The sequence below is a fragment of the Streptomyces sp. SYSU D01066-1 genome, assembly GCF_054956795.1.
The window spans coordinates 1-56,132 of the sequence record NZ_JBUDHV010000036.1 but is presented as its reverse complement, the minus strand read 5'-3'; the positions used below and the strand labels follow the sequence as shown (position 1 = coordinate 56,132).

Here is a 56,132-nt window from a genome sequence, read left to right as displayed (position 1 = left end):
GTAGACGTGGTCGGGCAGGTCGGCACGGAGCCGGCGGGCCGCGCCGAGGTGCTCGGGGAGGCCGACGACACCGACGCTGAAGCGCACCCCGCGGGCGGCCAGCTCCCGGCACTTGGCCAGGAAGCGGTCGTACGGCGTCTGCCCGGGGTGGTAGGTGCACCACAGGGCGAGGGTGCCGGGGTCGGCGTCGGCGAGCCATTCGGTGCGGCAGCTGAGGTTGGTCTGGATCGCCACCCGGCGGATGTGCGGCAGGTGCGACAGCCCGGTCAGGGCGCGCCGGTACCAGGAGCGCGTCAGGCCCTCGCCCCAGGGCGTGAACAGCACCGACAGCCGGTCGTCGGTGCTGTCCGCCGCCCACCCGGCGAACCGCTCCAGGGCCGCCCGGTCCGCGCGGAGCTGCTCGCGGCTGTCGCGCCGCTTGGCGAAGGGGCAGTACGGGCAGTCGTAGTCGCAGGAGGCGAGGGGCCCGCGGTAGAGCACGGTCAGGTCCACGGCGCGTCGGTCACTTCCGTTCGTAGGCGGCCATGGCGGCCCGTACCGCCGGGGAGAACAGCTCGGGTCCGATCGCGTCGGAGTGGGCCAGCCCCTCCGGGGTCAGCCGCAGGACCGTGCCCGGGGTGCCGTCGCCGGCCAGCCAGCCGCGGTCGGCGAACCGGTCGAGTTCGGCGGCGAAGTCGTCCCGCGGCGTACGGCCGAAGCGGGCGCGGTAGTCGGCGGTGTCGAGGCCGTCGGCCTGGAGCAGCGACTGGAGCAGGTGACGGCGGCGGGCTTCGTCCGCGCCGATACGGCGGCCGTACTCGGCGTGCGCGAAGTCCGCGGCCGGGCGGGAGACGTAGTCGTCGATGATCGCGCGGATCTCGTGCATGCCGACGGCGTAGTCGAAGGAGTAGTGCAGCCCGGCGGTGTAGGAGCGGGCTCCGCAGCCCAGGCCGATCATGCCGTCGGTCTGGCAGGCGTAGTCGTCGGCGCCCCGCGGTGCGGCGTCCGCGCGGCGGAACATGCGCATGGAGCGCTGCTCGTAGCCGTGCGCGAGGAGGTGGTCGCGACCGGCCCGGTACAGGTGCAGGCGCTGCGCGTCCCAGGCGGGGTCGGTCTCGCCCGCGCGGCGGCCGAGACCGGTCAGGGGCCGGACGTAGAGGGGGTAGAGGTACAGCTCCTCGGGCCGCCAGGCCAGGGCCGCGTCCAGCGAGCGCAGCCAGGTCGTCTCGGTCTGGCCGTCGATGCCGTAGATGAGGTCGATGTTGAGGACCGGTATGCGGGCGTCGCGGACGCGGCCGAGGGCCGCCTCGACGTCCGCGCGGCGCTGGGGCCGTACGGCGGCCCGGGCCTCGGTCTCGTCGAAGCTCTGCACGCCCAGGCTCAGCCGGGTGGTGCCGCGTCCGGCGAGGACTTCGAGCCGGTCGGCGGTGGCGGTGGCGGGTGACGCCTCGACCGACAGGGGTGCGGCGGCGAGGTCGGCGCCCATGCGGTGTTCGGCGATGTCGCAGAGGCGCTGGAGTTCGGCGGCGGTGAGGAAGGTGGGGGTGCCGCCGCCGAAGGCGGCGGTGGCGAACCGGACCGGGGCGCCGGTGCCGCCGAGCGCCTCCCTTACGGCGGTGGCCTGCCGTTCCAGGGCGTCCAGGTAGGCGGTCGTCAGGCCGTCCGGGGCGCCTGTGCGGGTGAAGAGGTTGCAGAAGCCGCAGCGGACCTCGCAGAACGGGATGTGCAGGTAGAGGGAGAGGGCGTCCTTGGGTTCGGCCGCCCACAGGGAGCGCAGCGCCGGGCGGCCGGTCAGGCGCCGGTAGGCGGTCTTGTGGGGGTAGGCGTAGACGTAGTGCTGGTAGGGGCTCGGGTGCCGGCCGGCGGGCCGGAGGGCGGGGGCGGAGGCGGGGGCAGGAGCGGGAGCGGGGACGGGGGTGGGGGCAGGAGCGGGGACGGGGGTAGGGGTGGGGGTGGGAACGGTGGCGGAGGCGTGGGCGGGGGTCATCGGGCGGCTCCGGCGGGGGCGGACTCGGGGGATTCGGGGGGTCCGGGGGTCCCGTGTGTCTGGGAGTCCAGGACGAAGTGGGCGTAGGGCACGGTCCACACCGACTCGTGGCCGAGGCGGTGGCCGGTGTAGCCGTCGTCGCCGTACGCCGTGCCGTGGTCGGAGCAGACGATGGCGAAACACGGGCGCCTGCTGCTCGCGACGGCGAACAGGCGGCCAATGTGCCGGTCCACGTACTCCAGGGCGGCGGCGTGGGTCTCGCGGCTGTCACCGGCGTCGCGGGTGGCGCCGGGCAGGTGGAACCAGTTGGGCTGGTGCAGGGCGGAGACGTTGACGAAGAGGAACAGCCTCTTGTCGTGCGGGAGTTCTCGCACCACCTGCTCGGCGCGCGTGATCTGGTGCTCGAAGGAGGTGGGTGAGGTGACCCCGAACTCCGGCTCCCAGTGGGACTCCTGGAACATGCCCGGCAGCACCGAGCCCAGGGGGCCCCGCTTGTTGAAGAAGCCCACTCCCCCGACGCACACCGTGTGGTACCCGGCTCCGGCGAGACCGGAGACGAGGTCGGGGGTGTCGTACACCCAGGTGCGGTCCGCGGTGGTCTCGCTGCCGGCGAAGCTCGCCGCGAACAGGCGTGGATGGGGGCCGGGAGCCGCCGGGGTGGGCAGGAACCCGGCGAAGATCGCCTGGTGGGAGGCGTAGGTGAAGCTGCCGGGGGCATGCCGCTTCTCCCAGCGTCCGCCGGGCAGATGCCGGGCGAGGTGCGGGATGCGGCCCGCCGCAGCGAGTTCGGCGGCGACGTCGTGGCGCAGGGTGTCGAGGGTGACGAGGAGCAGGTCGTGGCTGCCGACGATCTCGTTCATGTCGGGTCCGGCCGCACCGGGTCCGGTGGGCGGCTTTGGGCAGGCTCGGCGCCGGTCAGGGCCTGGCATACTGCTCCTCCGTTCCGTACTGGTGCGGGTGGCGCGGGCCGGCCGTGCGCAGGACGGCGGCGACCTGGGCGGCGTAGGTGTCGAGGCCCTCGGCGCCGCTTCCGGGCAGGCCCGTCAGACCGGGCAGCAGGTCACCGAAGGCGTTGACCTCGCCGACCACGAACCGCCGCCATCCGGTGACCGGCAGCAGGTCGACGCCGACGCAGAGGGTGCGGGGGAAACAGGCCGCGGCCCGTTCGCACACCGCGAGCGCCTCGGCCCAGGACGCGCCCGCCGCCGCCATCGCGTCCCGGGCCGCGTCGAGGTCGCCGCGGGCGCCGCCGAGATGGAGGTTGGTCATGGGTGAGGTGCTGGTGCGGACCACCGCGTGGGTGGCCCGTCCGGCGACCACGACCACCCGCAGATCGGCCGCCCGGCCGCCCTGCGACGCCTTGGGCACCCACCGTTCCAGATGCAGTGCGTCGGGAGCCAGGGTGTCGACGATGGCGGCGATGTCGGACTCCCGCTCGTAACGCCGTACGTCGAGCGAGTTGAACAGGGCGCCGTCCGGGGCGAGTTCGACCGAGGTGGTGGCCCGGACGCGGCCTCTCGGCGAGGCCTCCACGGCGAGGACACCGGACGCCGACGAGCCGTGCGCGAGCTTCACGAACAGCCGCGGCATCCGGTGCTCGCGCATCAGCCTCCGTACGTCGTCCCAGCCGTGGACCACCGGAGTCGGGGTGGTCGGCGGGGTCGATGGGGTCGGCGGGGTCGGTGGCGCGGAGGTCGGGGAGAAGGGCACCGGGACACCGGCCGCGTCGAGGACCGCGTGGCAGCGGCGTTTGTCGAACAGGACGGCCAGTTCGTCCTGATCGTCGAGGCGCTGCCCGCCCTCCAGGCCGCGCACGGCGGTCAGGAAGCGCCGGTACCAGCGGGCGGATCCCTCGACCCGGGTGGGATCGCCGACGCCGCGCAGTTCACGGTCGACGCCCGGGTGCTCGCCGGGCGAGTCGATCCGGACGACCTCGTCGGGGGTGAAGACGGCCCCGCCCGTGCGCAGCACCTCTGTCCAGGGCACGACGCGCGGTGCGGGCAGGCCGGCCCCGGTCGCCGCCGCGGCGAACAGCGTCACCCGCCGGTTCTCGGGGTTGCCCACGACCGCGAGACGTGGGCCGATGTCACTCCGAGACCGCGACATAGCGCTCCCGTCCGTTTCCGTGCCCGGCGGGTTCGAGCATGAGGCGCACGCCGTGCGGTTCCAGTGACTCACGCAGCCGCCGGGCCACGGGCTCGCTCAGGAAGTGGTGGTCGAGGTTCAACGCGCCCAGGTGGGTGAGGGGCCGGCCGGCGAGCAGCGCGGCGGCGCCCTCGTCGCCCGGCGTGTCCGCGCTCGGGTCGAGCGCCTCCAGCCGGGCGACGACGGGCGCGGAGGCGGCAGCCGGCAGACCTGCCTCCCGGCCCTCGCCGGGGAAGTCGACGACGGGCAGGCGGTACAGCTCGCTCAGCGTGTCACTGAAGGCCATGCGGACGGATCCTGACGTGAGAACGGACGCGGTACGGCGATGTGCCAGCAGTTCTACCAACCGGCACTGACATCGGCCGGGTGCGGGCTCGGCCGCGGCCCGTGGGACAGGACGGCCGGAGGACGGTCCGGCAGGACGTCGGTCGGTGGTGGGGCCACGGCCGCCAAAACCCGCCTGCCCCTGTCGATGTCAGTGGTGGCCCGTACGGTTTTTCCATGGCCGGTGCGCCGTGCGCCGGCTGGAGAGGGGACACCCATGTACCGGCAGGGAGACGTGCTGATCGTGCCCGTCGCGGACGAGGCGGTGCCGCCGCATGTGCGCCGGGCGCCGAAGGAGCCGCGGGACGCGAAGGGCCGTCTCGTCCTGGCCCTCGGCGAGGTCACCGGCCACGCCCACGCGGTGATCGGTCCGGGAGAACTGGTGCGGGAGCCCGGCCCGTCGGGCCCGTTCCTGCTGCGGCTGCCCGGGGGCGGCCGGGTGGTCCACGAGGAGCATGCCGCGATCGTCCTGCCCAAGGGGTGGTACCGGGTGATCCGGCAGCGGGAGTACGTGCCCGGGTCGGTGCGGATCGTCGCGGACTGACGGTGGGGCCTGCGGAGGAGGGGACCGTGACGGCCGAGCTGACCGAGGCTGCCGAGGGGACCGTGACGAAGGAGGGGACCGTGACGAACGAGCTGACCGTGACGGCCGAGGGACAGGGCATGGGGACCGGGCAGGGCATGGCGCAGTCGGCTGGGGCGCCGGGGACGACGTGGGGAGCCATGGGGCAGGAAGCCAGGGGGCAGGAGACCGGCGGTGGCGGGGAGCCGGTCGTCCGGGTCGACGCCGACGAGGTGGAACGCTGGCGCCTGCGGGCCATGGCGACGGTGCCCGCCGACCGCCCGGCGGCCGAGGAGGGCGTACGGCTGGCCTACCTGCGGGCCGGACTGGCCGGACCCGAGCGGGTGCTGTGGGCGCGCTCGCCGCGCGAGGCGGTGCGGCTGGTGCGGGACCTGACGGACACCGGTCCGAGCGTCCGCGAGGCGGTGCGCACGGCGCCGTGGGCGCAGGAACGCGACCGGGTCCACGCCGAGTTGGGCGCCGTCGGCTGGTCGGAGCAGTGGTCCGCGACGGGTGGACGGCTGTGGGACCCGGTGCGGTCGCTCGTCGACCGGATACACCGCGGTGTGCTGGAGGACCTCGCCGGTGAGGACACCGAAGCCGCGGCGGAGATCCGTCTGATCCTGCTGGACGCCGTCCTGGGCCAGCACGACGCGCCCTGGCTCGCCGCGTTCCGCACGGACCGGGCCCCCCTCGACGGTCTGGCCCTCGTCGCCCGCAGCGCCGGCTGGTGGTGGCCGTTCGCGAAGGCGGCGGTGGTCTGCGAGCGCCCCGTCGCACTGCACCGCGACGAGGCCGGGCGGCTCGACCGCGGGGACGGGCCCGCGCTGGCCTTCCCCGACGGCTTCGCCCTGTACGCCTGGCGGGGCATGCCCGTACCTGCCGGTTTCCTGGCCGAACTGCCCACGTTGACACCGGAACGCATCCGCGCCGAGGAGAACGCGGAACTGCGCCGGGTCATGCTGGAGCACTACGGCTACGACCGTTACCTGGCCGACTCCGGCGCGCGCCCGCTGGACCGGGACGAGACCGGCGTCCTGTGGCGGATCGACCTGGCCGACGACGAGCCGGTGGTGATGGTGGAGGTCCTCAACTCCACCCCGGAACCGGACGGCACCCGGCGCACGTACTGGCTCCGGGTCCCACCGGCGACCCGGACGGCCAAGGAGGGGGTGGCGTGGACGTTCGGGCTGCGTCCGGAGGTGTACGCGCCCGTGCGGGAGACATGAGCGGGACAGGCCGGGCCGGGACGCGGTGGGGTTCCGGGGCCGGGGCGGCGGGCTCGCCGGCGGGGAACACCGACGGTGGGCGAGGGCGGTGGGCGGGCGGCCGGTGGCCCAGCGACCGGCGGCCCCCGGCCGGCCGGTACCGCGCCGCGGGCCGGCTCGGCCTCCTGCCGGGCCGCCCGGTTCGCGCAGTCCGGTTCGTGCCGTCCGGTTCGCACCGTCCGCGCGGCGCGTGCTCCTGCGCCGCGCGTTCACCGGGCTCCACGAGGCCGCGCGACGGCGCATGCCGTACGCCCGCGCGCCACCTCCCCTGTTTCCCGCTGTCGGCCGATGTCCCGTCGCCGGCCGCCCGACGGCGCCGTCCAGGACTCGGACCGCGAGGCGACAATATGGTGTCTATACCTACCCTGGTCCGACAGGCGGCGCAGTCCGCAGCCGAGAGGAGTTCACGCATGGCCGGGCAGACAGCGGCGCGCACGGTGGACGGCACTCAGGGGGCGGTCGTCCTGCTCCAGGGCGTCGGCGTCCGCCGTTTCACGACCGGCCAGGTGATCCTGGACGGCATCGACTGGTCCGTGCGGGCCGGAGAGCACTGGGCCCTGCTCGGGGCCAACGGCGCCGGCAAGACGACCCTGCTGCGGCTGCTGGGCGCGCTGATGCACCCCACGACCGGCGATGTCGAGGTCCTGGGTGCCCGGCTCGGCCGGGTGGACGTGCGTGAACTGCGCGCCCGTATCGGCCACGTCTCCTCCGCGCAGCGCGTGCCGGAGAACCTGGGCGCGCACGCCGTCGTCCTGACCGGCCACACCGGCACCGTGCAGCCGCTGTGGCGGATGTACGACGACGAGGTACGGCGACGGGCCCACGAACTGCTGGCCGAGATGGACATCAAGGAGCTGGCGGACCGTCCGTACGGGGTGTGCTCGGGCGGGCAGCGGGCCCGGATCCTGATCGCCCGCGCGTTGATGGCCGACCCCGCCCTGCTGCTCCTGGACGAGCCGTTCAACGCCCTGGACCTGCCCTCCCGGGAGGATCTCATCGAGGCCCTGCACCAGCTGGCGGAGGGGCGTCCGCGGCTGGCCACCGTGACGGTGACGCACCACCTCGAGGAGCTGTCCCCGGTCGTCGGCCACGCCCTGCTGCTGCGGGAGGGCCGGATCCTGGCCCGTGGGCCCGTGGCGGAGGTGCTGACCGACGACCGGCTCACCGCCTGCTTCGGCCGGCCCATCACGGTGGCCCGGCGCGAGGGCCGCTGGGCGGCCTGGTCCGGCCGGGCCGGCCGGACCACGAGCGCGCGTTTGGAGACGACGGTCCCCCAGTCCCAGCCCCCCGCGGCCCTTGCGGACCCGACCGCGACGGCAACCGCCGACACCGGGACGGCACCCCTGACCCCGCGCTGACCGCCGGTCGCCCGCGCCGCCGCCCGCCCGCCACGCCACCGCCGGCTCCTCCTGCTCCCCCAGCCACAGGTCGGGCCCGAAGACCTCGTGGTGGAGCGCCTCGGCCGGCACCCCGCGGCGCAGCAGGTCACCGCGGACGGCCCGCGTGAAGGGCACCGGTCCGCACAGGTAGGCGGTGAGCCCTGGTGGGAGGATTCTTGTTTGAAAGTCGCCACCGGTTCCGGGCGGCGACGCGGCCCCGGAGACGAGAGATGGTGACCAGCCGATGACGACACCGGAGGACGGCGAGGGCGGGCCCCTCCCCCGGTCGCTGTGCGACACCGCCGCGCTCGCGGCCCTGGACGACGCACCGGCCGGAGCGCTGTGGAAGCTCGCGGAAAGCGGACGGCAGCTCGACGCCAACGTGGTCCGTCTCCCGCCGGCGGCCCGCGTCGACCCGCACACCGAGCCGGATCTCGACGTACTGCTCCTGGTACTGGGCGGCGACGGCGCCCTGGTGTGCGCCGACGGCCCGCGCCCGTTGCGCGCGGGTGCTCTGACCTGGCTGCCGCACGGTGCGACGCGCGGCGTCGAGGCGGGTGCGCAGGGGCTGACGTACCTGACCGTGCACCGTCGCCGGCCGGGCATGCGGATCCGTTCCGCACACGACGCGGAAGGACTACGGCACGGGCCCGTGCCCCGGGACACCGGAGCGCCTCCCCCCGTGGCGTAGCCTCGGGACATGCACCGGTCCGAGGCGGGAGGTCATGTGGGAGGGCCCGGGACGGAGTCGGCGAACTGCTGCGCACCCTCGCCGGAAGGTCCGCGCGCCGCACCGCCCGCGCCGCGCGCCGCACCGCCCGCGCCGCACCGCGCACCGTCCACGACGAACGCCGCCGGGTCCGCGCCGCACGCCGTGGGCGTGTCCCCCGGGCCGGTGGCCCGGGCGGGCACCGCGGCGGGGGGCACGGTCCCAAAGGGCATGGTCCGCCTGGACGGCGGCTCGTTCCTCATGGGCACCGACGACAGGGAAGGGTTCCCGGCGGACGGGGAGGGCCCCGTCCGCGAGGTGACCGTGTCGCCGTTCTGGATCGACGCGCACGCGGTGACCAACGAGCGCTTCGCCCGCTTCGCCGACGCCACCGGCCATGTCACCGAGGCCGAACGGTTCGGCTGGTCCTACGTGTTCGCCGGGTTCCTCCCCGCGGCCCTGCGGCGTGGCGCGGCCCGGCCGCCGCAGACCCCGTGGTGGTGCGGTGTCGAGGGCGCCCACTGGCGTGCCCCCGAAGGTCCGGGCAGTTCGGTCGACGACCGGGCCGGTCACCCGGTGGTGCACGTCTCCTGGAACGACGCGGTCGCCTTCGCCCGGTGGTCCGGCCTCCGGCTGCCCACCGAGGCGGAGTGGGAGTACGCCGCCCGGGGCGGACTGGAACAGGCCCGCTACCCGTGGGGCGACGAACTGACGCCCGAGGGGGAACACCGCTGCAACATCTGGCAGGGCCGTTTCCCCACCAAGAACACGGCGGAGGACGGCTACCTGGGCACCGCGCCCGTGGACGCCTACGCGCCCAACGGCTTCGGGCTCTACAACATGGCCGGCAATGTCTGGGAGTGGTGCGCGGACCACTGGGGCACCGATCACACCAGCCGGCCGCGCACGGATCCCAAGGGCCCGGCGCGGGGCACCTCGCGGATCATGCGCGGCGGTTCGTACCTGTGCCACCACTCGTACTGCAACCGCTACCGCGTCGCGGCGCGTACCGCCAACACCCCGGACAGCAGCACGGGCAACCTCGGCTTCCGGTGCGTCCGGGACGCCTGAACCGGCCCCGGACCGGACCGGACCCGGAACCGCCTGGACCGGCCCCGGACCGGCCCTGGAACCGGCCTCCGGCCGTTACGGCGCCTTGCGGTTCGTTGCGGTTTGTTGCGGCCCCTTGCGGCCGCGTGAAGTATCCCCACGGATTTTTTCCGGGGTGTTGACGTTAAAACGGGGCGTCCCCATCCTGGCGGCATGGCATCCGACCACCAGGGCCCCCTCGCACGGCTGCGGCGCGGGCACGAGGAGCTCGTCCTCAGGCTGTTGCGCACGCACGGTCCGCTCAGCCGCGCCGAGTTGGGCAGGCTCAGCGGCCTGTCCCGCACGACGCTGTACGACATCGTCGTCGCTCTGATGGACGGGGGTGCCGTGGTGGCCACGGCGCCCGCGCCCGCCGAGCGCCGCCGGGGCCGCCCGGTCGAGACGCTGAGCCTGCACCCCGAGGCCGGTCAGGTGATCGGGGTCGACTTCGCCCGGCGCGCGGTGCACGTGGCCGCGGTCAACGTGGCGCACGAGGTGATCGGTTCGGCGAGCGAGGCGCACTCCGCCGGTCTCGGCTGGGAGGCGCGGGCCGACCTCGCCGAGCGGCTGGTGGCCCGGCTGGCCGGCGGGGCGCTGCGGCTCGGCGCTCTCAGCGGCGTGGGTGTCGGTGTGGTCGGCCCGGTGGACGACCTGCCGGCGGACCCCGAGGAGTCGAAGCGGTCGTCCGCCCCCACCCGCGCCGACCTCCCCGTGCTCCTGCGCAAGCGCTTCGGCGTTCCCGTGCTCGTCGACAACAACACCCGTCTGGCCGCGCTGGCCGAGGCGACCTGGGGAGCGGCGGCCGGGGTGCGGGACGTGCTGTACCTGCGGCTGTCGTACGGGGTCGGCGGCGGGCTGGTGACCGGCGGGACCCTGCACCGCGGGGCGCGCGGGCTGTCCGGCGAGTTCGGGCACATCACGGCCGAGCCGGACGGGCGCCGGTGTTCGTGCGGCAAGCGCGGGTGCCTGGAGACGGTCGCGTCCATCGGCGCGGTCCTGGAGGCCCACGGCTCCGCGCCGGACCTGTCCGCCTTCCTCTCCGCGCTGCCCGGTGACCCGGCGGCCGTCCGCGTGCTGGAGTCGGCCGGCACCCGGGTCGGCACCGTGCTCGCCGCGGTGTGCAACGCGGTCGGCCCCGACGTGACGGTGCTCGGCGGTGAACTCGCCGAGGCCGGTCCCGTCCTCTTCCGGTCCGTCGAACGCGCCCTGCTCGCGCACCTCATGCCGATCGCGCGGCCCAGGGCCGACCTGCGGGCCGCGGCCCTCGGCGAGGCGGGCGGCGCGCTCGGTGCCATCGCCCTCGTCCTGCACGAATCGCCCCTGCTCACCCACTATCCCGCGCCCGGCTCCCTGGAGTGACCGTGAACCCTCCGTATCCGCAGAGGCCGCCATGGCTGTGATCACCGCACCCGACAAGACACCCTCCGCGTCCGCGCCCCGCCGGGGCCGGCGCACCCCGCCCCCGCTGCTGCTCAACCTGGTCGCGCTGCTGGCCGGCCTCGCCGTGTGGGCGGTCGTCGCCGCGGCCGGGCTGGTGGACGTACCCGGCCCGCTCCCGGTCGGCTCGCGGGCCGTGGAACTCGTCCAGGACGGCACCCTGCCGACGGACGCGCTGGCCAGTCTGCGCCGCGTGTTCCTGGGCTTCGCCCTCGGCACCCTGCTCGCCGTGCCGGTCGGGTTCGTGATGGGCTGGTACCCGCTGGCGCGCGGCCTGCTCGAACCGTACGTGCAGTTCTTCCGGACCGTGCCGCCGCTGGCCATCATCCCGCTGGCCATCGTGCTGATGGGCATCGGTGAGACCCCGAAGGTCTTCGTCATCTTCCTGGCGGCCTTCCTGTCCAGCGTGGTGGCCGCCTTCCAGGGCGTGATCGGCGTGGACCGCACGCTCATCGACGCCGCGCGGGTGCTCGGCGCCCCGGACCGGGTGGTGTTCCTCAAGGTGGTGATCCCGGCCGCGACGCCCTTCCTGCTGGTCGGTATGCGGATCGGTCTCGGTGCCGCCTGGGGAACCGTGGTGGCCGCCGAACTCATCGCCGCCGACAAGGGGCTGGGCCACCAGATGACACACGCCCAGACCTACTACGACATCCCCACCATCTTCGTGGGGCTGATCACCATCGGGGTGATCGGACTCCTCATGGACCGGCTGCTGCTGCTCGCCGAACGACGCCTGACCGGATGGCAGGAACGACGATGAACACCCCCGTGGACACACCGGTGGCGCGGACCGCCGCGAAGATCTCCTTCCGGGACGTGGTGAGCAGGTTCCCGATGAGGGGCGGCGACTTCACCGCCCTGGACGGGGTGTCGCTGGACATCGGCGACCAGGAGTTCGTCACCGTCGTCGGCCCCTCGGGCTGCGGCAAGTCGACGCTGCTCAACCTGGCCGCGGGTCTGGTGCGGCCGTCGGCGGGCGAGGTGCTGGTGGACGGCGCGCACGTCACCGGGCCCGGTCCCGAACGCGGCGTCATCTTCCAGCAGTACGCGCTCTTCCCCTGGCTCACCGTGCGCGGCAACGTCGAGTTCGGCCTGAAGCTTTCCCCGCTGCCCGCGGCCGAACGCCGACGGCGGGCCGAGCGGGCGATCGGCCTGGTCGGGCTCTCCGACTTCGCGAACGCGCTGCCCAAGACCCTGTCGGGCGGTATGAAGCAGCGCTGCGCGATCGCCCGGGCCTACGCCGTCGACCCCGAAGTACTGCTGATGGACGAGCCGTTCGGCGCGCTGGACGCGCTGACCAGGGTGCAGCTCCAGGACCAGCTGCTGGAGACCTGGACCCGGGACAGGCGCACGGTCATGTTCGTCACGCACGACGTCGACGAGGCCGTCTACCTGGCCCGCCGGGTGATCGTCATGGCCGCCCGGCCGGGCCGTGTGCACCGGGTCGTCGACGTCGACCTGCCGTACCCGCGGACCGAGGAGCTGCGGCTGTCGCCGGAGTTCGCCCGCGTCCGCAACGACGTCTGGCACGCGGTCTACCACCAGGCCCCGGCCGCCTGACCTTCCCCGTTCACCCTCGCGCCCCGCACCCGCCCCCTAAGGAATCTATGTCATGAGCATGTCTCGACGCGGCTTCATATCGGCACTCTCCGCGACAGGACTCTCCCTCTCCGTCACCTCGTGCGACTCCTCCGGCAGCGACGGCACCGGCGTCCGGTTCGGCTACATCGCCGACTACAACGGGGCGAGCCTGCTGGCCGTCGCCGACGACCGGGCCCTGTGGAAGAAGCACGGCGTCTCCGCCTCGTACAAGGTCTTCGTCAACGGCCCGGTCCAGATCCAGGCGCTCGGCACCGGCGACCTCGACTACGGCTACATCGGTCCCGGCGCCATGTGGCTGCCCGCGTCCGGCAGGTCGAGGATCGTCGCGATCAACACCCTGACCTACGCCGACCGGGTCATCGCCCAGCCCGGCATCACCTCCGTCGCCGGGCTGAAGGGCAAGAAGGTCGGGGTGCCCGAGGGGACGTCCGGCGAGATGGTGCTCAACCTGGCGCTGCGGCAGGCCGGTATGTCGATGGACGACATCGACAAGGTGGTGATGGACGCGACGACGGTCGTCACCGCCTTCGCGTCCGGGCAGATCGACGGGGCCGGGATCTGGTACCCGCTCGTCCCGACCATCAGGGAGAAGGTGCCGGACCTGGTGGAGGTGGCCAGCACCGAGGAGATCGGCGGCAGCTTCCCGACCGCGTTCGTCGCGGGCGACAAGGCCGAGGACGCCACCGCCGAGAAGGTCGTCAAGGTGCTCCAGGAGGCCAACGACTGGCGGGCCGCGCACAAGGAGGAGTCGATCGCGCTCGCCGCGAAGCTGCTCAAGGTCTCCGAGGACAAGGTGAAGGAGGACGCCGCCAACGTGCGGACCATGACCACCGCCGACCTGGTCGCCAAGACCGAGGACGGCACCGTCGGCAAGTGGCTGGACGGCATGAGCGACTTCTTCGTCAGCACCGGTCAGCTGAAGAAGGCCCCGGCCGCGGACTCCTTCTACACCGCCGGCCTCTACACGAGGGCGGCCGCGTGAACCTCCTGTTCCTGATGACCGACCAGCACCGGGTCGACACCCTGGGCTGTTACGGCAATCCGCACGTCGCCACCCCGAACCTGGACCGGCTGGCGGCCACCGGCACCCGCTTCGACCGCTTCTACACCCCGACCGCCATCTGCACCCCGGCCCGCGCCAGCCTCCTCACCGGCCAGGCCCCCTTCCGCCACCGCCTCCTGGCCAACCACGAACGCAACGTGGGCTACCTGGAGGACCTGCGCGAGGACGCCTTCACCTTCCCGGCCGCACTCGCCGAACGCGACTACCAGCTGGGCCTGGTCGGCAAGTGGCACGCCGGCACGCACCGCAACGCCGCCTCCTACGGCTTCGACGGCCCCGACCTGCCGGGCTGGCACAACCCCGTCGACCACCCCGACTACCTGGCCTACCTGGAGGAACGCGGGCTGCCGCCGTACCGCATCACCGATTCGGTCCGCGGCACGACCCCCAACGGCAACCCGGGCAACCTGCTGGCCGCCCGCCTCCGGCAGCCCGTGGAGGCGACCTTCGAGCACTACCTCGCCACCCGCGCCATCGAGCAACTCGACAAGTACGCCGCCGACGGCCGCCCCTTCTACCTGGCCACCCACTTCTTCGGCCCCCACCTGCCCTACCTCCTCCCCGACGCGTACTACGACATGTACGACCCGGAACTGGTGGAGCTGCCCCCTTCCATCGCCGAGACCTTCGAGGGCAAACCTCCCGTGCAGCGCAACTACAGCGCGCACTGGACCTTCGACACCATGCCGATCGAGGTCACCCGCGAACTCATCGCCGTCTACTGGGGTTACGTCACCCTCATCGACGAGCAGATCGGCCGCGTCCTCGCCCGCCTCGACGAACTCGGCCTCACCGACGACACCTCCGTCTTCTTCACCGCCGACCACGGCGAGTTCACCGGCGCCCACCGGCTGCACGACAAGGGCCCGGCCATGTACGAGGACATCTACCGCATCCCCGGGATCATCCGCGTACCCGGTCAGCAGCCGCAGGTCAGAAACGAGTTCGTGTCGCTCACCGACTGCACCGCCACCCTCCTGGAGCTGGCCGGCGCCGACCCCTCCCCCGCCACCGACAGCCGCAGCCTGCTGCCGCTGGTGCGCGGCGAACGCCCGAACTGGCCCGGCGAGTTGCTGGCCGAGTTCCACGGCCACCACTTCCCCTACCCGCAGCGGATGCTGCGCGAGGACCGCTACAAGCTGGTCGTCAACCCCGAGTCGGTCAACGAGCTGTACGACCTGCACACCGATCCGCACGAGCTGTCCAACCGCTACGAGCACCCCGAGCTGGCCGGTGTCCGGCGCCGCATGACGCGCCGCCTGTACGACCTGCTGCGGGACCGCGGCGACAACTTCCACCACTGGATGACGCCGATGTACGACATCGGTGCCTCGGACTACGACCCGACGCTCAGTTCCTTCGAGCAGGAAGGCCCCGGCAGATCATGACCCGGAGAACCGGCCGTACGGCCACGCTCCTCACGGCCCTGCTCCTCGCCGCCCTGCCGTCGACCGGTCACGCCACCCCGACCGCGCCCCGGCCGGCGTACACCAACCCGGTGACCTCCGGCGTCGTCGACACCTTCCCCGACCCGGCGGTGATCCGCGGCAAGGACGGCCACTGGTACGCCTACGGCACCCAGAACCCCGTATTCCAGAGCCGGGGCGAGACCGGTGAGCGGACGCTGCCGATCCTGAAGTCCGCCGACCTGACGCACTGGGAGTACGCCGGGGAGGTGTTCACCCCCGCCGACCAGCCGTCCTGGCACGGCGGTTCGCGGCTGTGGGCGCCCGACATCCGCTACACGGACGGGCACTACAGCCTCTACTACTCCGTGCCCGACAAGGACACCGTCGGGGTGGCCACCGCCCCGGCCCCGACCGGCCCGTGGACCGACCGGGGCGCGGTGCTGGACAGTGACAGCGGCTGCGCCACCGGGGACATCGACCAGGCCCAGTTCACCGACGAGGGCGGTCAGCCCTACCTGTACTGGGGCAGTTACGACACCATCTGCGTCGCGAGGATGAACGCCGACCGGACCCGGACCGTGGGCACGGTCACCGAGGTCGCCCAGGGCCGCCGCATGGAAGGCGGCTTCGTGGTCCGGCGGGACGGCTTCTACTACCTCTTCTACTCCGACGCCGGCTGCTGCGACGGCGCCTACAGCGGCTACCAGGTGAAGGTCGGCCGCGCCACCAGCCCGACCGGGCCGTTCACCGACGACCGGGGTGTCGATCTGATGGCGGCCACCAGCAAGGGCGGGATCGTCGTCGGCGCGAACGGGGAGCAGTGGATCGGCCCCGGCCACAACTCCCTGCAGACCGACCTGTCCGGCCAGGACTGGCTGGTCTACCACGCCGTCCCCGCCACCGATCCCGACCTGGACCGGGTCCCCGGCATCGACCGCACCCTCAGCCGGCGCCCGATGCTGATCGACCGGCTGGACTGGATCGACGGCTGGCCGGTGGTGCGGGCCGGCGCCGGACCCTCGACCGGCGCCGAGCAGGCCCCGGTCAGCACGTGGGACGCCGGTGGCGACTTCAACGACGGGTCGCTGTCCGGGTGGCGGGCCCGGGGCGCCGGTACGGGCGGCTGGGCGACCGCGAGCGAGCCGGACGCCGGCGGACACGTGACCCACTCCGGCGCCTCCCCCGCCCACCTGGTGTCGTCAAACACGGCGCCCGCGCGGGTGCGGGCCGAGGCCGATCTGCGGGTGACCTCGGCGGACGGCGGCGCGGGCCTCCTCCTCGCCTACCGGGACGCCGGTGACCACGTGGTCGCCCGGCTGGACCGGGACCGGGGCGCGCTGGTCACCGATGTGCGGGTGGGCGGAGTCAGCCGCGGCGAGCAGGTCACGGCGCTGCCCGCGGACTTCGCGTGGGACACCTGGCACAACGTCACCGCAGAACTGCGCGGCCGGCACCTCACCGTGGAGGTGAGCGCGGACCGGCTGCGCGACGCGGTGGCCACCCAGCGGCGTACCGTGCCCGCGTCCGCAGCGCACGCCGGGAAGGTCGGTGTCGCGGCGCGCGGGGACGGGGCCGAGGCGGACAACGTGGGGGCCGTGGAGCTGTACACACCGGTCACCCGGCGGGTCGCCGAGCCGCGGCCGGGGCGGCCGCTGCCGGCGTACAGCGACGAGTTCGACGGCCCGGCGCTCTCCTCCGCGTGGAGCTGGGTGCGCGGCCCGGCGGCCGGGGCGGGCACGGGCGACGGGGCGCTGTCCTGGCCGACGCAAGCCGCCGAGCTGCACCTCTTCGCCAACACCGCGTCGGTGCTCACCCGGAACGCGCCCCCGGGCGACTTCGTCGTGGAGACCCGGCTGCGGCTGGCCTCGGGGCCGGGCAACCAGCAGGCGGGCCTGGTGCTGTACGGCGACGACGACCACTACTTCAAGCTGGTCCACGCGGTACTGCCGGTCAGCCACACCGACGGCAGGGTGACCCATGTCACCGAGTTCGCCAAGGAGGGCGAGCGGCCCACCACGACACCGCCGACCCCGGTGGCGTACGGTCCGATGTTCGGCGGTGCCGCGGCCGGGACGCTGTGGATGCGGCTGGTGTACCACGCCGACACCGCCGGGGACGAAGCCGAGGTCCGGGCCGCGACCAGCACCGACGGTGCGCACTGGACGTGGACGGGGGTCTGGACGCTGCCCGCCGGACAGGCGCTGCGCATCGGCCTGGTCTCCCTGAACACGGCCGGCGCCACCGCGCACTTCGATTACGTCCGCACCTACGGAGACTGAACACCGGGCGAAAAGATCACGTCGGGACGGGGTTTGGTTTCACAGGAAATGGAAAGGCGCGCGGAATGTCTATCGCCTTCGCCCCTCCCGTGCCCCTGGTAAGACGCGTATCCGCCGGTTCGCGTCGCTCGTGCGATGCGGTGGGGGCGGTGTGACGGAGGCCATGTCGGCCGCGCAGGCCGCCGAAGCCGCGCCGCGCCCCGCCGCGACCACGCCGGCCAGGCCCGCCGGGCAGCGGGACGCGTTCTTCGACAACGCCAAGTACCTGGCGATCGTGCTGGTGGCGGTGGGGCACGCGTGGGAGCCGCTGCGCGACGGCAGCCGTGCCGTCACCGCCCTCTACACGGTCGTCTACGCCTTCCACATGCCGGCGTTCATCGTCATCTCCGGGTACTTCTCCCGGAACTTCGACGCGAGCCCGGGACGGATCAAGCGGCTGTTCACCGGGGTCGTCGTGCCGTACGTCGTCTTCGAGACGGCGTACACCTTCTTCACCCGGTGGAGCGACGGCGAACCGGACCGGGCGGTCAGTCTGCTGGACCCGCTGTACCTGACCTGGTTCCTGGCTGCGCTGTTCGTCTGGCGGCTGACCACGCCGTTCTGGCGGCACGTGCGGTGGCCGCTGCCGATCGCGCTGGCCGTCGCGATGCTGGCGACCCTCTCGCCGGACATCGGTGACGACCTCGATCTGCAGCGGACGCTGCAGTTCCTGCCGTACTTCGTGCTGGGCCTGTGTCTGAAGCCGGAGCACTTCCGGACGGTGCGCCGCCGCGCGGCGCGGGTCGCGGCGGTGCCGGTCCTCGCCTGCGCCGTCGCGCTGGCGTACTGGCTGGTGCCCCGGTTCGACTACGGGTGGTTCTTCCACCGGGCCAGTGCCGAGCAGATGGACGTGCCGGCCTGGTACGGGCCGCTGATGACGCTGGCCGTCTTCGGCTGCTCGCTGACCCTGGTCGCCTGCTTCCTGGCCTGGGTGCCGGGCCGCCGGACCTGGTTCACGGCGCTGGGCGCGGGCACGCTGTACGGCTACCTGCTGCACGGTTTCGTCGTCCAGGCCGCCAACCACTGGCACTGGAGCCACGCCGCCTGGACGGGCCGGCCGGCCGGGGAGGTGGTCGTCACGGTGGTGGCCGCGGTGGTCGTCACCCTGCTGTGCACCTCGCCGGTGCGGCGGGTCCTGCGGTGGGTGATGGAGCCGAGGATGGACTGGGCGTTCCGCGAACGGCGCACGGCCTGACCCCGTCCCCGGCGGTCTCCGGCACGACAGCGGCCCGGCCCCGCCGTCCCCCGTGGGCGGCGGGGCCGGGCCGGGTGCGCGGCCGGCGGCGGACCGTCAGCGCTTGATCTCCTTGATCTTCAGCATGCGCGTGATCACCTTGTCCAGCTCCTCGTCCTCGAAGACCTTCTTCCAGTCCTCGCGCACGATGGACTCACGGCCGTAGTCCATGGCGATCAGACAGGCGTCGGAGAACGGGTTGGAACCCTTGAGGGTGTTGGCGAGGGCGACCTGGGTGTGGCCCAGCAGCATGGCGCGGGCGGCCTTCTCCGGGACGCCGACGGTGTGCACCGTCTCGTGCAGGGCCTCGGTCAGCAGGGCGCCGACCATACAGGCGATGGTCTCCACCAGGGTCGGCTCCAGCACCGCGAGCTGCTTGACGGTGACCCAGTGGACGTCGACCACGGGCGCGTACATCACGCGGATGACGGAGTCGGCCAGCTTCTGCTTGGCCTCGTCGCCGCCCTCGTAGGCGGCGACGACCTCCTGCGGGGCGGCGATGCCGCCGAAGGTGTCCTGCCACTCCTCCTTGGTGGTGCGCTCCAGGAACACCGACGGGTGGCAGGGGTGGGCGCAGGCGTAGTGGATGCCGTCGCGCTCGAAGAGCAGGCCGGCGTAGGCGGCGGCCGGGTCGAGGGTGAGGACGACGGTGCCGGGCTTCATCAGCGGGACCAGTTCCTCGGAGACCTTGCCGAGGACGACGTCCGGCACGGCGAGGATGACGACGTCGGCCTGGGCGGCGGCGTCGGCGGACTCGGTCAGCTCGCGGCCCAGGCCGCGGATCAGCTCCTGGCCCTGGGGGGACGCCTCGCTGAAGAGCACCCGGAAGTCGCTCTCGACCAGGTTGTTGGAGACACGCTGGCCCATCTTGCCGGCGGCCCCGATGACGGCGACGGTCGTGACGTCGGCCCGGGTCTGGATCTCGGTGGCCATTACTCGCTCCTCAGGAGAGTGCTGATGCTGTGCTGCGTCCACTGGTGTTCGAGCCGGGCGGTGGCGTCGAAGCCCTCGTCCTGCCACGGGAGCCAGTGCTCCACGATCTGGTTGACGCGGCGCTCGCCCCGGGCCTCCCGGACGGCGGCGATCATGCCGTCGTGGTCGAGGAGGCCCTCGCCGAGCGGGCAGCCGGCGTAGGTGAAGCCGACCCAGCCGTCGCGGCGGGTGAAGGCGAAGTCCTTGACGTGGATGTTGACCGTGTAGGGCGCGGTGGCGGCCACCACGTCGACGGGGCGTTCCAGCCGGGCGACGCTGTTGCCCGGGTCGAGGACGACGCCGAGGTGCTCGTCGTCGACTCCGCGTACGACGGTCAGCAGGTCGTCGGTGGACACCTGCTCGTAGGTCTCCAGCCCCAGGGTGACACCGGCGTCCGCGTAGGCGGGCACGGTCTGCTTCAGCAGGGCGACGGCCTCGTCCGGCTCCGGCCGGTGGTCGGCGGTGTTGAGCATGGAGCGGACCAGGGTGACGCCCAGCTCGCCGGCCAGGTCGAGGTATCTGCGCAGGTGCTCGGGGCGGACGCCGCGGGTGCCGAGTTCCAGTTCCAGGCCCAGGTCGCGGGCGGTGGCGCGGACGTCGGCGAGCTGGGCGGCGTCGTAGGACTCGATCGGCGGGTAGTCGCAGATCTGGAAGACCCGGCCGCCCAGGCGCGCGGTGTCGGTGAGCAGTTCGGTGAGGGTCAGCGGTCGCGGCGCGCGGGCGGAGATCCGCCAGAAGTAGGCGTAGGTGCTGATGCCGTGGGCCATCAGGCCACCCCCGCCGGGGTGCGGATCTCGTCGAGGATCGCCTCGACGCCCGCCGGGTCGTGCGCGAAGCGGCCGAGGAAGAGGCCCTCGGCGGTGCCGGACAGGCGGGTGAGCAGGCCGGGGCCGGCGCTGCCGCCGTAGACGACCGTCGAACCGGCGTGTGCGGGGCGGCCGTCGAGCCACTCCCGCAGCGCGGTGCAGACGGCGGCGATGTGCCCGGGGGCGGCGGGCTCGGGCGCGCCGATGGCCCACTGGGGCTCGTAGGCGAGGACCACGGCGCCGTCGAGGCCGCGCAGCAGGCGTTCGGCCTCGGCGACCGTGCGCCGCGCGGCCTCGGCCGGGGAGACCCGGTCGCGTTCGCCGACGCACAGCACCGGGGTGAGGCCGTTGCGCAGGGCGGCGGCCGTCTTGGCGGCGACGACGGTGTCGTCCTCGCCGTACAGGCGGCGCCGCTCGGCGTGGCCGACCTCGGCGTAGCGGCAGCCGATCTCCTTCAGGAAGGGGCCGCCGACCTCGCCGGTGTACGGGCCCGAGTCCTCGGTGGCCAGGTCCTGGGCGCCGACGTCGATGCCGTACGGCGTGAGGACGGCGGCGGCCGGGACGATGGCCGGGAAGGCGGGGAGGACGAACAGGCGGGCGGCGCCGGAGGTGACCGCCGGGTGCCGGTGGGCCAGACCGGCGACCTTGCGGGCCCAGTTGAGGGTCTGGTGGTGGCCGAAGTACATCTTCAGGCTCACCCCCAGCAGGACGGGGGGCTGTGCGGGGCCGGACATCAGGCGGCGGCCTCCGCGCCGTCGGTGCCCTCCTCGTAGTCGCACATGAGCCGCACCTTGGCGGCGGACGCGGAGGTCTCGTCGAAGCGGTAGGTGAGCCACTCCCTGGCCAGGCGGCGGGCCAGTTCCAGGCCGACGACGCGCTGGCCGAAGGTGAGGACCTGGGCGTTGTTGGAGAGGACCGCGCGCTCCACGGAGAAGGAGTCGTGGGCGGTGACGGCGCGGACGCCCTTGACCTTGTTGGCGGCGATGGCGACGCCCAGGCCGGTGCCGCACACCAGCAGCGCGCGGTCCGCCTCGCCGCGGGCGACCAGCTCGGCGGCGGCGATGGCGACCTTGGGGTAGGCGGTGTGCCCGTCGGCGTCGACCCCGACGTCGGTGACCGACGCGACCAGGTCGCTGTTCTCCAGGTCCTGCTTGAGGGCTTCCTTGTACTGGTAACCGGCGTCGTCGCAGCCGACGACGATACGGAGCTTGTCAGTCATGACCGTCTTCCTCAGTGGTGGTCGATCAGCACGCCGTGGACGGCGCGGGTGATGAGGGCGAGGGAGTGGGCCCCGGCGTCCGGGGTGCCGAGGGACTTCTCGGCGTGCGGGCGGGCCCGGCCCTTGCGGGGCAGCAGGTCCGCGGTGGCGGCGGCGGCCTCGGCGGCGGCGCCGGCGGCCCGCTCCCAGGACGCGGTGAGGGTGCCGCCGGCGGCCACGGCCTCGGTGAGGGTGCCGGCGAAGGGCACGAGCACGTCGACCATGGTCTTGTCGCCGACCTCGGCACCGCCGAGCCGCTGTACGGCGGCGCAGGCTTCCGCGACGCCTTCGGCGACCCGGGCCGCCGTGGGGGCCTCCTGGTCGCCCAGGGCGGTGGCGAGGGAGCGCAGGATGGTGCCCCACAGGGCGCCGGAGGTGCCGCCCGCCTTGTCGGCCCAGGCGTCGGCGGCGCGGGTGAGGACGGTGGCGGCGCCGGCGCCCCGCTCATGGGCGGTGCGGGCGGCCTCGCGGGCGGCGGTGGAGCCGCGCCGCATGCCGATGCCGTGGTCGCCGTCGCCGGCCACGGCGTCGATCCGGCCGAGTTCGTCCACGTGGGTGCCGACGGTGGCGGCGATCGCCTCCAGGGCGGCCAGGACGGTGGCGGCGGCGTGCCGGGAGGCGGCGGAGGCGGCGGGGACGGCTTCGTCCTCGGTCCCGGCGGCCGTGGCGGCCGGGACGGCGGACACCTCCGGCTCGCCGAGGGCGCCCTTGCGGTAGGCGGGGGTGTCGGCGGGAGCCCGCCACAGGTCTTCGAGGAGGTCGTCCAGCCAGGTGAGGGTGAGGGAGACGCCGGCCATGTCGAAGCTGGTGACGAGTTCGCCGACCTCGGGGTCGACCGTCTCGACGCCGGCCTCCTCCAGGAGGGCGGCGACCTTGCGGTAGACCACGAACAGCTCCTCGTACTTGACGGAGCCGAGGCCGTTGAGGATCACGGCGGCACGCTGGCCGGAGGGGTCCGCGACGTCCTCGGGGAGTTCCTCGAGGAGGGTGGAGACCAGGAGGTGGGCCGCCTCGTCGGCGGTGGGCAGGTCCTGCTCGCCGATGCCGGGTTCGCCGTGGATGCCGAGGCCGACGGCCATCCGGGCCCCGGGGACGGTGAACAGGGGGTGGTCGGCGCCGGGGAGGGTGCAGCCGGAGAAGGCGATGCCGAAGGAGCGGGTGCGGGCGCCGGCGTGCGCGGCGACGTCGAGCACCTCCCGCAGCGGCAGTCCCCGCTCGGCCGCGGCCGCCGCCGCCTTGAAGACGGGCAGGTCGCCGGCGATGCCGCGGCGCTTGTCCGCCTCCTCGGGGCGTGCGCTGGCCACGTCGTCGGTGACGGCGTACGTGCGGGTCTCGACGCCTTCGGCGGTGAGCCGCTCGGCGGCCTGGCCGAAGTGCAGGACGTCACCGGCGTAGTTGCCGTACATCAGCAGCACCCCGGCGCCGCCGTGCGCGGCGCGGGCGACCGAGCGTATCTGCGCGGCGGAGGGCGAGGCGAAGACATTGCCGACCGCCGCGCCGTGCGCCAGGCCCCGGCCGACCAGGCCGGAGAAGGCCGGGTAGTGGCCCGAGCCGCCGCCGATGACCACGGCGACCTGGCCCTCGGGGGTGCCCCCGGCACGGACGACGCCGCCGGTGACGGGCCGCACCCAGCGCCGGTGGGCGGCGGCGAAGCCCTCCAGGGCCTCGTCGGCGAAGGCCGCGGGGTCGTTGAACAGGCGGGTCATCGAAGGGCCTCCATGGTCTGGTGCGCGTGGTCGGGGGCCGCGTCGCCGGTGCGGTGGCGGGCGGAGAGCCAGATCATCAAGGCGGCGGACAGCAGCATGAAGAAGCCGACCAGGTAGAGCGGTACGTAGTAGGCGCCGGTCCAGTCCTTGAGCCAGCCGGTGATGTAGCCGGAGGCGAACCCGGCGATGTTGCCGGCCGTGTTGATCAGGGCGATGCCGGCCGCGGCGGCGGCTCCGGTGAGGAACCGGGAGGGCACCGACCAGAAGACGGGCAGGGCGGCGAAGACGGCGCACGCGGTCACGGTGATCACGGCGACCGTGGCGGTGGGCGAGCCCATGTAGAGGGCGACGGGGATGGAGAGGCCGCCGACGACCGCGGGGCCGGCCACGTGCCAGGTGCGGGTGCCGTGCTTGGTGGCGTGCCGGGTCCAGAAGAACAGCACGACGGCGGCCGGCAGGTAGGGGATCGCGGTGATCCAGGCCTTGTCCATCACGCTGAACGTGGTGTCGTACTGCTCCTGGAAGCCGTTGATGATCGTGGGCAGGAAGAAGGCGAGGGCGTACAGGCCGTAGACGAAGCCGAAGTAGACGGCGGCCAGGATCCAGACGCGGCCGCTGGTGAAGGCGCGCTTGAGGTCGCCCTTGGCGTGGCCGCCCTCGTGGCCGGTCTTCCGGGCGTTCTCCGCGGCGAGTTCCCCGGTCAGCCAGTCCTTCTCGGCCGGCGTCAGCCACTTGGCGTCGGCGGGCCTGTCGATCAGGTAGAACCAGGCGATGACGCCCAGCAGGACGGCGGGGACGGACACGAAGAGGAACATCACGCGCCAGCCTTCGAGGCCGAACAGGCCGTGGTGGCCGATGAGCCAGCCCGCCAGCGGGGCGCCGAGGACCGTGGTCAGCGGCTGCGCGAGGTAGAACAGGCCCAGGATCCTGGTGCGGTGGCGGGAGGGCACCCACTGGCTGAGGAAGAGGATCGCGCCGGGGAAGAACCCGGCCTCGGCGACGCCGAGCAGGAAGCGCAGCGTGTAGAGCTGACCGCTGCTGCTCACCCAGGTGAACAGCAGGGAGACGATGCCCCAGGTCACCATGATCCGTGCCAGCCAGCGGCGGGCCCCGTAGCGGTGCAGGGCCATGTTGCTGGGGACTTCCAGGACGATGTAGCCGAGGAAGAAGATCCCGGAGGCGAAACCGAACTGGGCGGCGGTCAGGGCCAGGTCCTGGCCCATGCCGTTGGGTTCCGCGAACGAGACGGCCGTGCGGTCCAGATAGTTCACGAAGAACATCAGGGCCACGAACGGCACCAGGCGTAGTGAGACCTTCTTGATGGCAGTTCTCTCGACTGCCGCGGCTGGCGCGTCGGCACCCATGGCGACTCCTCGGCTCGCCCGGACAGCTCCGTCCGGGATGGCTCACGCCGGTGGCGCCGTCGAGGCGGCCGACCGGATCGCTCACACGCTATGCCGCCGATCCAAATTGGTCACCAATTTACCAGTGTGGCGACCGTCATAGATTTCCGAACGGCCCAACTCTTGACAAACCTCACCCATCCAGCCGATGAACCGGCTGGTCAGTGCGGGTGCGGGCCCATCTGGTTGACTGGTGACCGTGACCAGTCAGCCTGATCAGCAGTCTCCGGATGCCGCTCCCGACCTGGCGCGGCTGCTGCGCCCCGTGGTGCGCGAGTCCTCTGTCAGCGAGGTCGCCAAGCGGCTCCTCGACCACCTGTCGGCCGGACACATCAAGCCCGGTACCCGGCTGCCCGCCGAGCGGCAGCTGGCCGAGGCGCTCGGGGTCGCGCGCTCCAGCGTGCGCGGGGCGCTGTCCGCGCTGGACGTCCTCGGCATCATCGAGATCCGGCCCGGTTCCGGCTCGTACGTGCGCGAGGGCACCTCCGAGTTCCTGCCCCGGGCGATCAACTGGGGGCTGATGCTGGGCCAGCGGCGCACCCAGGACCTGGTCGAGGTGCGCACCTACATGGAGGGGGTCTCCGCCCGGCTGGCCGCCGAGCGGGCCACCGACGAGGACATCGCCCTGCTGGAGGAGCACCTCGGGCACATGCGGGCGGCGGGCGGCGACGTCACGGCGTTCATCGACGCGGACATCGCCTTCCACCTGGAATGCGCCCGCATCGCCCGCAACAGCGTCCTCAGCGACATCCTGCACAGCATCCGGGCCCTGCTCCAGGTCTGGATGGAGCGGGTCAGCGACATCGAGGGCACGGTCAGCGGCACGCTGTGCGAACACGACGCGGTGCTGGAGGCGATCCGGGCCCGCGACCCGGAGGCCGCCGACCGGGCCATGGCCGAGCACATGCGCATGGCCAGCGCCCGGCTGCGCGCCTCGGTCGACGGCGAGGGCTGAGTCTGCCCCTCCCGTTTCCGGGCAGGCGCACCCCACAGGGTCCCGGCATGCTGGGTGCCGGGAGGACCGGTACGGCGGAAGGCGGGCACGGTGGACTGGCGCGAGTTCGGGGAGCGGATGGCGCTGCTGGCACGGGACCTGCTGGCGCAGGAGTCGGTGGACGGCACCCTGGAACGGATCACCCACGCCGCCACCGAACTGGTCGAGGGCTGCGACGCCGCCGGCATCCTCGTCGTGCAGGGGGGCCGGGTGCGGTCGGTCGCGCCCACCGACCAGGTGGTCGTCGACAGCGACCGGCTCCAGGAGCGTCTCGTGGAGGGGCCCTGCTTCGACATGGCCCGCTCGGCCGCCGACGAGCGGGGCTTTCGGATCACCGACTTCAACGACGAGCCGGTGCGCTGGCCGACCTATGTCCGCGCCGCTCGTGAGCTGGGCCTGGGCAGCATGATGGGCATCCTGCTGTACACCGACGACGAGGACCTGGGGGCGCTGGACTTCTACTCCCGCCGGCCCGGCACCTTCACCGAGGCCAGCGAGACGGCGGGCTGGCTGCTGGCCTCGCACGCGGCGGTGGCCTTCGCCAGCGCCCGCAGTCACGACCAGATGCGGCAGGCGATCGACACCCGGCACGCCATCGGCGAGGCGATGGGCATCCTGATGGTCAGTCACCGGCTCACCGAGGAGCAGGCGTTCGGTGTGCTGCGCCGCTACTCCCAGGACCACAACGTGAAGCTGCGGGACGTCGCCCGGCGCGTGTGCGAGCTGGGCCGTCTGGACTGAGACCGGCCCCGAAACGCCCCCGGGCCGGCGGGTTCCCTACGCGGACGCCTCCCCCGTCGTCGGCCGCGCGCCGCGACCGCGCACCGCGACCGCGCCGCGGCCGGTCGCCCCGGGGTCCGCTCCGGGCCGCCCCGCCGGCACGGCTCCCGCACCGGCGGGGCGGCCCGGGCAGCCGTGCCGGGTGCGCGCCGGCCGACCGGCGCCGGCGCGCACGCCCGGCCGGCACGCTGTCCGTGCGGGACACCGCACAGGGGCGGGGACGCACCGGCGCACCCGCGTGACGCGCGGGGCGCCCGGCGCCGGGCTAGGTTTGTGCAATCGGCCCAGCCCGGACGGCCGCGCCCACGAGCCGTCCCGAGGACCGCCTGGAGGAGCGCCTTTCCGTGAACCGGTTCCTGAGCCCTTTCCACTCCCTGTGGGACAGGCTGGCCGCCACCGCCCTCCTCCGGCGGGCCCGCGATCTGGAGCTGATGCACCGGGCCATGGGTTTCGCCACGATCGCGCTGGTCACCCTGGCTCCGCTGCTGATCGTGGTGGCCGCCGCCGATCCGCTGGGACGCGGCGGGTTCGCGGCGTGGCTGGCCGACGGCATGGGGCTGTCGGGGCGGTCGGCACGGGTGCTGACCGAGATCGTCAGTCCGCCGCGCGAGATCGTCGGCACCACCAGCGTCTGGGGCGGCCTGCTGCTCGCGGTGTTCGGGGTGTCCTTCGCGGCGAGCGTGCAGAACGGCTACGAACGGATCTGGGGCCTGCCGTCCGGTCCCTGGCACCGGGTCTGGCGCCAGCTGGCGTGGGTGGCGATGCTGACCGTGTACCTCTACCAGGAGGTGCAGACCCGGACCGGGCTGCACGGCACCGCGCGGATCATGCTGTCCACGGTGACGGGCACGCTGTTCTTCTGGTGGGGCCAGCACTTCCTGCTGGGCAGTTCGGTCCGCTGGCGGGACCTGCTCCCGGGGGCGCTCGCCACGATGGTGGGGCTGATCGGCCTGCGGGGCTTCTCCTATCTGGTCTTCACCCCGCTCATCCTGGACAACGCGATCAGCTACGGCACGGTCGGCACCGTGCTCGTGGTGGAGTCCTGGCTCATCGGGGTGGGGTTCGTGGTCTTCGGCGGCGCGCTCTTCGGCCGCTGGTTCCACGAGCACCACTGGCTGCCGCGCCGCGCGGGCAGTGCCACCGACGGCGAGTAGCGCGAGGGGGAGGGCGCCGGCTCGCGCCCTCAGGAGCGCCGCCGCACCCCGCCCGCCACCGCCGCCACGGCCAGGCCCGCGCCGGCCGCGAGGGCGCCCCGGTGGCGGGAGAGCCACAGCTGGAGGCTGCGGGAGCGGGCCTCGTCGTCGAAGGCGCCGTGCGCGCCGAAGTCGGTGCCCGCGCCGTCGTCCGGGGGGTCGAACAGGTTGACCGGGCGGCGGGCCGGGTCGACCGGTTCGCCGGTCTGCTGGGCGTCGTAGCCGGTGCGGGCCAGACAGCGGTCGAGGAGCGCCGGGGCGATCCGCTGCCCGATCAGGGTGGCGACGGTGGAGCCGCCGATCCAGTGCTCCCGGCGCCCGGGGCGGTCCACGGCGTGCAGGACGCCTTCGGCGGCCACCTCGGGCTGGTACACCGGGGCGACCGGGCGGGGGTGCCGGGGCAGCCTGGTCAGGACCCAGCTGAACTGGGGGGTGTTCAGGCCGGGCAGCTGGACCGTGGTCACCCGCACCCCGCTGCGGTCGTGCAGCAGCTCGCACCGCAGGGAGTCGGTGAACCCCTGGATGGCGTGCTTGGCCCCGCAGTACACCGACTGCAGGGGCACGCTGCGCTGCGTCAGCGCCGAGCCGACCTGCACGATCGTGCCCCGGTCGCGGGGCCGCATCCGGCGCAGGGCGGCCTGGGTGCCGTACACGAAGCCGAAGTACGTCACCTCGGTGGCCCGTTTCAGCTCCTCGGGCCGTACCTCCTCGGCGGGCGCGAACACGGTGGTGAAGGCGGCGTTCACCCACACGTCGACCGGTCCCAGCTCGTCCTCGACCCGGCCGGCCGCGGCGTCCACGGCCGCCGCGTCGGCGACGTCCACGACGAGCGGCAGTGCCCGGCCGCCCGCCGCCCTGACCTCCTCTGCCGCCCGCTCCAGGCCGTCGCGGCCGCGGGCCAGCAGGGCGACGGAGGCACCGCGTGCCCCGAAGGCCCGGGCCGTTGCCCGGCCGACCCCCGCGCTGGCCCCGGTCACGACGACCACGGGGGCGGCGCGGCGGGCCGTTCGGCCGGCGGTGTGGGGCATGGGAACCTCCCGGTCACGGGCGGAAGACGGCGAGTGCACGGGTTGCCGTGACCGGTCGCCCGTAAACCGGGTGTTCAGCGGCCCGGCGGCGGTGCCGTGCTGGCCCGTTCCACCAGCCGGGTCGGCACCAGGGTCGTGCCCCGCTCCGGGGCGCCCTCGCGCATCTGGCGCAGCGCCGCCTCGACGCACAGCCGGCCCACCTCGGCGAAGTCCTGGTGCACGGTGGTCAGCGGCGGCAGGAAGGCACCGGCCTCGGGGATGTCGTCGAAGCCGATGACGCTCACGTCCTCGGGCACCCGCCGCCCGCTCTCGTGCAGGGCGCGCAGCAGGCCCAGTGCCATCTGGTCGTTGGCGACGAAGACGGCGGTGCACTCCTCGTCCGCCGCCAGCTCCAGTCCCGCCCGGTATCCGGACTGGGCCGACCAGTCGCCGCGCACCAGGGGCGGCGGGGTGCGGCCCGCCCCGGTGAGGGTCGCGCGCCAGGCGTCGGCGCGGCGCTGGGCGGCGTAGGAGTCCTCGGGGCCGGCCAGGTGCCACACCGTCTCGTGGCCGAGGCCGAGCAGGTGCCGTACGGCGGCGCGGGTGCCGCCGGCCTGGTCGGTGTCGACGACCGTGTAGTGGTCGCCCGCGTCGGAGTCCACGACGACCACCTGCACCTGCGGAGGCAGGGTGACGGTGGCCGCGTCCAGCAGGTGCACCTCCATGATGACGATCACCGCGTCGACGGCGAGTTCCTCGAGCCGGGAGAAGGCTCCGCGCACCTCGTCCTGGGTGGGCACGGCGACCGGCAGCAGGGTCACCGCGTACCCCTCGTGCGCGGCGGACTGGGCGATGGCCTCCAGGGTGCGCACGTTGCCGGTGGTGGACAGTGTGAAGGTGATCACTCCGATGGTGCGGAACTCACCGCTCTTCAGCGCCCTGGCCGCGCTGTTGGGCCGGTAGCCCAGCTCCTTCATGGCCGCCCGCACCGCCTGCCGGGTCTCCTCGGTCACCCCCGCGTACCCGTTGGAGACCCGGGAGACGGTCTGCGAGGAAACCCCCGCCAGCCTGGCCACATCCGCCATGGAGGCGTTCTGCGCCCGGCCGCCGCGCCTGCGCCGGGGCGCCGCTTCGGGTGTTTTGGCGATTCCCGCCGGTGCGGGCGTGCTCGCCGTGGCCCGCTCAGCCGTGTCCACTCGCCGTCCGCCGCCTTTCCTTGTTCGTGCGAGGCTCCAACCGGCCTTTGCCTCAAGGACACTTGACCGTCTTGACCGGAGCACGGTAGACATGCCGCCTACCGGATGTTCACGTAAACCTAACAACCCCAGCCCGTCTCCGCGCTGTCGATGTTTACGTAAACATCGCGAGTTCAGCATATGAACCCCAGCAAGGAACGAGATGACGACGCTGCACCCCCCAGCGGCCTCCGGACCGCGTCCCGCACCGCCCGAGGCGCGCCGGGACCGCCGGTCCTGGACGGGCTGGGGCTTCCTCGGCCCGTTCGTGGCCGTGTTCGCCCTGGTCTTCCTCGCGCCGATCGCGTATTCGGTCTATCTGAGCCTGTTCCGCGAGCAGTTGATCGGCGGCACCACCTTCGTCGGCCTGGACAACTACCAGCAGGCCCTGGACGACGACCGGTTCTGGTCCGCCCTCGGCCGGGTCACTCTCTTCCTGTGCGTGCAGGTGCCGATCATGCTGTGCCTCGCGCTGCTGGTGGCCCTGGCCCTGGACAGCGGACGCCTCTACGGCCGGGACTTCTTCCGCATCTCGATCTTCCTGCCGTACGCCGTGCCGGCCGTGGTCGCCACCCTGATGTGGTCGTTCATGTACGGCACCCGCTACGGCCTGGTCGGTGACATCAACGACGCGCTCGGTGTCTCGCTGCCCGACCCGCTCTCGGCCGACCTGATGCTGGCCTCCATCGGCAACATCGTCACCTGGGAGTTCATCGGCTACAACATGCTGATCTTCTACTCGGCGCTGCGGGTGATCCCCGACTCGCTGTACGAGGCGGCGCAGATCGACGGCGCGGGGCAGTTCCGGGTCATCACCGCCATCAAGCTCCCGGCGATCCGCGGCGCCCTGGTGATCGCGACGATCTTCTCCATCATCGGCAGCTTCCAGCTGTTCAACGAGCCGAGCATCATGCGACCGCTGGCACGGAACGCCATCACCACCGACTACACGCCGAACTTCTACACGTACTCGCTGTCCTTCAACGGACAGCAGCAGAACTACTCCGCGGCGGTCGCCATCATCATGGGGCTGATCACCATGGTCATCGCCTACGCCGTCCAGCTGCGCAGCACGCGCAAGGGAGTGTGAACAGCGATGACCAGTCCTGTCACCACCACGGGCCGCCACCACGCGCCCTCCCCCGGCCGTTCGCACGCCGCGCCGCCGCGGCTGCGCTCCCACCGCCGCCGGCCGTCGGCCGGCAAGCCGCAGCGCAGTGTCCTGCTGACCGTCCTCACCGGCGCGGTGCTGCTCTACAGCCTGGTACCGCTGGTCTGGCTGTTCATCAGCGCCACCAAGACCCAGGAGGGGCTGGGCAGTTCGTTCGGCCTGTGGTTCGACGGCGACTTCGCCCTGTGGGACAACATCACCGACACGTTCACCTACGACGACGGTGTGTTCACCCGCTGGCTGCTCAACACCCTGATGTACGTCGTCCTGGGCGCGGGCGGCGCCACCTTCCTCGCCGTGCTCGGCGGCTACGCGCTCGCCAAGTTCCAATTCCCGGGCAAGAAGGCCGTGTTCGCCGTCGTCATCGGCGCGGTGGCGGTGCCGACCACGGCCCTGGCGGTGCCCACCTTCCTGCTGTTCAGCAAGATGGGTCTGACCGACACCCCCTGGGCGGTCATCATCCCGTCACTTATTTCGCCGTTCGGTCTGTACCTGATGTGGGTGTTCGCCACCGATGCCATACCGACCGAACTGATGGAAGCCGCCCGTATCGACGGTGCGAGCGAGGCTCGAACCTTCTTCCGGGTTGCACTGCCGCTGCTGGCTCCCGGTATTGTGACGGTCCTGCTGTTCACCATGGTCGCGACATGGAACAACTACTTCCTGCCGCTGATCATGATCAAGGATCCGGACTGGTACCCCCTGACCCTGGGACTGAACGCCTGGAACGCTCAAGCCCAAACGGCCGGCGGCGAAGTGGTGTTCAACCTGGTCATCACCGGTTCCCTGATCACCATCGTGCCCCTGGTCGCCGCGTTCCTGCTGCTCCAGAGGTACTGGCAGTCCGGGCTGTCCGCCGGGAGTGTCAAGGAGTGACGGCAGTTCCCCCCAGCACGACCTCCCCCCACGCATGTTCCTCGTTCTGCACACCCCCGACAGGGCCGGCCCCGGCCACAAGGAAGTGGAAGCTCGACCATGCACAAGCACTCGCGCCGCCTGCTGCGCAGTATCGGACTCGTCTGCGCCCTCGCGCTGGGAGCCACCGCCTGCGGTGACTCCGACGGAGAATCGAGCGGGAAGTCCGTCTCCGAGTCCGACATCAAGGCGGCTCTGGAGAAGGGCGGCGAGATCACCGTATGGGCATGGGAGCCCACGCTGAAGAAGGTCGCCGCCGACTTCGAGAAGGCGCACCCGAAGGTCAAGGTCAACCTGGTCAACGCCGGTACCAACGCCGACCAGTACACCGCCCTGTCGAACGCCATATCGGCGAAGAAGGGCGTCCCGGACGTCGCGCAGATCGAGTACTACGCCATCGGCCAGTACGCGCTGTCCAAGGGGCTGACCGACCTCAGCGAGTTCGGCGCGGGCAAGCTCGCGGCGCACTACTCCCCCGGTCCGTGGTCCGCCGTCCAGTCGGGCACCGACGGGGTGTACGCGCTGCCGATGGACTCCGGTCCGATGGCGCTGTTCTACAACAAGAAGGTCTTCGACAAGTACGGCATCGAGGTGCCCGCCACCTGGGACGAGTACGTCGCGGCCGCCAAGAAGCTGCACCAGGCCGACCCCGAGGTGTACATCACCGCCGACGCCGGTGACGCGGGCACCACCACCAGCCTGCTGTGGCAGGCCGGTTCGCGTCCGTACTCGGTGGCCAACGGCACCAACGTGAAGATCGACTTCTCCGACCAGGGCGCCACCACCTACAGCGACACCTGGCAGAAGCTCCTCGACGACGACCTGGTCGCCCCCATCGCCGCCTGGAGCGACGACTGGTTCAAGGGCCTGGCCGACGGCACCATCGCCACCCTGGCCACCGGTGCCTGGATGCCCGCCAACCTGGAGTCGGGCGCCGAGGCCGCCTCCGGTGACTGGCGGGTCGCCCCGCTGCCGCAGTGGAAGGAGGGCGGCCAGTCGAGCGCGGAGAACGGCGGCAGCTCGCTGGCCCTGCCGGAGCTCGGCAAGAACGAGGAACTGGCCTACGCGTTCGTCGAGTACGCCAACTCCGGCAAGGGCGTACAGACCCGGCTCGCCGAGGGCGCCTTCCCGGCGACCACCGAGGACCTGCAGTCCTCGTCGTTCCAGGAGACCAAGTTCGACTACTTCGGCGGCCAGCAGGCCAACAAGATCTTCGCCGAGTCGGCGGCCAACGTCGCGGACGACTGGTCGTACCTGCCCTTCCAGGTGTACGCGAACTCGATCTTCAACGACACCGTGGGCAAGGCCTACGTCTCCGACACCAAGCTGAGCGACGCCTTGAAGTCCTGGCAGGACGCCTCGGTGAAGTACGGCAAGGAGCAGGGCTTCACCGTCGAGTGACCCAGCGGTGGCTCGACCCCCGGGGCGGCGCGGCGAGTCCGCGCCGCCCCTTGGCACATCTGCACTTCTGGAAGGACCGCCATGATCTCCACTCTCCTGTCGCGCCCCGGCGGCCCGGACGACGGCGACCGGATGCCCCGTCTCCTCTTCGGTGCCGACTACAACCCCGAGCAGTGGCCCCGCGAGGTGTGGGACGAGGACGTCCGGCTGATGCGCGAGGCCGGCGTCAACGTCGTCTCCGTGGGGATCTTCTCCTGGGCCCGGCTGCAACCCGGCCCGGACCAGTGGGACTTCGGCTGGCTCGACGAGGTCATGGACCTGCTGCACGCGAACGGCGTCGGTGCCGACCTGGCCACCGCCACCGCCTCCCCGCCGCCGTGGCTGACCACCGCCCACCCGGAGATCCTGCCGGTCACCGACCGGGGCGAGACGGTGTGGCCCGGGGCCCGGCAGCACTGGCGGCCCACCTCACCGGTGTTCCGCGAGCACGCGCTGCGCCTGGTGCGCGCGATGGCGACGCGTTACGCCGCCCACCCGGCGCTGGTCGCCTGGCACGTCTCCAACGAGCTGGGCTGCCACAACGTGTACGACTACTCCGACGACGCGGCCCGTGCCTTCCGCACCTGGCTGCGCGCCCGGTACGCCTCGCTCGACGCCCTCAACCACGCCTGGGGCACGGCCTTCTGGTCCCAGCACTACACCGACTGGGACCAGATCCTGCCGCCCCGGCTGGCCGGTTCCCACCCCAACCCGACGCAGCAGCTGGACTTCAAGCGGTTCTCGTCCGACGCGCTCAAGGACCACCTGCGGGCCGAGCGCGACATCCTGCGGGAGATCACCCCGGACACCCCGGTCACCACCAACTTCATGGTGATGGGCGGCACCAAGGGCATGAACTACGCCGACTGGGCGCCGGAGACCGACTTCGTCTCCAACGACCACTACGTGCGCCCCGGCCCCCAGGACCGCGACGAACTGTCCTTCTCCGCCAACCTCACCAGCGGCATCGCCGGCGGGCGGCCGTGGTTCCTGATGGAGCACTCCACCAGCGCCGTGAACTGGCAGCCGGTGAACGTGGCCAAGCGGCCCGGCGAGCTGGCCCGGGACGCGCTGCTGCACGTGGCGCACGGCGCCGACGCGGTCTGCTACTTCCAGTGGCGGCAGTCGGCGGCGGGCGCCGAGAAGTACCACTCGGCGATGGTCCCGCACGCCGGCGCCGACAGTGACCTGTTCCGCGCGGTGGTGTCCCTGGGGCAGACCCTCAAGGCCCTCGCGCCGGTCGCCGGCAGCGAGCGGGAGGCGGCCGAGGTCGCCATCCTCTTCGACTGGGAGTCGTGGTGGGCCAGCGAGCAGGACTCGCACCCCACCTCGCTGCTCGACTACCGCCAGGAGGCCCTGGACTGGTACTCGGCGCTGCTGGCCCTCGGCGTCCGCGCCGACCTGGTCACCACCCGTGCCGACCTGAGCCGCCACAAGGTGCTGATCGCGCCGGTGCTGCACCTGGTCCCCGCCGGTCTGACCAAGGAGCTGACCCGGTACGCCGAGCGGGGCGGACACCTGGTCACCACGTACTTCTCCGGTGTCGTGGACGAGAACGACCACGTCTGGCTGGGCGGCTACCCCGGCGCCCTGCGCGAGCTGCTCGGCATCCGCGTCGAGGAGTTCGGGCCGCTGCTCGACGGCGACACGGTGGAGCTCGACGACGCGATGACGGACGGTGCGGCGACGGACGGCGCGGCGACGGGCGGTGTGACGACGGGCGGTCTGTGGACCGACCGGATCACCGTCACCGCCGAGGAGACCGAGGTGCTCGTCCGCTACCGCACCGGTGACCACGCCGGACGCCCGGCCGTGACCCGGCGGCCGGCCGGCGACGGTTCGGCCGCCTACGTCTCCACCCGGCTCGGCGTCGCGGGGCTCACCGCGCTGCTGCCCCGGCTGCTGGAGGCGGCCGGGGTGGCGAGCGACCTCCCCGCCGCACTGCGCGGGCGCGTCGAGGCGACCGTGCGGCGCGGCCCGGACGCCCGGTTCCTGTTCCTGGTCAACCGCACCGACGACACGGTGCCGGTGCCACAGCTGCCCGGCGAGGTCCTGACCGGCGCCACCGGCGCCGGCGGCACCCTCGTCCTCGGCCCCCGCGAGGTCGCCGTACTGCGGCAGCCCGACGCCTGACCACACCCGCCGTCCGCGCGCTCCCCGCGGGGCGCGCGGACCGCGCCGACCCGGGAGGACCCGTGACACCCGGCCCGCGCGAACAGGACGTACGCCGGCGCACGGCCGCCCGGCAGCTGTGCTGCGACGGCGTACCGGGCCTGACGCAGGAGCGGCTGCGTGGCAAGGAGCCGGCCGGCGCCTACAACCGGACCGCTCCCCGCGACGAGGCGGGCCGTACGGCGCTCCTGACGGAGCTGTTCGGCGCGCTCGGCACGGGGGGTGTGGATCGAGCCGCCGCCGCACGTGGCCTACGGACGCGACGTCCGCCTGGGCGACGGCGTGTACGCCAACTCCGGCCTCACACTGGTCGACGACGTCGAGGTGCTCGTCGGCGACCGGGTGATGTCCGCCCCGCACGTCACCGCGCCCACCACCGGTCACCCGGTCCACCCGGAGCCGCGCCGGGACGGCGCCCGGTTCTCGGCACCGGTGCGCGTCGAGGACGACGTGTGGATCGGCACGGGGCGCTGATCATGCCGGGCATCACCGTCGGCCGGGGGTCGGTGGTCGGCGCGGGCAGCGTGGCGACCGCGCGCCTACCGCCCATGACGGTGGTCGCCGGCACCCCGGCGCGGGTCCTGCGCGAGATCACCGGCGCGGACCGGGAGCGGACGTACCGCCCGCCGCGCACCTTGCCGCCGGGTTGACCCGTGCGCGCCCAACTCCCCTTTCCCGGCAGTAGGATGATCACCGGAGTGCGGTCCCGACGCACCCCGGACGACGGACGACGCACCCCGGACGACGGAGCCTGCGATGACGACGGACAGTTCCCGGCCCCTGGAGATCGACACCAGCAAGGCCCACCCCGCGCGCGTCTACGACTGGCTGCTGGGCGGCAAGGACAACTACCCCGTCGACGAGGCGGTCGGCCGGACCCTGCCGACGGAGGCGCGCGACGCGGCCCGGCAGAACCGGGCGTTCATGAACCGCGCCGTCGCCCACCTCGCCGCCCGGGGCGTCGACCAGTTCCTCGACATCGGCACGGGCATCCCCACCGAGCCCAACCTGCACCAGATCGTCCAGCGCACGGTGCCGACGGCCCGGGTGGTCTACGCCGACAACGACCCGATCGTGCTGCGGCACGCCGAGGCGCTGCTGGTGAGCCGTCCCGAGGGCGTCACGGACTACATCCAGGCCGATGTCCGCGACCCGGACGAGATCGTGCGGCACGCCCGGTCCGTCCTCGACTTCGACCGGCCCATCGCGCTGTCCCTGATCGCCCTGATGCACTTCGTCCCCGACGACCAGGACGCCCACGGCATCGTCGGGCGGCTGGTCGACACCCTGCCCTCCGGCAGCCACCTGGTGCTCTCGCACGCCGCGATCGATCTCTTCCCGGAGCTGGCGGAGCAGGTCATCGCGCAGTACGCGAGGGGCGGCATCCGCCTGGGCTTTCGCACCCGGGCGCAGGTCGCCCGGTTCTTCGACGGGCTGGAGCTGATCGAGCCGGGGCTGGTCACCGCGCCCGAGTGGTACGGCCCGGAGCAGGAGCGCCCCGAGCCGGAGGACAGCGGCATCTACGCGGCGGTCGCGCGCGTTCCCTGACCGTCAGCGCCGGCGGGTCCGCGCCGCCCAGCCGCTGCCGATGCCCGCGACGTGCAGCGCCAGCAGGGCGAGCCCGACGAGCATGAAGTTGACCGACGTGAAGACGTCATTGGTCGAGATGTCCGCCGCGTTGATCAGAAAGGCGATGAAGAACAGAACCGCTGCGACGATGGCGAGCACGGGGGCCTCCTCGGATCGGACGGCGCCGCTCGGCGCCGTGCCACCCGTATGCCCCCGTCCGGGCCCGGAACACGGTGGCCGACGGCTTCCTCGGTGATGCCCGTACAGTGGAACAACGGTCCTTCACGGACATACCTCACAGCGCGGAGCACCGATGCACCCCCCGCCCCCCGTCCCGGACGACGAGCCCGGCACGCTGTTCGGGCTCGACGCCCTGGCGGACACGGCCCGGACGGGTCCGTCCTTCCGCGACTCGGCCACGGCCCGCCGGCTGCTGCCTGTCCGGGAGATCCACGCCGAGCCCGCGGCGGCCGCCTCACCGCGGGGCCGGCAGATCCTCGCCCGGTTCCCCGGCGCCCGGCTGACCGAGGTCGCCTCGCACTGGGGCGTCCCCGGACTGCACGGCAACGAGGGGAACGTCGAGCGCTGGGTCCGGGTCAAGGGCGAGACCCTGGTGCTCGGCGAGCGCAAGACGCTCACCACCCGCCCCAACGGGCGGTCCGCCGACTGGATCGCCCCCGGCGCCTCCAACGGCTGCGCCATGTCCTGCGCCTACTGCTACGTGCCCCGGCGCAAGGGCTACGCCAATCCGATCACGGTCTTCACCAACATCGACCGGATCATCGGCCACATCGGCCGGCACGTGGCCCGGCAGGGCCCGAAGCCGGAGCCGAACCAGTGCGACGCGCAGGCGTGGGTGTACGACATCGGTGAGAACGGTGACTGCTCGGTGGACGCGCTGATCAGCGACAACACCGCGGACCTGGTCCGCGCCTTCAGCCGGTGGCCGACCGCGAAGGCGTCGTTCGCGACCAAGTTCGTCAACCCCGACCTGCTCGCCCTCGACCCGCGCGGCCGGACCCGGATCCGGTTCTCGGTGATGCCCCCGCAGGACGCCCGGCTGCTGGACCTGCGCACCTCACCGGTGGCCGAGCGGATCGCCGCCGCGGCCGACTTCCTCGACGCCGGGTACGAGGTGCACTTCAACCTCTCCCCCGTGGTGCTCCGGCCCGGCTGGCAGGACGCCTGGGCCCAGGTGCTGGACCACCTCGACGACGTCCTGCCGGAGCGGGTCAAGCGGCAGGCCGCCGCCGAGGTGATCATGCTGACGCACAACCGGGAACTGCACGAGGTCAACCTCGGCTGGCACCCCCGGGCCGAGGAGGTGCTGTGGCGGCCGGAGCTGCAACAGGCCAAGCGCTCCGAGAACGGGGCGCTCAACGTCCGCTACCGCAACGCGGTCAAGGCGGAGGCGGTGGAGACCCTGCTCGGCCTGGTCACCGCCCACGCGCCCTGGCTGCGCACGCGCTACGCGTTCTGAGGCCCCGCTCCAGCGCGTCGGCGAAGACCGGGACGGCCCCGCCCGGGGTGTGACCGCCGGTGCGGAGCGCGGCAGCGGCGAGGGGGTGAGCGGCCCGGGGGTGACGGCCGCGGCGAGGGCGCGCTCGACGGGGTCCGGCCGGAGGGAAGGGGCCGGACACGGGGGAAGTCCCCGGAGGCGGGTGCGCGGCCCGGATCACCGGACGGACCCGCCCGGACGACCAGGTAAGGCGTACCTAACATCAGATATCGTTCGGTTCGCAACCACCCATGGCACCCGTACAGCTTGGAGCCGGCCTTGCCGCACATGATCGACACCGCCGGGAACCGGCCGGACACCGTCACCGGCGAGGGCTGGACCGAGCTCGGCTCCCGCGCCGAGCTGCGCGAGCTGCTGGGCGAGCCCTGGCCCCTGGTGATCGACAAGGTCCATGACCGGCTGACCGAGGAGGACCTGGAGATCCTGGCCCGCTCCTCCTTCTGCCTGCTGGGCACCGCCGACGCCGACGGCAACTGCGACGTCTCCCCGCGCGGCGACGCCCCGGGCTTCACCCTCGTCCTCGGTCCCGGCCAAATCGCCCTGCCGGACCGGCCGGGGAACCGGCGCGGGGACAGTTTCCACAACATCCTCGACAACCCGCACGCCGGTCTGCTGTACCTGGTCCCAGGCGGCAAGCAGGTGCTGCGGATCAACGGCCGGGCCCGCGTCCTCACCGACGCCCCGTTCTTCGAGGCGATGGCGGCGGCCGACGGCAAGCGCCCCGCGCTGGCACTCGTGCTGGACATCGACGAGATATACCTGCACTGCCCGGCGTCCCTGAACCGCTCGGGCCTGTGGCAGCCGGAATCCCGGCAGACGCGTTGAGCCGTGTCCGGCCGTCACCGCGACCCGGGACTACCAGCAATTATTAGGTTAGGCTAACCTTCACCTCGTGGAATCTGGTGAAGAAGCGGACCGCGCCGTGCGGTTGCGCGGCCATGAGCTGTCGGCCACGGACGTGACCGTGGCGTACGACGGCGTGGACGTCGTCCACGGTGCCGCGGTCGAGTTGCGGCCCGGCGAGGTGACCGTCCTGATCGGTCCGAACGGCAGCGGCAAGTCCACACTGCTGCGCACGATCGCCCGGTTGCAACGGCCCCGCAGCGCCACGGTCCGGATAGACGGCGACACCGACGCGTCGGCCCTGTCGTCCCGTGAGTTCTCGCGGCACGTGGCGCTGCTGACCCAGGGCCGCCCCACCCCCAGCGGGCTGACCGTGCGCGACGTGGTCGAGTTCGGCCGCTACCCCTACCGGGGCCGCTGGGGGCGGTCGGACCCGGACGGTCCGGCCGCGGTCGACCGGGCGCTCGCCCTGACCGGCGTGTCGGAGCTCGCCGGGCGCGGCGCGGACCACCTCTCCGGCGGGCAGTTGCAGCGGGTCTGGCTGGCGAGCTGTCTCGCCCAGGAGACCGGCGTCCTGCTCCTCGACGAACCGACCACCTACCTCGACCTGCGCTACCAGGTCGAACTCCTCGACCTCATCCGTGACCTGGCCGACGACCACGGCATCGCCGTCGGCGTCGTCCTGCACGACCTCGACCAGGCGGCGGCCGTGGCCGACCGCGTCACCCTGCTCGAAGCGGGCCGGATCGTCGCCGACGGTCCGCCCGAGGAGGTCCTGACGCCAAACCGGCTGACCGCCGTCTACGGCATCCGGATCGACGTCGACACCGACCCCCTCACCGGCCGGCTGCGCACCCGCCCGGTCGGCCGTCACCACACCCGACGTGAAAGGCTCGGCACCACCTCATGAGACGTACGTTCCTCACCGCGGCCGGCGTCACCGCCGCGGCACTCGCCCTGTCCTCCTGCGGCACCACCGAGCCGGCCGCGGACAGCTCCGCCAAGTCGTCCGAGGCCATCACCCTCACGGACGGCACCGGTGCGAAGGTCACGCTGGACGGGCCCGCCACCAAGGTCGTCGCCACCGAGTGGAACGTCGTCGAGAGCCTCGTCTCGCTCGGCGTGGACCCGGTGGGCGTCGCCGACCCCAAGGGCTACAACACCTGGGACAGCGCGGTGCCGCTGACCAACTCGCCCAAGGACATCGGCACCCGCGGCGAGCCCAGCACGGACACCGTGGCCTCGCTCGAGCCGGACCTCATCGTCGCCACCACCGACCTGCCGGCCTCCGCCGTCAAGCAGTTGAAGAAGGTCGCCCCGGTGCTGTCGGTGAAGTCCGCCGACGGCACCGGCCAGATCGACCGGATGCTCGGCAACGTCGACCTCATCGCCGAGGCCACCGGCACCACCGACAAGGCCGAGACGATCCGCGAGGACTTCGAGGCGAAGGTCGCCGAGGGCAAGAAGGCCATCGCCGACGCCGGTCTGGACGGCGCGGACTACGCCTTCGCCGACGGCTACGTCACCTCCAACCAGGTGACCATCCGCCCGTACACCGCCACCTCGCTCCTCGGTGAGGTCGCCGCGGAGATCGGGCTGAAGAACGCCTGGAAGGTCAAGGGCGACGAGGCGTACGGCCTCGGCTCCACCGACGTCGAGGGCCTGACCGACCTGCCGGACGACACGCGGTTCGCGTACATCGGCAACGACGCGGACGACAGCGCCACCCCTTTCACCGGCGCCCTCGCCAAGAACTCGGTGTGGAAGTCGCTGCCGTTCGTCAAGTCCGGTGACGTGCACCGGCTGGACGACGGCATCTGGATGTTCGGCGGCCCCGGGTCGATGTCGGCGTACGTCGACTCGCTCGTCGACGCGCTGACGAAGTAGCGGGGTCATGGCCGTCACCGCGACGAAACCCGTCACCCGCCCGTCGGCGGCTCCCGTCTCCCGGCCGGGCGCGGGCGCGGTGGCGGCCGGACTCGTCCTGCTGGTCGCCGTCCTCGCCGTCTGGGACATCGCCCAGGGCACCGCCTCGGTGGGACCGGCGGAGGTGGCCAAGGCCCTCACCGGACGGGCCGACCCCTCCGACGCGTCGGTCGTGATCGCCTCCCGGCTGCCCCGGGCGGCGGCCGGCCTGCTGGTCGGCGCCGTGCTCGGCGTGGCCGGCGGCGTCCTGCAGGCGGTCAGCCGCAACGTCCTCGCCTCTCCCGACACCCTGGCGGTGAACGCCGGTTCCTACCTGGCGCTCGGCCTGGCCGGGGCCACCGGCCTCTCCCTGCCGCTGCTCGCCTCCTCCGGGATCGCCTTCGTCGGCGGTCTGGCCGCGGCGGCGGCCGTGCTGGGCCTGTCCGGCCTCGGCACGGGCACGGTCCGGCTGGTCCTGGCCGGCACCGCGCTGATGCTGGGGCTGAACTCCGTCACCGAGGGGCTGCTCCTGCTGTTCCCCGAGCAGACGGAGGGCCTCTACGCCTGGAACCAGGGCAGCATCGGCCAGAACGGCTTCGACGGTGTCCTGCGGATGCTGCCGGTCGCCCTGGTGGGCCTGACGGGACTGTTGCTGACGGCCCGCCGGATCGACGCGCTCGCCCTCGGCGACGACGCGGCGCGCGGCCTGGGCGTGCCGGTGCGGGCCACCCGCGTCACCGTGGTCGCGCTGGCCGCGCTGCTGTCCGCGGCGGCGGTCACGCTGGCCGGGCCGATCGGCTTCGTCGGCCTGTGCGCACCCGCGCTCGTCCGGCCGCTGTCCCGCCGGTTCCGGGGGTTCGCGCGCTCGCGCGGCAGCCTGCCCGCGGCGGCGCTCACCGGTGCGGCCCTGGTCCTGGGATCGGACGTGCTGCTGCGCTCGCTGGTGCCGGACGACCTGTCGGTGGCCGTGCCCACGGGTGTGGTCACCAGCCTGGTCGGTGCCGTGTTCGTGGTCGCGATGGCGGTGCGGCTGCCGGACACCGGCGGGTCAAGCGCACCGGACCGGTTGCGCATCCCCGGCCGGGCCGCGTTCCTGGCCTCGGTGGTCCTGCTGGTGGCCGCCCTCGTCGGCGTCACCGTCGCCGGGGTACTGATCGGCGACAGCAAGCTGCTGCTGGGCGACGTCGCCAACTGGTCGCAGGGACGGGCCGGACAGACCGTCACCTTCGTCCTGGACACCCGCGTGCCCCGGGTGCTGGCCGCGCTCGGCGCCGGTGCGGCGCTCGCCCTGTCCGGCACGCTGGTGCAGGCCGTCACCCGCAACCCGCTCGCCGACCCCAGTGTCCTCGGCGTCTCCGGCGGGGCGGCGCTCGGCGCGGTGCTGCTGGTGACGACCGTGCCCACCGCCGGCGGATGGGGCGTCGCCGGAGCGGCGTTCGCGGGGGCCGCCGTCACCGCCGTCCTGGTCTTCGGCCTCGCCGCGCGGGGCGGCTTCCGGCAGAACCGCCTCGTCCTGGTCGGCATCGGCGTGGCCTCCGGGACCACGGCGCTGATCAGTCTGCTCATCGTGCTCACCGACCCGTTCAACGCGACGAAGGCGCTGACCTGGCTGTCGGGCTCCACCTACGGGCGGACCCTGCCCGACGTGCTGCCGGTGGCGCTGGTCCTGGTCGCCGGCACCGTCTTCGCGGTGGTCCGGCGCACCGAGCTGGACCTGGTGTCGCTGGACGAGGACACGCCCCGGCTGCTCGGGCTGCGGCCGGCCCCGGGCCGCCTCGGTTTCCTGGTCGTGGGCGTCCTGCTCAGCGCGACCGCCGTGGCCTGCGCCGGCACCATCGGCTTCGTCGGCCTGGTGGCCCCGCACGCGGCCCGCGCGCTGGTGGGCCGGCGGCACGCGCGGGTCGTCCCGGCCGCGGTGCTGCTGGGTGCCACGCTGGTCGGCGCGGCCGACCTGCTGGGCCGCACGGTGATCGCCCCGGCCCAGCTGGGCGCGGGTCTGATGACGGCGGTCATCGGCACGCCGTACTTCCTGTACCTGCTGGTCCGCAGCCGGCGGTGAACCGTGTGCCGGGCGGGTGCGGGGCCCTCCGGCGTGCCGCCGTGGACCGCGTCGCCGCGCCGGACGACCACCCGGACCGCCGGGTGTCATCGGTGTGGGGCACCTCCTGGCTCACCGGCCGCCTCGCGGGCGAGCCGGCCACGTCCGGCTGCCGGACCCCGCCGCCCCAGTCCCGGCCCCGACGTGGAAGGGGGGCCGGTGACCCGTAGGTCACCGGCCCCCCTTTCCACGCTCGCCGTCACTTGGTGGTGAGCATGCCCTCCCGCAGCCGCGCCAGCGTCCGCGACAGCAGCCGGGAGACGTGCATCTGGGAGACGCCGAGGCGTTCGCCGATCTGCGCCTGGGTCAGTTCCTCCACGAACCGCATGTGGATGATCTGCCGGTCGCGCTCGCCGAGTTCGGCGATGAGCGGGGCCAGCGCGTGGAAGTCCTCGACCAGTTCGAGCGCCGCGTCCTCGGTGCCGATGAAGTCCGCGAGCACGGTCTCGCCGTCCTCGCTGCCGCCGAGCGCGGCGTCCAGCGAGGAGGAGTTGTAGCCGTTGGCGGCCAGCCTGGCCTCCACGACCTCGTCCTCCGTCAGACTCATCAGCTCGGCCAGTTCCTTGACGGTCGGCGTGCGGCCCAGCCGGCTGCGCAGCTCGTCCGTCGCCTTGGCCAGCTCGACGCGGGCCTCCTGGAGGCGGCGCGGCACGTGCACCGCCCAGGACGTGTCGCGGAAGAAGCGCTTGATCTCGCCGACGATGTACGGCACGGCGAAGGAGGTGAACTCCACCTCGCGGGTCAGCTCGAACCGGTCGATCGCCTTGATCAGACCGATCATGCCGACCTGGACGATGTCCTCGCGCTCCTCCGGGCCCCGGCTGCGGAAGCGGGACGCCGCGTAGCGGACCAGGGACATGTTCATCTCGATCAGCGTGTTGCGCGCGTACTGGTATTCGGGGGTTCCCTCCTCCAGCACCGCGAGCTGGTCGAAGAACAGCCGCGACAGTTCGCGGGCGTCCTTCGGCGCCACCTTCGACGGGTCGGCGACCTGGGGCAGCCGGACCGCTTCTCCACCGACGTCCGTCTTCCGCGTCGTCATCGCCGCCGTCATCACGCGCCCTCCCGAGTTGTCGTTCCGCTACCGGCCCACTGGGACCGCCAACAGGTCGCCTACCCCGCCTTTCCCCGAACACGCCTACGTCTTTTCGGTGATCCTGACGCGTCGGCCCGTCGGACGGCCGGGGGCCGTACCGCCACCCGAGCGATCCGGCCGCCGGACCGGGCCATCACCCCACCGCGGCCGTCCGCCTGACGCGGCGCCACCACCGGGCCCGCGCCGCTCGTTGCGGTCCGTGCCGTCCGTCCATCCGGCCTGCGGCCCCGGCACCGGCCCCGTCGCGCCCGGGCCGTCCGCCGCGTTCCCGCCCGCGTCCGCTGCCGCGGTGTGAGCCGGCGCGGACCCGGGCAGCGGCCACGGCGTGCGCCGGACGATCAGCGCGGCACGGAGTTCGCGCAGGCGAGAACCAGGAAAAAGGCCGCAGCGTGAGGGGCCCCGAGCCCGACGCCCGGTCGGGACCGCCGGGCCGGACGAGGATGCCGCAAGCGGTGCCGCTGCACGGTTCGCGGCCGGTGGCCGGCTCCCGCACCGAGCGGCAGGAGCCGATCACCACCTCCGAGGAGCTGTACGACTTCACCGAGGAGCGCTCCGCGCCCCGCTGGGCCTCACCGCCGGCCGAGCCGTCCCGGCCACCACACCCGCCGGCCGATGTCCCGGGCGAGCGCCGGCACCAGCAGGGACCGGACGACCAGGGTGTCGAGCAGCACACCGAAGGCGACGATGAAGGCGATCTGCACCAGGAAGGCCAGCGGGATCACCCCGAGCGCCGCGAAGGTCGCGGCGAGCACCACGCCGGCGGAGGTGATCACCCCGCCGGTGGTGACCAGACCGCGCAGGACGCCCTGGCGCACCCCGTGCCGCAGGGACTCCTCGCGGACCCGCGACATCAGGAAGATGTTGTAGTCCACGCCGAGGGCGACCAGGAACACGAAGCCGTACAGCGGGACCGACGGGTCCGTGCCGGTGAAGCCGAGGACGTGCGGGAAGACGAGGGCCGAGACACCGAGGGTGGCGAGGAAGTTCAGCGCCACGGTGAGCACCAGCAGGGCCGGCAGCAGCAGTGAGCGCAGCAGTGCCACGAGGATGACGAGGATGATGGCGAGGACGACGGGGACGATGAGCGCGCGGTCCCGCTCGGCGGTGCGCAGGGTGTCGTACCGCTGGGCGGTGTAGCCGCCGACCTTGGCGTCGGCGCCGGGCACCGCGTGCAGGGCGGCGCGCAGCCGGGCGACGGTGTCCCTGGCCGCGTCGCTGTCGGCGGCGGCGCTCAGGGTGACGTCGACCCGGACCCGCCCGCCGACGGTCAGCGGCTCGCCCCCGCCGGGCCGGCCGGACGCGGTGACGGGGGCCGCCGAGGCGACGCCTTCGGTGTCTTCGGCCACCGCGACCACGCGGTCCGCGCGGCCGGCGTCCGCGATGACGACCGCGGGGTTGCCGGAGCCGCCGGGGAAGTGCTCGCCCAGGGTGCGCTGGGCCTGGACGGACCGCGCCTCGCCGACGAAGGTCTCGTCCAGCGGTACGCCCTTGGAGTCGAGGGCCGGTGCGAAGGCGGCGGCGGCCAGCAGGCAGACCAGGGAGACGGCCCAGACCTTGCGCGGCGCCCGGTCCACCAGGCCGGCGGCCCGGTGCCACACGCCCCGCCGTTCATCGGCCGGGCGCGGCTTGGCCGGCCAGTAGGCGGCGCGGCCCAGCAGGACGAGGACGGCGGGCAGGAAGGTGAGGGTGGTCAGGACGGCGCAGCCGACGCCGATGGCGCCGACCGGGCCGAGGGCGCGGTTGTTGGTCAGGTCGCTCAGCAGCAGGGCGAGCAGGGCGAGCGCGACGGTGGCGGCGCTGGCGACGATCGCGCCCCAGGACTGCCGCAGGGCGGCGCGCATCGCGGCGAAACGGTCCTCGCACCGGGCCAGTTCCTCGCGGTAGCGGGCGGTCAGCAGCAGGGCGTAGTCGGTGGCGGCGCCGATCACCAGGATGGACAGGATGCCCTGGACCTGGCCGTCGACCCGGACCACGTCGTGGTCGGCCAGGACGTAGACGACCGCGCAGGCCAGGCCGAGGGCGAAGACGGCGCCGAGGATGACGACGAAGGGCAGCAGCACGCCGCGGTAGACCAGCAGCAGGATGACCAGGACGGTCACCAGCGCCACGATCAGCAGCATGCCGTCGATGCCCGCGAAGGCGTCGGACAGGTCGGCCTGGCTGGCGGCGGGCCCGGCGATGCCGACCTGGGTGCCGGGGACCTTCCCGGCGGCGCCCCGGACCCGGTCGAGGGCGTCGGCGAGCCCGTCGCCGAGGTCGGGCTGCAACTGGACGACTCCCTCCAGGGCCTCGCCGTCCTCGGAGACGACGGCGGGCGACACCCGCCCGGTCACCCCGGGGGCGTTCGCGAGCGAGGCGAGCGCCTCGGTGGCCGCGGCCCGCCTGCCGCCCACCTCGCCACCGTCGTCGACGGTCCACACGACGATCGCGGGCAGCGCCTCGTCCTGCCGGAACGCCTTCTGCTCGTCGATCACCTCGGTGGACTCGGCGCTGCGCGGCAGGAACGCGGCCTGGTCGTTGGTGGCGACCTCGCCGAGGCGCCCGGCGAACGGGCCGGTGGTCGCGCCGGCGCCCAGCCAGGCGATCAGCAGCAGGGCGGGCAGCAGCCACCGGACCGAGCGGGTCCGGCGCGAGGTGACAGGCATGTCTCTCCCGAGGGGATTTCCGAGGTGACCTACGGTATCTCAATGAAAAACAATCTCAATCATCAAGATGGTTGCCGGATGGCCGTGGACGACACCTGGTTCTTCCCCGGCCGCCCGGCCGCCGGACGCGCCCGGACGGGGGATTTCAGTGGCGGGCGGCTTCGAGGCCGGCCATCTCCTCGTTCAGGGCGGCGAGGAAGCGCGCCACCACCGACAGTTCGGCCTCGGTGAACCGGTCGCGGGCGGCGTCGGTCGCCTGGGCGAGCGGCCGGAACCAGGAGCGGGCCGCGGCCATCGCGTCGGCGGCGTAGTGGAGGTGGACGACCCTGCGGTCGGCGCTCTCCCGGACCCGGCGGATGTGGCCCGCGCGCTCCAGCCGGTCGACGCAGGCGGTCACGGCGCCGGAGGTCAGGCCGAGGTGTTCGCGCAGCCGCCCCGGGGTCATCGGCTCCTCGGCGTCGAGGATCGCCGCGAGCGCCTGGACGTCCGTCGGATGCAGCCCCTGGTCGGCGGCGAACCCGTGCACCAGGCGGTTGATCTCGCCGTTCATCCGGCGCAGCCGGACGGCGAAGGTCCGCAGGTCGGTCCCGCCGGCCGTCTCTCCCGCCGGGCCGTCCGTCCCCCGCTGTCGTCCCCGGCTGTCCCGGTCCTGCGCACTGGCCACGCGGTCAGCCTATAGAAGGCCCTCGCGGTCGGAGTCCGGCCAGACGTACGGCAGGTCGTCCGGCACGTCCGGGAACAGGGCGCCGTAGGCCTCCGGGTCCTTGCGCACCAGCGCGGAGCGGTGGCTGCGGTGGAACGGCTCGTCGCCGAGCCAGGGCGGCAGTTCACCGGCGTCCGCCAGTTCCGCCTGGTCGCGCACCGGGGCGCCGGGGCGCACCGCGGCCAGTCCGGCGACCAGCGAGGCGGCGCAGCTGTCCTGGTGCCCCTGCTCGCGCCAGACCCGGCAGATCTCCAGGCCGTAGCGGACCAGGGCCTCCTCGTATCCCGCCCACATCCTCACCGCGGGGTGCCGGCGCCAGCCGTAGCCGGGCACGGTCAGCCCCCGCAGCACCTGGAGCGCCTCGACCCGCTGCTTGCCGAGCCGGCGGCGGTCCAGGGTGAGAGCGGAGGCGCAGAAGCCGGGGTGGGGAAGGAAGGTCTGCATGACGTCGTCCTCCTCGTTCAGCCGTCGGCCGGGGAACCGGCCGCGTCCGCGCGGGCATCGGCACCGCCCGGCGCGGACGCGGCCGCCGTGCCCCGGCCCCCGGGCGCGCGGGGCACCGCGCGACCGGTCACGGCGCACCCGCTGCCGGACGCGGACCGAAGTCCGCTACCGGACGGGACGCCGGTCGCCGGCCCGGTCTCGCCGGGCCAGCGCACGTTGCACACGCTCCAGGCCCGCGCCCCGGTGCCGGCGCAGGGCCGCGCGGGCCGCGTTGGCTCCGGGCACGCCGTGGACGCCGCCGCCCGGGTGGGCGCCGGCGGAGGCCAGGTAGAGGCCGGCCACCGGTGTCTCCGGGCGTCCGGCGCCCGGCAGCGGGCGGAAGAACAGTTGCTGGTGGAGCGCGGTGGTGCCGCCGTTGACGGCGCCGCCGTACAGGTTGCGGTCCAGTGCCTGGAGGGTGGGCGGGGCCAGGACGCGCCGGGCCCGGATCAGGGCGCGGAAGCCGGGGGCGAACCGCTCCACCTGGCGTTCCACCCGGTCGGCCATGACCTCCTGGTCCCTGGCGTCCCAGCCGCCGGTGAGCCCCTCGTCGCCGGCGTCGCCCCGGATGTCGTGCGGGACGTGCGTGTACGCCCAGGCCGACTCGGTGCCGCTCGGTGAGCGGGACGGGTCGGCGGTCGTCATCTGCCCGAACAGGCAGAAGGGCCGGTCGGGCACCTGCCGCTGGGAGATCTGGGCCATGAACCGGGTCAGTTCGTCGAGTCCGTCGGCCAGGTGGACGGTCCCGGCCCGTGCCGCCGCCTCGGACCGCCAGGGCACGGCGCCGTCCAGCGCCCAGTCGACCTTGAAGGTGGCGAAGTCCCACTGGAAGCGCCGCAGGTCGTCCAGGATCTGGGCGGGCAGATCGGCCGGGTCGACGAGCGTGCCGTACAGGTCGGGCACGGACACGTCCGCGAGCACGGCACGCCGTGCGGCGACCGTCTCGCCGTCGGCGGTCACCACCCCGACGGCGCGGCGGTCGCGGACCAGCACCCGGTCGACGCGCCGGCCGCAGCGCAGACTGCCGCCCCGGGCTCGCAGCCGGCGCACGAGCGCCTCGGTCAGGGCGCCGGAGCCGCCGACCGGGACCGGGAATCCGTAGGTCTGTCCGAGCATGGACATCAGCCAGCCGAAGCCCCCGCTGCCGGCGGCCTCCGGGGACAGGTCGGCGTGCAGGGCGTTGCCGGCCAGGAGCAGCTTGCCGCCCTCGCCCCGGAACTCCTCCTCCCCCAGGCGGCGCACCGGCAGCACCAGGGTGCGCGCCAGCCGAAGGGCGCCCCCGGCGCGCAGCCGCAGGGCGAGCCGGGCGGTGGCCCGTACCGGCGGGAAAGGGGTGAACAGGGCGTCCAGGATGTCCGTCCGGTGCCGTTCCCAGACCTCGTACAGCCGGTGCCAGGCCGCTCCGTCGCCGGGTGCGAAGGCGTCGACGGAGGCCGCGGTGGTGCCGGCGTCGCGGTCGAGGACCGCGCAGGTCCCGTCGCTCAGCGGATGGGCCAGGACGTGGGGCGCGTGGCTCCAGCGCAGCCCGTGGTCCCGCAGCCGCAGCCCGGCCAGCAGCGGCGACGCGGCGGCCAGCGGGTAGAAGGAGCTGCACAGGTCGCTGACGAATCCGGGGGCGACCCCGCTGTCGTGGCGTACCGCGCCGCCCGGTTCCGGCTGTTCCTCCAGGACCTCCACGCTCCAGCCGGCGTCGGCCAGCAGGTTGGCCGCGACCAGCCCGTTGGGTCCGGCACCGATCACCACGGCGTCAGGCACGGCCCGCTCCGGGCTCGGTCCGGACGGCCCCGCACCGGACCGGGGCGCTCCGGCGGCGCCCGCCGTCCGCTCCGTCCCGCGCCTCGCACAGGTCCGCCAGCCTGGCCAGCATGGCGCGGTGGCGCAGCTGGATGATCAGTTCCACTCCGGTGTTGTGGAACGCCCCGCCCGGCCCGCGCAGCGGATGCTCGTCGAGGATGACCAGGCAGTCCTCGCCCCACGGCCGCAGTTCCACGGCGATACGGGCCGTGCCGAGCCGCCCCGCCTTGGCCTCCAGCTCCAGCAGGGCGCCTTCCTCGCAGCGGCGGACGACCGTCTCGTTGGCCAGCCGTGCGGGCCCCAGGCGCACCTCGTAGTGGATGGCTGCGCCGACCTCGGGCCACCGCCCCCGCCGGGGGTCCACCCGGGAGGGACCCACCACCCACTCGACGTAGCTGTCGGGATCGGCGAGCACCGCCCACACCGACCTCGGGCTCGCCTGGATCAGTCGATGACGAACTGCCACGCGCTTCTCCCCTGTCCGCTCCTGTGCGCAACCGGCGGCGCGTTCGCGCCGCGCACTGAGTGCCCGTTCCGCGCTCCGTCAACCGGGCTCCCCGCGATCCGGGCCCGCGGCAGGCCGTCGCGGCGGCCACCGGGCGTGGGACCTGACCTCCCCGCGGCGTTACGCGGCGGCGCGCGCACGGGAGAGATGGACCACCGACCACCACCGTCACCAGGAGGCTTCCTTCGATGAACGCGACGGACGGGGCGCGGGACCCCGGTCTGCGGCAGGCGGTCGAGGCGGTCGACGGGCTGCCCCCGCGGTGGACGCCGGTCGCCGAGCACACCGCGCGCGGTCTGTGGCGGCTGCCCCGGGCGGCCGACGCCGTGACGCACGCGCTGACCGAGGGCGGCCCGGCCGGGCGCGACCGGGGCTGGGTGATGGTACGGACCCGGGTGGCCGAGGAGATCGACTCGGGACGCGACTGGACACGGGAGGCGGCCCGCTGGCTGGCGCTGGCCGGGGCCGGCTGGGAGGAGTCGGCGCGGCTGACGGGCGACCTGGCCTGGCGGGCCCGCACCGAGGGCCGCAGCGCCCTGGTCTTCCTCACCGGCCGTCACGTGGCGGGCACCGATCCCGGCACGCCGTTCGGCCGGGCCCTGTGGCACTGCTTCCTGACGACCCTGCGCTACGACTTCCGGTGCGGCGACATCGAGGAGTTCTTCGCCGCCGCGCCGGGCCACGGCGACGGTGACGGCCTCGACCCGTACAGCGCCGCCATGCGCGCCTTCGCCCTGCTCGGGCGGTCCCGGGCGGCCGGTCTCCCGCTGCTGGAGACCGTACTGGCCCGCGCGGGCCACGACGAGAAGGTCGTGCACGCCCTGCTGCACGGCCTCTGGCTCGGTGAGGACCTTCCCGAACAGCCGCACAGGGTACTGGAGTTGCTGCGCGCTCCGGCGTTCGCGCAGGGTCTGGGGGCCGAGGCCCTGCTGCGCAAGGCGTCGGCGCTGCGCCGGCTGCGGCGGTTCGACGAGGCGCTGGCGGCCGTGCAGTCCGCCATCGACGGCCTGGGTCCCTGCGAGGTGGTCGTGCACGGCGACTGTGTGCGCGAGCGCTCGCTGATCCTCGTGGAACGCGATCTGTACCGGGGCGGGCGTCCCTGAGCGTGCGCCGCGGGGCAGCGGGGGCGGGGCGAGGCGGGCGGGGCGGCCAGGCCGGGCCAGGAGGCCGGAGGCGCGGGGCAGCGGGTCGCGTCCCGCTCCGTGGTGCAGGGGATCGAGCACTGAAACCCTGGTGTTCCCTGTGAACTCAACGGTCAAGGAGGCGCCTTGCCGGGACAAGTCGCACGGGACGTTGTCTCGGGTTCACTCCCACGGCGGCCGTCGGAGTCGTGTACCCACCGCCGGATGACGTGAGCAGATGGGGAGCAAACGCCAGGAGGGTGCTCAGATGAGCGAGGAGAGGACGATGGGGGAGGAAGTGCTCACGTTTTCCGTGCGGGTGTTGTGTCCGGAGGCGACTGCCGGGCTGCCTCGGAATCGTCGGGGAGCCCCGCGGGCCGGTCGGCCAGATGGCCGTCGGCCCACGCCATGCGCGGTGGACGTGCGGCAAGCGGTCGTCGGGAGTGAGGATCAGGCGAGTCGCCCCCGGTCTGCGGTTCCGGCGCCTTGATCGGCTGCACCACCCGGCGGGACGCCACCGGCAGCGGCCGGTGGCCAGCGGGAACGGGACAGTTGGCCCGGCGGGGTGAGGCAGCCGGGCCGGCAGAGCCGGAGATGCGGGGCAACCGGGCCGGTGACGCGGGGCAGCCGGGCCGGTGACGCGGGGCGGCCGGGCCGGTGACGCGGGGCGGCCGGGCCGGTGACGCGGGAAACAGTCGGGGGGGAGGCCGCCACCCGCGCTGCCGGCACACCGTTCCACCGACTCCCGCATTGGCATGGACCTGACGGCATCGGTCTGGCTAAGCTCTGCCCAACCCCTTGTGAGAGCGCTCTCCGACAGCGGTTGTTCCACCCCCACTTGCTGGAACGACGAAGGGCAACTCCCGTGAGACGCAGCAGACTCAAGCACGTCGGGCTGGCCGTCCTGCTCATGCTCGGCAGTTGGACCGCGGCCGGCTCCCTGCCGGCCTCGGCGAGCGACGGGGCACCGGCCTCCGCCGGTCTCCTCCAGGCCATGCGGGAGGAGTTCGGCCTCACCCGGGCGCAGGCCGAGGAGCGCCTGGCGGCCGAGGAACGGGCCACCGCCCTGGAGCCGGTCGCCCGCCGGGCGGCCGGCGGCGCCTTCGGCGGATCGTGGTTCGACGCCGGCACCGGACGGCTGACCGTGGCCGTCACCACCGACGCCTCCTCCGCGACGGTAGGGGCCGTGGAGGCCACCGGCGCCCGGGTGCGCGCCGTCGCGCACAGTGCTCGTGCGCTCGACGCCGCGAAGACCAGGATCGACGGGTTCTCCGCGCCGTCGGGCGTCGCTGGCTGGCACGTCGACCCGGCCGCCAACTCCGTGGTCGTCGAGGTTGTCGAGGACGAGCGCGCCGACAACGATGTCCAGCGCTTCCTGGACCGGGCCCGTGCGGCGGGCCCGGTGACCGTGCGCACGGTGCCCGACGCGCCGTCCACCTTCGCCGCCGGCACGGTCGGCGGTGACCCGTACTACACGGGCAACGTCCGCTGCTCCATCGGTTTCTCGGTGCACGGCGGGTTCGTGACGGCCGGTCACTGCGGTGGGACGGGAGCGGGGGTGAGCGGCTGGGACGGCTCGTACGTCGGTACGTTCCAGGGCTCGTCGTTCCCGGGCAACGACTACGCCTGGGTGAGCGTGGGCAGCGGCTGGTGGACGGTGCCGGTCGTGCTCGGCTGGGGCACCGTCTCCGACCAGTTGGTGCGCGGTTCGGCGGAGGCCCCGGTCGGCGCGTCGATCTGCCGTTCCGGCTCGACCACGCACTGGCACTGCGGCACCGTGCTGGCCAAGAACGAGACGGTCAACTACAGCCAGGGCGCCGTCCAGCAGATGACGAAGACCAGTGTCTGCGCCGAGGGCGGGGACTCGGGCGGCTCCTTCATCAGCGGCGACCAGGCCCAAGGAGTCACCTCCGGTGGCTGGGGCAACTGCACCAGCGGCGGCGAGACCTGGTTCCAGCCGGTCAACGAGATCCTCAACCGCTACGGGCTGACCCTGCACACGGCCTGACCGGCCCGGCGCACCGGGGGTCCGCCACCGGCGGGCGGGTCCCCTTCCGGGGGCGGCGGCTTGCGCCGCCCCCGGGAGGGCCGGCCGGGACGCGGCCGGGGCCGGGGCCGGGAGACTGTTCCGACCCTCACGTCGGGAAGTCCGGTGAACCGCCGGCCGCGGACATCGCCGGCACGGGGCCACGGGCCGGCCGCCGGGCCGGGGGCGACCGGACCGGCGGCCGAGGCGCCGTCGTGAGCGGCGAGGTACGGCGAAAGCGGCCGGTGATCCCCGGCGCGGAGGCAGGGGCACGAGCGGCCGGCCCGTTCAGTCGGCCCCCGCGCCCCAGCCGGTCCCCCGCGTCTCATACCCGCCCGCCGTCGTCAGTCTGCGGTAGGCGGCGCGGGCGTGGAGTATCCGGGCCAGGGCCGTGCCGCCGAGGGCCGCGGCGAACAGGCAGGCCAGCCAGCCCGCGTCCCGGGCACCGGCCCAGGTGAGGGTGCCGGCGGGCGGAACGGCGAAACCGTTCAGGGACAGCCAGCACAGCACGGCCGTGCCGGGGGCGGCGGTGAACCGGGCGCACAGTCCCAGCACGGCGGCGAGCAGGGACAGTACCGGCAGGGCGAGCCCCGGACGGCCGGGGCCGACGACGCTGTTGAGGAGGGCCACCAGCACCAGCGCGCCGCCGAAGGCCCCGGTCCATACCAGCGGAGCCGCCATCGGCTGGGGAACGGGCCGCGCACCACGGCCCAACGGCACCCACTCGACCATCTGACGGCTCCTTCCGGTCCCGGGCGGCGGCGATCGGACGCCGACCGCCCATCCTGCGGGCAGATTGTCCCACCGGCGCGGGAACCGTACGGCGGTCCGGCCGGACACGGCACGGGACCGCAGGCGATCCGGCCGGATAACGCTCCTGACCCGATCGGACCGGTCCCGGGGACCGCCGCCGGGCCCGTCCACCGATCGGCCTCCGCGGGCAGCGGGCCGGCGGGCGCCTCCGTCGCGGTACCGCCGACGGCGCCGACGCGGTCGGCGGCCCCGGTGCCCCTGCCGTCCCACCCATCCCGCCCGGAGTGACCGGAGCGGCCGGCCATGTGCGCGGCGGCGGTCCGCGGGCCCCGGGCGAGGCCGAAGCCCGGGCCGGCCCCGACGTTCGGCACCAGGCGGACGGCACCCCCGGACAGCAGCCCCCTGCCGCCGCTCCTGAGGCCGCTCCTGAGGCCGTCGAGGCGGGACCCGAGGCCCCGGCGGAACAGCGGCACCAGCCCGAGCGCCGACAGCGTCTCGACGTCGCGCGCCTCCTGCGCCGCGGGCCCACGGTCGCCTCCCCGCCCGGCGGTCCGGGGCCGGCACGCCCCCACCGTCACCTGCCGCGGCGGCCACCATCGGGGATGACGCCCGGTCGCGCGGGCCGGCGCCCGGTGCGCCGAAGCCGTCCCCGCGCGCGGGACGCGGCCGACTCGGGGACGCCGGCCGCGTCCCACCGCCGTACCCGGGCGCGGGAGGACGTACGCCCGGGTACGGTCTGCGGCTTCCCGGCCCGCGAGAAGGCACGCTCCACCGTCCGGGTGGTCCGCCACCGGCCGGCTGTGCGGGCGTGCGCCGGCCCCGCCGCGGGTGTGCGACGGGGCCGGCTCACGAACGGTGTGGGCATCCTGGACACGCGGGAATCACCGGGCACATGACCCCGCGGGCCGGGCGCCGTGACCGACGGCGGGTCAGCACGGCGTGGTGGCCATGAGTTTCTCGAACGAGGCCATGCAGTCCGGGCAGTGCCGTGCCCGCTCGCCGTCGGTGGCCGCGATACGTCGACGGAGCTCCTGCCCGCACAACGTCGCCGCGGCCTGTTTGGCCATCACATGCCACACCAGGGCTCCGCCCGGCTTTTCCGGGCCTACGCACATCTCGTACATTTCGGCCTCCCAGGTTGGACGCCGCTGTCACTCTCCAGGAGACACCGAGTCCTGGTGCCACCCCACTGAGCACAGGCCATTCGGGTGAACGGCGCCCGGGGGCCGGGCCGGTGCGGGGACCCGGCGGGGGCCGGGACACACCCGGCGGAGAGAAAACGATCAGCCATCCGGCCCCTCGTGCGTGGACGTCCGACGCGTCGACGGAATACCGCAGGGGTACTGATGGGTCCGACCCGAGGAAGCTGATGGCGACACAGACGGAACCGATCGCTCCGGCGCGGGCGGCGGTCTCCCGGGGCCGGGTGATCGTGTCCTGGCTGACGACCACCGACCACAAGAAGATCGGCCATCTCTACCTGATCACGTCGTTCGGCTTCTTCGTCGTCGCCGG

Annotated in this window: 50 protein-coding genes and 3 pseudogenes (1 of these 53 running past the window's edge); 30 read left to right on the top strand and 23 right to left on the bottom strand. The window is 73.5% G+C overall.

The genetic code is table 11. The features are described from left to right. The 5 genes and pseudogenes from ACY1JF_RS25930 to ACY1JF_RS25910 all read right to left on the bottom strand — a co-directional run. Positions 1-492 carry the 5' portion of an STM4011 family radical SAM protein gene (locus ACY1JF_RS25930; protein WP_462707663.1) on the bottom strand. Its footprint begins 441 nt before the window's first position, so only the first 492 of its 933 coding nucleotides appear in the window; the start codon lies at positions 490-492; its stop codon lies beyond the left edge, outside the window. Positions 493-502: 10 nt separating this feature from the next. Then, the gene (locus tag ACY1JF_RS25925) at positions 503-1,966 is read right to left on the bottom strand and encodes an STM4012 family radical SAM protein (RefSeq protein WP_462707662.1); all 1,464 of its coding nucleotides are present in this window, start codon (positions 1,964-1,966) and stop codon (positions 503-505) included. Beyond that, positions 1,963-2,826 (bottom strand): STM4013/SEN3800 family hydrolase, encoded by an 864-nt coding sequence (locus ACY1JF_RS25920; protein ID WP_462707661.1) that lies wholly within the window; start codon positions 2,824-2,826, stop codon positions 1,963-1,965. Before ACY1JF_RS25920 ends, ACY1JF_RS25925 begins: the two co-directional genes overlap by 4 nt. 55 nt (positions 2,827-2,881) lie before the next feature. Beyond that, on the bottom strand, positions 2,882-4,072 hold the full coding sequence (locus tag ACY1JF_RS25915) for an STM4014 family protein (RefSeq protein ID WP_462707660.1): 1,191 nt from the start codon (positions 4,070-4,072) through the stop codon (positions 2,882-2,884). Further along, positions 4,053-4,313 (bottom strand): annotated as a pseudogene (locus ACY1JF_RS25910) (STM4015 family protein); the annotation flags it as partial. The pseudogene ACY1JF_RS25910 and the gene ACY1JF_RS25915, both read right to left, overlap by 20 nt. Positions 4,314-4,652: 339 nt before the next feature. Between ACY1JF_RS25910 and ACY1JF_RS25905 the strand changes: the two are divergent. From ACY1JF_RS25905 to ACY1JF_RS25895, 3 genes are all read left to right on the top strand, one after another. After that, on the top strand, positions 4,653-4,979 hold the full coding sequence (locus tag ACY1JF_RS25905) for a hypothetical protein (RefSeq protein ID WP_462707659.1): 327 nt from the start codon (positions 4,653-4,655) through the stop codon (positions 4,977-4,979). 179 nt (positions 4,980-5,158) lie between these two features. Continuing rightward, positions 5,159-6,226 (top strand): DUF6745 domain-containing protein, encoded by a 1,068-nt coding sequence (locus tag ACY1JF_RS25900; protein ID WP_462707685.1) that lies wholly within the window; start codon positions 5,159-5,161, stop codon positions 6,224-6,226. Positions 6,227-6,675: 449 nt separating this feature from the next. Continuing rightward, positions 6,676-7,623: an ABC transporter ATP-binding protein gene (locus ACY1JF_RS25895; RefSeq protein ID WP_462707658.1), complete on the top strand. Its 948-nt coding sequence runs from the start codon at positions 6,676-6,678 to the stop codon at positions 7,621-7,623. Positions 7,624-7,674: 51 nt separating this feature from the next. On the opposite strand, the pseudogene ACY1JF_RS25890 reads toward ACY1JF_RS25895, so the two are convergent. Beyond that, positions 7,675-7,815 (bottom strand): annotated as a pseudogene (locus ACY1JF_RS25890) (hemin transporter); the annotation flags it as partial. Between the two features lie 73 nt (positions 7,816-7,888). Here ACY1JF_RS25890 and ACY1JF_RS25885 point away from each other — a divergent pair. From ACY1JF_RS25885 to ACY1JF_RS25845, 9 genes are all read left to right on the top strand, one after another. Continuing rightward, entirely contained in the window at positions 7,889-8,335 is a 447-nt protein-coding gene (locus tag ACY1JF_RS25885) for a hypothetical protein (RefSeq protein WP_462707657.1), read from the top strand. Between the two features lie 249 nt (positions 8,336-8,584). Next, a complete protein-coding gene (locus tag ACY1JF_RS25880) occupies positions 8,585-9,424 on the top strand; it encodes a formylglycine-generating enzyme family protein (protein WP_462707656.1) in 840 nt (279 codons plus the stop codon). Between the two features lie 192 nt (positions 9,425-9,616). Further along, positions 9,617-10,801, top strand: coding sequence for an ROK family protein (locus ACY1JF_RS25875; protein WP_462707655.1), 1,185 nt, complete (start codon positions 9,617-9,619; stop codon positions 10,799-10,801). Positions 10,802-10,832: 31 nt separating this feature from the next. Continuing rightward, a complete protein-coding gene (locus ACY1JF_RS25870) occupies positions 10,833-11,639 on the top strand; it encodes an ABC transporter permease (protein ID WP_462707654.1) in 807 nt (268 codons plus the stop codon). Beyond that, on the top strand, positions 11,636-12,439 hold the full coding sequence (locus tag ACY1JF_RS25865; protein ID WP_462707653.1) for an ABC transporter ATP-binding protein: 804 nt from the start codon (positions 11,636-11,638) through the stop codon (positions 12,437-12,439). Before ACY1JF_RS25870 ends, ACY1JF_RS25865 begins: the two co-directional genes overlap by 4 nt. 52 nt (positions 12,440-12,491) lie before the next feature. Further along, a complete protein-coding gene (locus ACY1JF_RS25860; RefSeq protein WP_462707652.1) occupies positions 12,492-13,463 on the top strand; it encodes an aliphatic sulfonate ABC transporter substrate-binding protein in 972 nt (323 codons plus the stop codon). Continuing rightward, complete coding sequence (locus ACY1JF_RS25855) at positions 13,460-14,932, top strand: sulfatase-like hydrolase/transferase (RefSeq protein WP_462707651.1); 1,473 nt, start codon at positions 13,460-13,462, stop codon at positions 14,930-14,932. The genes ACY1JF_RS25860 and ACY1JF_RS25855 overlap by 4 nt, the downstream gene beginning before the upstream one ends. Continuing rightward, complete coding sequence (locus ACY1JF_RS25850; RefSeq protein WP_462707650.1) at positions 14,929-17,232, top strand: family 43 glycosylhydrolase; 2,304 nt, start codon at positions 14,929-14,931, stop codon at positions 17,230-17,232. The genes ACY1JF_RS25855 and ACY1JF_RS25850 overlap by 4 nt, the downstream gene beginning before the upstream one ends. Positions 17,233-17,395: 163 nt before the next feature. Continuing rightward, complete coding sequence (locus tag ACY1JF_RS25845) at positions 17,396-18,466, top strand: acyltransferase family protein (protein WP_462707649.1); 1,071 nt, start codon at positions 17,396-17,398, stop codon at positions 18,464-18,466. Between the two features lie 96 nt (positions 18,467-18,562). Here the strand turns inward: ACY1JF_RS25845 and ACY1JF_RS25840 are convergent, their stop codons facing one another. From ACY1JF_RS25840 to ACY1JF_RS25815, 6 genes are read right to left on the bottom strand one after another with little or no spacing between them, the layout of a single operon-like run. Further along, positions 18,563-19,438 (bottom strand): phosphogluconate dehydrogenase C-terminal domain-containing protein, encoded by an 876-nt coding sequence (locus ACY1JF_RS25840; protein WP_462707648.1) that lies wholly within the window; start codon positions 19,436-19,438, stop codon positions 18,563-18,565. Continuing rightward, complete coding sequence (locus tag ACY1JF_RS25835; protein WP_462707647.1) at positions 19,438-20,244, bottom strand: sugar phosphate isomerase/epimerase family protein; 807 nt, start codon at positions 20,242-20,244, stop codon at positions 19,438-19,440. The genes ACY1JF_RS25840 and ACY1JF_RS25835 overlap by 1 nt, the downstream gene beginning before the upstream one ends. Continuing rightward, positions 20,244-21,017: a triose-phosphate isomerase family protein gene (locus ACY1JF_RS25830; protein WP_462707646.1), complete on the bottom strand. Its 774-nt coding sequence runs from the start codon at positions 21,015-21,017 to the stop codon at positions 20,244-20,246. The genes ACY1JF_RS25835 and ACY1JF_RS25830 overlap by 1 nt, the downstream gene beginning before the upstream one ends. Beyond that, positions 21,017-21,502, bottom strand: coding sequence for a ribose-5-phosphate isomerase (locus tag ACY1JF_RS25825; protein WP_462707645.1), 486 nt, complete (start codon positions 21,500-21,502; stop codon positions 21,017-21,019). Before ACY1JF_RS25825 ends, ACY1JF_RS25830 begins: the two co-directional genes overlap by 1 nt. An 11-nt stretch (positions 21,503-21,513) precedes the next feature. Then, entirely contained in the window at positions 21,514-23,247 is a 1,734-nt protein-coding gene (locus ACY1JF_RS25820; RefSeq protein WP_462707644.1) for a dihydroxyacetone kinase family protein, read from the bottom strand. Next, positions 23,244-24,611 (bottom strand): MFS transporter, encoded by a 1,368-nt coding sequence (locus ACY1JF_RS25815; protein ID WP_462707643.1) that lies wholly within the window; start codon positions 24,609-24,611, stop codon positions 23,244-23,246. The genes ACY1JF_RS25820 and ACY1JF_RS25815 overlap by 4 nt, the downstream gene beginning before the upstream one ends. A gap of 232 nt (positions 24,612-24,843) precedes the next feature. Between ACY1JF_RS25815 and ACY1JF_RS25810 the strand changes: the two genes are divergently transcribed. The 3 genes from ACY1JF_RS25810 (at position 24,844) to ACY1JF_RS25800 (ending at position 27,578) form a co-directional block, all read left to right on the top strand. Continuing rightward, positions 24,844-25,605, top strand: coding sequence for a FadR/GntR family transcriptional regulator (locus ACY1JF_RS25810; RefSeq protein ID WP_462707642.1), 762 nt, complete (start codon positions 24,844-24,846; stop codon positions 25,603-25,605). A 90-nt stretch (positions 25,606-25,695) separates the two neighbouring features. After that, the gene (locus tag ACY1JF_RS25805; protein WP_462707641.1) at positions 25,696-26,385 is read left to right on the top strand and encodes a GAF and ANTAR domain-containing protein; all 690 of its coding nucleotides are present in this window, start codon (positions 25,696-25,698) and stop codon (positions 26,383-26,385) included. A gap of 383 nt (positions 26,386-26,768) precedes the next feature. Next, positions 26,769-27,578, top strand: coding sequence for a ribonuclease BN (locus ACY1JF_RS25800; protein ID WP_462707640.1), 810 nt, complete (start codon positions 26,769-26,771; stop codon positions 27,576-27,578). A 29-nt stretch (positions 27,579-27,607) separates the two neighbouring features. Here the strand turns inward: ACY1JF_RS25800 and ACY1JF_RS25795 are convergent, their stop codons facing one another. Further along, entirely contained in the window at positions 27,608-28,645 is a 1,038-nt protein-coding gene (locus tag ACY1JF_RS25795) for an SDR family oxidoreductase (protein WP_462707639.1), read from the bottom strand. A 74-nt stretch (positions 28,646-28,719) separates the two neighbouring features. After that, entirely contained in the window at positions 28,720-29,820 is a 1,101-nt protein-coding gene (locus tag ACY1JF_RS25790; RefSeq protein ID WP_462707638.1) for a LacI family DNA-binding transcriptional regulator, read from the bottom strand. Positions 29,821-30,022: 202 nt separating this feature from the next. Here ACY1JF_RS25790 and ACY1JF_RS25785 point away from each other — a divergent pair, with 202 nt between their 5' ends. From ACY1JF_RS25785 to ACY1JF_RS25750, 8 genes and pseudogenes are all read left to right on the top strand, one after another. Then, complete coding sequence (locus tag ACY1JF_RS25785; protein WP_462707637.1) at positions 30,023-30,949, top strand: carbohydrate ABC transporter permease; 927 nt, start codon at positions 30,023-30,025, stop codon at positions 30,947-30,949. Between the two features lie 6 nt (positions 30,950-30,955). Beyond that, positions 30,956-31,906, top strand: a complete 951-nt coding sequence (locus ACY1JF_RS25780) for a carbohydrate ABC transporter permease (RefSeq protein WP_462707636.1) — start codon at positions 30,956-30,958, stop codon at positions 31,904-31,906. 99 nt (positions 31,907-32,005) lie between these two features. After that, complete coding sequence (locus ACY1JF_RS25775) at positions 32,006-33,346, top strand: ABC transporter substrate-binding protein (protein ID WP_462707635.1); 1,341 nt, start codon at positions 32,006-32,008, stop codon at positions 33,344-33,346. A gap of 81 nt (positions 33,347-33,427) precedes the next feature. Next, complete coding sequence (locus tag ACY1JF_RS25770) at positions 33,428-35,518, top strand: beta-galactosidase (protein WP_462707634.1); 2,091 nt, start codon at positions 33,428-33,430, stop codon at positions 35,516-35,518. A 62-nt stretch (positions 35,519-35,580) separates the two neighbouring features. Continuing rightward, positions 35,581-35,760: pseudogene (locus ACY1JF_RS25765) on the top strand (maltose acetyltransferase domain-containing protein); the annotation flags it as partial. 43 nt (positions 35,761-35,803) lie between these two features. Then, on the top strand, positions 35,804-36,031 hold the full coding sequence (locus tag ACY1JF_RS25760; RefSeq protein WP_462707688.1) for an LbetaH domain-containing protein: 228 nt from the start codon (positions 35,804-35,806) through the stop codon (positions 36,029-36,031). Beyond that, entirely contained in the window at positions 36,010-36,207 is a 198-nt protein-coding gene (locus tag ACY1JF_RS25755) for an acyltransferase (protein ID WP_462707687.1), read from the top strand. Before ACY1JF_RS25760 ends, ACY1JF_RS25755 begins: the two co-directional genes overlap by 22 nt. A 106-nt stretch (positions 36,208-36,313) precedes the next feature. Next, positions 36,314-37,105, top strand: coding sequence for an SAM-dependent methyltransferase (locus tag ACY1JF_RS25750; protein ID WP_462707633.1), 792 nt, complete (start codon positions 36,314-36,316; stop codon positions 37,103-37,105). A 3-nt stretch (positions 37,106-37,108) separates the two neighbouring features. Here the strand turns inward: ACY1JF_RS25750 and ACY1JF_RS25745 are convergent, their stop codons facing one another. Further along, positions 37,109-37,285 carry a hypothetical protein gene (locus tag ACY1JF_RS25745; protein WP_462707632.1) on the bottom strand — a complete coding sequence of 59 codons (177 nt, stop codon included), beginning with the start codon at positions 37,283-37,285 and terminating at the stop codon, positions 37,109-37,111. 154 nt (positions 37,286-37,439) lie between these two features. On the opposite strand from ACY1JF_RS25745, the gene ACY1JF_RS25740 reads away from it, so the two are divergent. The 5 genes from ACY1JF_RS25740 (at position 37,440) to ACY1JF_RS25720 (ending at position 43,452) form a co-directional block, all read left to right on the top strand. Next, positions 37,440-38,606, top strand: a complete 1,167-nt coding sequence (locus tag ACY1JF_RS25740; protein ID WP_462707631.1) for a spore photoproduct lyase family protein — start codon at positions 37,440-37,442, stop codon at positions 38,604-38,606. Positions 38,607-38,903: 297 nt separating this feature from the next. Continuing rightward, positions 38,904-39,470 carry an MSMEG_1061 family FMN-dependent PPOX-type flavoprotein gene (locus ACY1JF_RS25735; protein WP_462707630.1) on the top strand — a complete coding sequence of 189 codons (567 nt, stop codon included), beginning with the start codon at positions 38,904-38,906 and terminating at the stop codon, positions 39,468-39,470. A gap of 67 nt (positions 39,471-39,537) precedes the next feature. After that, on the top strand, positions 39,538-40,398 hold the full coding sequence (locus ACY1JF_RS25730; protein WP_462707629.1) for an ABC transporter ATP-binding protein: 861 nt from the start codon (positions 39,538-39,540) through the stop codon (positions 40,396-40,398). Then, positions 40,395-41,375 (top strand): ABC transporter substrate-binding protein, encoded by a 981-nt coding sequence (locus ACY1JF_RS25725; RefSeq protein WP_462707628.1) that lies wholly within the window; start codon positions 40,395-40,397, stop codon positions 41,373-41,375. The genes ACY1JF_RS25730 and ACY1JF_RS25725 overlap by 4 nt, the downstream gene beginning before the upstream one ends. Positions 41,376-41,382: 7 nt before the next feature. Continuing rightward, entirely contained in the window at positions 41,383-43,452 is a 2,070-nt protein-coding gene (locus ACY1JF_RS25720) for an iron ABC transporter permease (protein WP_462707627.1), read from the top strand. Positions 43,453-43,690: 238 nt separating this feature from the next. Here the strand turns inward: ACY1JF_RS25720 and ACY1JF_RS25715 are convergent, their stop codons facing one another. The 6 genes from ACY1JF_RS25715 to ACY1JF_RS25690 form a co-directional block, all read right to left on the bottom strand. After that, positions 43,691-44,533, bottom strand: coding sequence for an RNA polymerase sigma factor SigF (locus tag ACY1JF_RS25715; protein ID WP_462707626.1), 843 nt, complete (start codon positions 44,531-44,533; stop codon positions 43,691-43,693). 623 nt (positions 44,534-45,156) lie between these two features. Continuing rightward, complete coding sequence (locus ACY1JF_RS25710; protein WP_462707625.1) at positions 45,157-47,232, bottom strand: MMPL family transporter; 2,076 nt, start codon at positions 47,230-47,232, stop codon at positions 45,157-45,159. Positions 47,233-47,377: 145 nt separating this feature from the next. Beyond that, positions 47,378-47,896 carry a MarR family winged helix-turn-helix transcriptional regulator gene (locus tag ACY1JF_RS25705; protein ID WP_462707624.1) on the bottom strand — a complete coding sequence of 173 codons (519 nt, stop codon included), beginning with the start codon at positions 47,894-47,896 and terminating at the stop codon, positions 47,378-47,380. 9 nt (positions 47,897-47,905) lie between these two features. After that, complete coding sequence (locus tag ACY1JF_RS25700; protein WP_462707623.1) at positions 47,906-48,379, bottom strand: MSMEG_6728 family protein; 474 nt, start codon at positions 48,377-48,379, stop codon at positions 47,906-47,908. A gap of 165 nt (positions 48,380-48,544) precedes the next feature. Next, positions 48,545-50,173: a phytoene desaturase family protein gene (locus ACY1JF_RS25695; RefSeq protein ID WP_462707622.1), complete on the bottom strand. Its 1,629-nt coding sequence runs from the start codon at positions 50,171-50,173 to the stop codon at positions 48,545-48,547. Continuing rightward, the gene (locus tag ACY1JF_RS25690) at positions 50,166-50,678 is read right to left on the bottom strand and encodes an SRPBCC family protein (protein ID WP_462707621.1); all 513 of its coding nucleotides are present in this window, start codon (positions 50,676-50,678) and stop codon (positions 50,166-50,168) included. Before ACY1JF_RS25690 ends, ACY1JF_RS25695 begins: the two co-directional genes overlap by 8 nt. Before the next feature lie 227 nt (positions 50,679-50,905). On the opposite strand from ACY1JF_RS25690, the gene ACY1JF_RS25685 reads away from it, so the two are divergent. Together ACY1JF_RS25685 and ACY1JF_RS25680 are read left to right on the top strand one after the other, a co-directional pair. Then, positions 50,906-51,820 (top strand): hypothetical protein, encoded by a 915-nt coding sequence (locus ACY1JF_RS25685; protein WP_462707620.1) that lies wholly within the window; start codon positions 50,906-50,908, stop codon positions 51,818-51,820. A gap of 883 nt (positions 51,821-52,703) precedes the next feature. After that, positions 52,704-53,846 (top strand): S1 family peptidase, encoded by a 1,143-nt coding sequence (locus ACY1JF_RS25680; protein WP_462707619.1) that lies wholly within the window; start codon positions 52,704-52,706, stop codon positions 53,844-53,846. 306 nt (positions 53,847-54,152) lie between these two features. Here the strand turns inward: ACY1JF_RS25680 and ACY1JF_RS25675 are convergent, their stop codons facing one another. Then, on the bottom strand, positions 54,153-54,596 hold the full coding sequence (locus tag ACY1JF_RS25675; RefSeq protein ID WP_462707618.1) for a hypothetical protein: 444 nt from the start codon (positions 54,594-54,596) through the stop codon (positions 54,153-54,155). A gap of 950 nt (positions 54,597-55,546) precedes the next feature. Further along, positions 55,547-55,741, bottom strand: coding sequence for a hypothetical protein (locus tag ACY1JF_RS25670; protein WP_462707617.1), 195 nt, complete (start codon positions 55,739-55,741; stop codon positions 55,547-55,549). Between the last annotated feature and the right edge of the window lie 391 nt (positions 55,742-56,132).

Bases quoted from the DNA above. Each gene is read 5' to 3' on its own strand.
- ACY1JF_RS25820 (WP_462707644.1), bottom strand. From the start codon at position 23,247: ATGACCCGCCTGTTCAACGACCCCGCGGCCTTCGCCGACGAGGCCCTG.
- ACY1JF_RS25875 (WP_462707655.1), top strand. From the start codon at position 9,617: ATGGCATCCGACCACCAGGGCCCCCTCGCACGGCTGCGGCGCGGGCAC.
- ACY1JF_RS25780 (WP_462707636.1), top strand. From the start codon at position 30,956: ATGACCAGTCCTGTCACCACCACGGGCCGCCACCACGCGCCCTCCCCC.
- ACY1JF_RS25740 (WP_462707631.1), top strand. From the start codon at position 37,440: ATGCACCCCCCGCCCCCCGTCCCGGACGACGAGCCCGGCACGCTGTTC.
- ACY1JF_RS25815 (WP_462707643.1), bottom strand. From the start codon at position 24,611: ATGGGTGCCGACGCGCCAGCCGCGGCAGTCGAGAGAACTGCCATCAAG.
- ACY1JF_RS25915 (WP_462707660.1), bottom strand. From the start codon at position 4,072: ATGTCGCGGTCTCGGAGTGACATCGGCCCACGTCTCGCGGTCGTGGGC.
- ACY1JF_RS25725 (WP_462707628.1), top strand. From the start codon at position 40,395: ATGAGACGTACGTTCCTCACCGCGGCCGGCGTCACCGCCGCGGCACTC.
- ACY1JF_RS25750 (WP_462707633.1), top strand. From the start codon at position 36,314: ATGACGACGGACAGTTCCCGGCCCCTGGAGATCGACACCAGCAAGGCC.
- ACY1JF_RS25685 (WP_462707620.1), top strand. From the start codon at position 50,906: ATGAACGCGACGGACGGGGCGCGGGACCCCGGTCTGCGGCAGGCGGTC.
- ACY1JF_RS25775 (WP_462707635.1), top strand. From the start codon at position 32,006: ATGCACAAGCACTCGCGCCGCCTGCTGCGCAGTATCGGACTCGTCTGC.
- ACY1JF_RS25825 (WP_462707645.1), bottom strand. From the start codon at position 21,502: ATGACTGACAAGCTCCGTATCGTCGTCGGCTGCGACGACGCCGGTTAC.
- ACY1JF_RS25850 (WP_462707650.1), top strand. From the start codon at position 14,929: ATGACCCGGAGAACCGGCCGTACGGCCACGCTCCTCACGGCCCTGCTC.
- ACY1JF_RS25860 (WP_462707652.1), top strand. From the start codon at position 12,492: ATGAGCATGTCTCGACGCGGCTTCATATCGGCACTCTCCGCGACAGGA.
- ACY1JF_RS25885 (WP_462707657.1), top strand. From the start codon at position 7,889: ATGACGACACCGGAGGACGGCGAGGGCGGGCCCCTCCCCCGGTCGCTG.
- ACY1JF_RS25865 (WP_462707653.1), top strand. From the start codon at position 11,636: ATGAACACCCCCGTGGACACACCGGTGGCGCGGACCGCCGCGAAGATC.
- ACY1JF_RS25895 (WP_462707658.1), top strand. From the start codon at position 6,676: ATGGCCGGGCAGACAGCGGCGCGCACGGTGGACGGCACTCAGGGGGCG.
- ACY1JF_RS25700 (WP_462707623.1), bottom strand. From the start codon at position 48,379: ATGCAGACCTTCCTTCCCCACCCCGGCTTCTGCGCCTCCGCTCTCACC.
- ACY1JF_RS25715 (WP_462707626.1), bottom strand. From the start codon at position 44,533: ATGACGACGCGGAAGACGGACGTCGGTGGAGAAGCGGTCCGGCTGCCC.
- ACY1JF_RS25785 (WP_462707637.1), top strand. From the start codon at position 30,023: ATGACGACGCTGCACCCCCCAGCGGCCTCCGGACCGCGTCCCGCACCG.
- ACY1JF_RS25670 (WP_462707617.1), bottom strand. From the start codon at position 55,741: ATGTACGAGATGTGCGTAGGCCCGGAAAAGCCGGGCGGAGCCCTGGTG.
- ACY1JF_RS25830 (WP_462707646.1), bottom strand. From the start codon at position 21,017: ATGTCCGGCCCCGCACAGCCCCCCGTCCTGCTGGGGGTGAGCCTGAAG.
- ACY1JF_RS25795 (WP_462707639.1), bottom strand. From the start codon at position 28,645: ATGCCCCACACCGCCGGCCGAACGGCCCGCCGCGCCGCCCCCGTGGTC.
- ACY1JF_RS25905 (WP_462707659.1), top strand. From the start codon at position 4,653: ATGTACCGGCAGGGAGACGTGCTGATCGTGCCCGTCGCGGACGAGGCG.
- ACY1JF_RS25845 (WP_462707649.1), top strand. From the start codon at position 17,396: ATGTCGGCCGCGCAGGCCGCCGAAGCCGCGCCGCGCCCCGCCGCGACC.
- ACY1JF_RS25920 (WP_462707661.1), bottom strand. From the start codon at position 2,826: ATGAACGAGATCGTCGGCAGCCACGACCTGCTCCTCGTCACCCTCGAC.
- ACY1JF_RS25675 (WP_462707618.1), bottom strand. From the start codon at position 54,596: ATGGTCGAGTGGGTGCCGTTGGGCCGTGGTGCGCGGCCCGTTCCCCAG.
- ACY1JF_RS25720 (WP_462707627.1), top strand. From the start codon at position 41,383: ATGGCCGTCACCGCGACGAAACCCGTCACCCGCCCGTCGGCGGCTCCC.
- ACY1JF_RS25925 (WP_462707662.1), bottom strand. From the start codon at position 1,966: ATGACCCCCGCCCACGCCTCCGCCACCGTTCCCACCCCCACCCCTACC.
- ACY1JF_RS25710 (WP_462707625.1), bottom strand. From the start codon at position 47,232: ATGCCTGTCACCTCGCGCCGGACCCGCTCGGTCCGGTGGCTGCTGCCC.
- ACY1JF_RS25900 (WP_462707685.1), top strand. From the start codon at position 5,159: ATGGGGCAGGAAGCCAGGGGGCAGGAGACCGGCGGTGGCGGGGAGCCG.
- ACY1JF_RS25840 (WP_462707648.1), bottom strand. From the start codon at position 19,438: ATGGCCACCGAGATCCAGACCCGGGCCGACGTCACGACCGTCGCCGTC.
- ACY1JF_RS25880 (WP_462707656.1), top strand. From the start codon at position 8,585: ATGGTCCGCCTGGACGGCGGCTCGTTCCTCATGGGCACCGACGACAGG.
- ACY1JF_RS25770 (WP_462707634.1), top strand. From the start codon at position 33,428: ATGATCTCCACTCTCCTGTCGCGCCCCGGCGGCCCGGACGACGGCGAC.
- ACY1JF_RS25835 (WP_462707647.1), bottom strand. From the start codon at position 20,244: ATGGCCCACGGCATCAGCACCTACGCCTACTTCTGGCGGATCTCCGCC.
- ACY1JF_RS25870 (WP_462707654.1), top strand. From the start codon at position 10,833: ATGGCTGTGATCACCGCACCCGACAAGACACCCTCCGCGTCCGCGCCC.